The following is a 57,671-nucleotide window of genomic DNA, read 5'->3' on the forward strand; positions in this document are numbered from 1 at the left end:
GAATATTTAAGTTCTTCTAGTAAAATTTATGAATTAAATGGAGATTCTGTAGTTATAGATGAATATGGAAATATAAAAACATATAAGATAAAAAAAGATATTGAACCACCAACTTATAGCAAAGTGGCTGTATTAAAAGAAAAAGATAAAGGGATTTTGATTATTATGGTATTATTTTTAGTCTTTGGATTAATATCAGGTATTTTATATTATTTAAAATACAAATCTTTATCAAAAGGTAATCAATCAGTACAAAATAAAAACAATTCAAATAAAAGAATTATTTTTGAAAAAACAAATGTTTATAAAAAAGGTACTAAAGAAGAAACAACAAAGGATTTTTTCGATTAAAAATTTATAAATGCAAAGAAAAAATAATACTAATAAAAGGACAATTTAAATTTGAAACATTAAATATAAATGAATATAAAAATAACACGAAAAAGAATAGAAAAATAGGTTGAAAAGTTCATATTAAATTGACAAACACTGTTATAAATTATAGAATTAAAGTATTATTTTAGCATATTTATAAATTAAATAGATTATGTTTTTAAATAGTTTTGATATTATAGCATAAGGATGAAGATTTTTATTTTAAAAGTTTTATCTATTGGAGTATCATAGTTTTAATAAAGATTATATTTATTTTGGATAACGATTTCTAATCTTAAGTTGGAAAAATATTTTATACAAAAATAAGAAAGTCTTTTATATTACAATGTTGATATAACTTAAAACATAATCTTAAAATTAATATTAAATTATGAATGGAGAAGATAAGCATGAAAGCAATATTAACAGTAATTGGGGAAGATAAAGTAGGCATAATTTCTGGGGTAAGCACAACGTTAAAAGAATTTGATATTAACATATTGGATGTTAACCAAACTATAATGCAGGGTTTTTTTACAATGATGATGATATTAGATTGTGAAAAAATGAATGCACAATTTGAAGATGTTCATAAAGCATTAACTATTAAAGGGCTTGAACTAGGTGTCGAAGTTAAGATTCAAAGAGAAGAAATTTTTAAATCAATGCATTCATTATAATTATTGGGGGAGAACTTATGAATACTAATAAAATACTTGAAACAATAAAAATGATTGAGGAAGAAAAATTAGATGTAAGAACTATAACAATGGGGATTTCATTATTAGATTGTATAGATCCTGATGGAGAAAAAGCTAGAATTAAAATATATGATAAAATCACAAAATCTGCAGAACATTTAGTAGAAGTAGGAAGACAAATAGAATCAGAATTTGGAATTCCTATTGTTAATAAGAGAGTATCAATAACACCAATGTCTATAATTGCAGGAGCAAGTGGAGATACAAGTTATGTAAAATTTGCTCAAACTTTAGATAGAGCGGCACAAACATTAGGTATAGATTTTTTAGGTGGTTTTTCAGCTTTAGTACAAAAAGGATGTACAAAGGGAGATAAAATTTTAATCAGTTCAATTCCTGAAGCATTGGCTACTACAAAAAAGGTATGTGCATCTGTTAATGTTGGATGTACTAAATCTGGTATAAATATGAATGCAGTTAGAGATATGGGGGAAATTATAAAACAAACTGCAGAACTAACTAAAGATACCAAAGGATTTGGATGTGCTAAATTAGTTGTATTTGCAAATGCGGTTGAAGATAACCCATTTATGGCAGGTGCTTTTCACGGCGTTGGAGAAGCAGAGAAAATTATAAATGTTGGAGTAAGTGGTCCAGGTGTTGTTAAAAGAGCACTTGAAAAAGTTAGAGGAGAATCATTTGATGTTGTAGCTGAAACAATTAAAAAGACTGCTTTTAAGATAACTAGAATGGGTGAGTTAGTAGCTAGAGAAGCCTCAAAAAGGTTAGATGTACCTTTTGGAATAGTAGATTTATCTCTTGCTCCAACACCAGCAGTTGGAGATTCAGTTGCGGAAATTTTAGAAGAAATAGGTCTTGAAACAGTAGGAACTCATGGTACAATAGCAGCTTTAGCAATGCTTAATGATGCAGTTAAAAAAGGTGGAGTAATGGCTTGTAGTCATGTTGGAGGATTAAGTGGAGCATTCATACCAGTTTCAGAAGATGCAGGAATGATAGATGCTGTTGTTAAAGGTTCATTAAATTTAGAAAAATTAGAAGGAATGACGTGTGTATGTTCTGTTGGTCTTGATATGATTGCAATTCCGGGGGATACTCCAGCTTCAACAATTTCAGCTATGATTGCAGATGAAGCTGCAATTGGTGTTATAAATAATAAGACTACGGCAGTAAGAATTATTCCAGCTCCAGGATGTAAAGTTGGAGATATGGTTGAATTTGGTGGACTTTTGGGTACAGCACCTGTAATGAAAGTAAATAGCAATTCATCAGATTTATTTGCAAAAAGAGGTGGGAGAATTCCAGCTCCAATACATTCATTTAAAAACTAAATTGTGTTTTGAAGTTATGTTAATATTATAGTATAAAGTTCATCTATAGAGGACTTTACTTTAAAATATATTCTATATTAAAAGCCAATAATACTATATTAGGGTATTATTGGCTTTATTAGATTTTATAATATTTTGAATGTATCTAGTTGAAAGCATTAATATATAGATAAAATTATAAGATTATTTAAGTAAAATAAGATATTATTAATATGAATATAGCTCCAAGTATTATGGATTTAGAATTAAAATTATAATTAATATTAAATTATAAAGACATTAATTTTACTCTAAAGTGGAATCTTTATCTGAAAATTTACATTTAACTAAATAAACATAATCAAATTCTTTTAAAATTTTAGGATTATCTAAATATTCATTAGTAGAATATATTGACATACTACCATTATCTTTAAATAGGTATGCTTGAAGAATTATTTCTTTATCAATACTAATCTCAACAGGATCTAAAAGCTTAGTGTATCCCTTTGAATATTTTGAATCAGTTTCGAATTGATTATTAGTTTTGAAAGAGTAATTAGCTATATTTTCATCATCAGCAAATGAAAAATTCCATTGATAATTATCTGATGTATTAGTATTTATTGATATCTTCCCAGTGGGATTCTTTAATGAAAAACATGAATAATTATTTAAATTTAATTTCTCACCATTATTATATCCTTCAATCCAGATTGATAAGGTTTTTATTTTTTTATCAATATTAAAATTAAAAATAGCGTATTGACTTTGTCCAGAGATAAGTTTAGCAATTGTCTCTTCGTTTTTACTTAAAGCATAAGGAGCTAGTTGGTTTGATAAAAACATAGTATTTTTGTTACAAGAAATAAAAACACAGCTAATTAACAAAGAAAGAATTAAAATAGTTATTTTTCTCATAAGGTTCTCCTTTTATTTTGATAGATACTATTTATAATAATTATTTTTATATATAGATATGTTTTAAAACAGTGGCGATATTATACTATAAAGCTCATGGACATAGGAATTTACTTAAAGAACTCTAAAATAAAGTTTAGTTCAATTAATGCATGCTCCCAATCAAAGATTGTTGACAAGCAATTAACTGTACAAATCTTCATTAAGAGTTCTAAAAAGCAAATTCTAATGCCAGTTCGCCCTTATACTAAAATATCAACATTCACTTAAAACATAGCGTTATATATAGAAAATAATATCTTAAATATATAAGTTTATTATACCAATAATAGTACTTTATTTCCATAAAATAGAAAAGGGTATTCATAAGGGTTAAAAGCATTTTTTATTAATAAACGTATAGAACGGATAAATCTTGACGGCATTACTTAAAGAATATAAACTAGTATGAGGATTATGAAACTTAAAGATAAGATTAAGTAGGTGAAAGAATGGAAACAACAGAAAAAAAATTTTTACCAATAAGTAAGAAGGATATGAAAGAAAGAGGCTGGGATGAATTAGATTTTATAATTGTAACGGCTGATGCATATATAGATCATCATAGTTTTGGTACTGCTATTATATCAAGAGTATTAGAACATGAAGGATATAAAGTAGGAGTAATAGCGCAACCAGATTGGAAGACACTTTATGATTTTCAAAGACTAGGAAGACCTAAATATGGTTTTTTAGTTAATGCAGGAAATATGGACTCAATGGTTAATCATTATACCGTAAGTAAAAAACTTAGAGAAAAGGACTTTTATTCTCCAGGTGGAAAGATGGGATTAAGACCAGATAGAGCAACTATAGTTTATTGTAATAAAATAAGAGAAGCGTATAAAGATATTGATATAGTAATTGGTGGAATCGAAGCGAGTCTTAGAAGGTTTGCACATTATGATTATTGGAGTGATAAGGTTAGAAAATCTATGCTTATAGATAGTGGAGCAGATTTGCTTATATATGGCATGGGAGAAAAGCAAGTTGTTGAAGTTGCTGAAAGCTTGAAAAATGGTGTAAGAGCAAAAGATATTACATATTTAAATGGTACTTGTTATGTCACTGAAACTTTAGAAAATTTACAAGACTACATTGAAATACCTTCTTATAAAGACGTGTGTGCGGACAAGAAGAAATATGCTGAAGCAAGTAAAGTTCAATATCTAGAACAAGATCCTGTAAGGGGAAAAATTATTGTACAAAAACATGCCAACAAATATTTAGTTCAAAATAAACCACAGCTCCCATTAAATAGAAAAGAACTAGATGAAGTTTATGATTTGCCTTATATGAAAAATTATCATCCTATTTATAAAGGATTAGGAGGAATTGCAGCAATTGAAGAGGTTAAATTTAGTACAGTAAGTTCAAGGGGATGCTTTGGAAACTGTAATTTTTGTGCTATAACTTTTCATCAAGGAAGGATTGTCCAAAGTAGAAGCAAGGAATCAATATTAAAAGAGGTAGAGGAAATAACTAATCTTCAAGATTTTAAAGGATATATACATGATGTTGGTGGGCCGACAGCTAATTTTAGAAAACCAGCTTGTAGCAATCAATTAGCATTTGGAGCTTGTAAGGCAAAAGAATGTTTATACCCATCTCCATGTGAAAATATGGAAGTAGATCATAGTGAATATTTAGATCTACTAAGGTCTATAAGAAAAATTCCTAAAGTTAAAAAAGCATTTGTACGTTCAGGACTTAGATATGATTATATAATGGCTGACAAAGATGATACATTTTTCAAGGAGTTAGTGGAGCATCATGTAAGTGGAAAATTAAAAGTTGCACCAGAACATGTATCTAAAGAAGCTTTAAAGTATATGGGGAAGCCATCAGGGGAAACTTATGATAAATTTACAGAAAAATTTTATAAAATAACTAAAAAGTTAGGTAAAAAGCAATTTATAGTTCCGTATCTTATGTCTAGTCATCCAGGGAGTACATTAAAAAGTGCAATAGAGCTTGCTGAATATTTAAGGGATATAAATTATCAACCAGAACAAGTTCAAGATTTTTATCCTACACCAGGGACTTTGGCTACTACCATGTATTATACTGGATTAGATCCTTTAACAATGAAAGAAGTATATGTACCAAAAACTAAACATGAAAAGGCAATGCAAAGAGCGCTTCTTCAGTATAAAAATCCTAAGTACTATACATTGGTATATGAAGCATTAACAGAGTCAAATAGGACAGATTTAATTGGAAATGGTCCTAAGTGTCTTATAGTTGATAAATATAAGACTAATAAATCACAATATAATAAAAATCAAGGTGTTAGAAACAAATCTTCTAAAAGCAATGATAATGGCAATAAAAAGTATGTAAAGAAAGACAAGTCGTATAGTAATTTAAAAGAGAAAAGTAAAAATAATAAAAAACAAAAAGATAAGTCATTAAAGAATAAAACAAAAAGGCGAAAATAACTGATATTTATATTAAGATAACTTTATTACATTATATTAACTTTATGTAATAAAGTTATTTTTTATATATAAATATAGAATATAATTATGTATAATATAGTTATAAATACAAAAATAGGTAACCGATTGCATATTGCTAAATAATGGGATAAATTAAAGTTTTAAATTTTTTATTACATATATTTTAAGAAGTAGATAATTAAAAAGTTATTTTGGTTATTTTTTATAAGTTTCTAACTATGCTGGCAAGCTATGTTATTTATAAATATTTTAAGATTTATATTAATAAACAAACTTTATTAGAACTTATATATTAGTTATTTTAATTTAAGGGGGTAAATATGAAAAAAAGTAAAAGTATAAAAATGAATTTAATTAAAAATTTATCGTTAGGATTTGTGCTTATATTTGGAATTGCATTTTTAGGAACTTTTCTAGTAGTTCAAAAGAATTTAACCCAAATAAAAGAAGAAAGTATGATAAGGATTATGAATGATGCGGCCACTATCATTCAACAAAAATTAAACACTAAACTTGTTATGGCACGTTCAGTAGCATCGGATAGTACAGTTTCTGATATGAACTTAACATTAGATCAGAAAAGTGAAGTTTTAAATAAATATCTTGGAAGCTTAAATATAAGATCTATAGGAATAGCTACAATTGATGGACAATTGGTTACAACAGACAATTATTCAGAAAATATATTTAATAGGGATTATTTTAAAAAAGCTATGAATAATGAAACATATATAAGTTCTCCATCATTTGTCAAAGGAACAAATGAACAAATAATTTTTGTTGCTGTCCCTTTAAAAAATGGACAAGATATAGTAGGTGTTTTGACATGTACATTTGAAAGTAATTTTTTATCAATGGACTTAAACAATTTAAAATATTTTAAAATGACAGGCAATTCTTATATTCTAGACAAAAATGGAACTATAATTGCTTCAGAAAAATTAGAGGATGTACACAATCAAAAAAATATATTAAAAGAATCAAAGAAAAATGAAGATTTAAAAGAATTAGCATCAATACATCAAAAGATGATTACTGGAGAAACACAAGTAGAAAATTTTAAAGATGGAGAAGAAAAGTATATTGCATACACTCAATTGCCTGGAACAGAAGGTTGGTCAATAGCATTAGAAGTAAGTGCTAATGATGTAAACAAAGAAAAAGATGTAATTATAACATTATTTATTATAGTATCAATAGTAGGAATAAGTTTACTTATATGTATAATATTTATGATAGGTGAATTACTAGGTAGAAGACTTAAAAAACTAAAGGGGAATATAGAGATATTATCAAATGGTATATTTAATCAGACAATAGATTCAAAAGAACTTAGTAGAAATGATGAAATTGGAGATATCAATAGATCCTTAAGTAAAACTAGAGAATCTATAAGGAATATGATTAAGCAGGTAAAAGATGACGTTATAGTTTTAAATAATCAATCACAATTATTAGAAAATACTTCTACTCAAATAACATATGGAGCTAAAAATATTTCTATTGCTATGCATGAATCAGCAAAAGCGAATACAAATCAATCAGGTGAAATATTAAAAATAAATGATGAAATGAGAGAGTTTGGAGAAAATATAGATTATATGAATAATCATATTGAAAATGTTGCTGAAATGTCTTATAACATAGAATCACAATTAGTTAAAAGCAGTGAAAATATGCATGAGTTAAATAGTTCATTAGACAATTTTGATAGTAGTTTTAATAATTTTAATAACGATATTACTAATATGAATGGCAAAATAGCATCTATTGAAAAGATTACTACAACAATTAATTTAATAGCAGAACAAACTAATTTATTAGCCTTAAATGCAGCCATTGAGGCTGCAAGAGCAGGAGAGGCAGGTAATGGATTTAGTGTTGTTGCAGATGAAATAAGAAAACTTGCAGAACAAAGTAAGGAATCAGTAAATGAAATTGGTATAATAGTTAAAAATGTTCTTAATGAATGTAAAAATATTATTTGTTCAACTAATGATATAAATTTAGAGGTTTCTAATCAAAAAGATAAAATTAATAATACAATAAAATCATTCAATAGCATTTTAAATCTTTTAAGAGAAGTTACACCTAAAATTCAACAAATATCAGAAATATCTAGTAATAACAATACTAAAAAAGATCATATTTTAGAAGTAATACAATCTGTTACAGCTATATCACAACAATTAGTTGCTAGTACTGAAGAAGTAGATGCAACAGCAGAAGAATTTAATGTATCTAGCAAAGATATTAATACAGTTTCAGAAAAGTTAATAGAACTAATAGAAGAGTTAAATAAAGAAGTAAATAAATTTAGTATATAATAAAAAGCTGCTTTAGTTTGGTATAAAATCAAGCAAGAGCAGCTTTTATTATATTCCAATAAGATTTTTATTATTGAAATTTTAAAAGTCAGGTGTTAAAAATTTATAGCTTTAAAGTTAGTTTGAAGAATTATATATAATAAAATTTTAATATTGAATAGTATTTCCTGTACTTTCGATACAGTTTTTAATTTGCTCAGAGGTAGCGGGATTATTGTAAGCTACTTCAATACTACTACGTCCAAGGTCAACACAAACTTTATTTACTCCTTCAATATTTTCAAGTGCATTTTTTACTTGAGTTTTAATATTTTCATTACCTAAGCCATTAACAATATAATGATCTCTTTCCATATAGAATATCTCCCTTCATAAAAACTATAAATATAGTATGTTCAAAATGAAAGAATATATTTAAATTTTATTAGATATATAAGTTTTTATTTAATAACTATAATTTTTTATATAGATGTATCAAAATATTAAAAATATCAAATAATAAGATTTATAAAAGTAAATAAAGGAGGAGTATATATGAATAAAGATGATGTTATTTGTACATGTTTTAATGTTACTCTTAAAGATGTAGAGGATGCTATAAAAAATGGAGCTAAATCATTTGATGAAGTTCAAGAGGCTACTAATATTGGTACTGGATGTGGAGCTTGTTTAGAAAATGCAGAAGAGATAGTAAATAATTTATTATCTAAGTAGAACTTTAAATATAATATTATAGAAACTTTTATTTTAAAGAGATTATCTCAAAAACATATTTATATATTTGAGGTAATCTCTTTAAATAATATAAAAATATCTATTTGTTTTTAGTATTTATAATGATTATAATATCATTTATATTGAATAATTGATATAACAAATAAAATATGGTATAATTTTCAAAAATATATACGTTATTAAGAAAAGGAATATAGAAATGATAAAAACAGTTATTATACTAATAGTCATTATAACAATAATTTTTATATTATCATTAAGTAAAACTTTTAGTAGAGCTGATAAAAATGCTGAACATATTTTTAAAGATTATAAAGATGACAAAGATAATATAGAAAATTTATAATATATGCTTATAAAACTAGATAATGTTAATTAAAAATATAATTTTCCATAAAAATTATAAATGTATTAACTTAATTATAACATATATAATTAAAATGCTTATAAAAATATAAAAAATAATTCATAAATATTAGAAAATATGGAAAAATATAATAATTTTCTATATAATTATTATATAGAAAGGGGATGAAAACTATGAAGGTTGAATTTTGTGTCGCAGAGACTGGAGACATTGTATTTACAAAACAATCTAAAGATTTACAACATATACTTGGTGTAATTACTCAAATTGGGACAGAAATTAGTCTATCTTTTAGTAAAGACGATTTCATCCATGGATATGTTGAAAATACAATGTATCAAGTTAATGCAGAAGAAAATGATGAAAGTTTGAGAATATATATTTCAAATGATTATAATTTGTATAAAAGTAAAAAAAGAATTTCACCTGAACATCTTAGCGCAGTAAAACTAAATGATTAATATCATATAATAACAAAGATAAAAGGACTCTAAAAAAATTAGAGTTCTTTTATTTTGGGTAATAAATTTTTCCTATAAGTTAATTTTTATGGTATTATATCTATATTGATTATTATATTAATAAGGCATAATCAAAAAACAATAAGTCTATTTGCTCGCGTATTTTTTATCATGCTGGCTTTTCAAATTGATCTAATAGGTACACTATGAGGACAATTCATATCTTTGCCTGATGAAAAATATACATTGCAACTTTTGACTTGTTATTTATTTTCATGTGCCGAAAGTAAAGGAGATAACATATGAAGAAGTTAATTTCATGGAATGTGAATGGATTAAGAGCTTGTGTGAAAAAAGGCTTTTTAGATGTTTTAAAAGAAAATGATGCTGATATATTTTGTATTCAAGAAAGTAAGCTTCAAGAAGGACAAATAGACTTACAGTTAGATGGATATTATGATTATTGGAATTATGCAGAGAAAAAAGGATATTCAGGTACTGCAATTTTTGCTAAAGAAAAGGCTTTAGATGTAAAATTAGGAATTGGAATAGAAGAACATGATAAAGAAGGAAGAGTAATAACATTAGAATATGAAGATTTTTATATAGTTAATGTTTATACTCCAAATTCTCAACAAAAATTAGCTAGAATTGATTATAGAATGAAATGGGAAGAGGCATTTAGAGAATATTTAAAAGAATTAGAGAAGAGAAAACCAGTAATATTATGTGGAGATCTAAACGTAGCACATAATGAAATAGATTTAAAAAATCCTAAGAGTAATAGAAAAAATGCAGGATTTAGTGATCAAGAAAGGGAAAAAATAAGTAAGCTTTTGGAGTCTGGATTTATAGATACATATAGATACTTTTATCCAGATAAAGAAGGGGTATACTCTTGGTGGTCGTATAGATTTAATGCAAGAGAAAATAATGCTGGATGGAGAATAGATTATTTTTTAGTGTCTAAGAAATTAGAAAATAGATTAGTATCTGCAACTATACATACGGAAATAATGGGATCAGATCATTGTCCAGTTGAATTAGTGATTAAATAAATAGTTTTAAGTAAAACTATCGATATATTTTTAACACATAGAAAAAGGAGAAAAAAACAATTATGAAAGAACTTTTTAGAATAAAGGATTTAGTATTTTATGAAGAAGAATTTCTAGATGACATACAGGAATTTGAAGATTTATTACCTATAATAAATGAATTGAGTTCTTCTTTAAATTACGAAAAAATAGAAATAGCAGGTTCTAATGAATGTTGTGAAGACACTAAAGAAAATTATTTTATTGAAATACATGGGTATATAAATGCAGAAGATGAGTTTATTACCAAGGAAGAATTAGAAAAAATACCTGTAGTAATTGAAAATTTAAAATTAGATTTGTTTGTTATAAGGATTTATAAATGTACTGCATGTAACAAGTGGATTATAGATATATTAGAATAGAGAATATATAATATAAGGTGAAAATTTACTTTGTTATATTTTTATAGTACAAAGGAAAAATAGGGGGATATTATATGAAAATAAATAGTAAAAGATTTAAATTACAGATAAAAAGTTTAATACTTTTAATTATCTTCTGCTTACAACTTATATGTATGTCTAATAAATTAACAATTCCAGCTTATTCAGCAGAAAATGAGAAGGTAGAGTTTAGTAAAATATTTATATCAGAAGATGAATATGAAAAAGATATGAAGGAAGTAGTAGAACCTTATCTAAATGATAAAAGAGAAGAAGGATATTTCGAGATAGATGAAACTACAAAATTATATTATCAAAAATACAAAGTAGATAATTCAAAGGCAACGATTGTTATAAATCATGGGTTTGGGGAGTCTTTAGAAAAATATAGAGAAATTATTTATTATTTTTTAAATGAAGGTTATTCTGTATATGGATTTGAGGATAGAGGTCATGGAAGATCAGGATCATTAGGTATAGCAGACAAAACTCAAATAAATATAGAAGATTTTAATTATTATGTTTCAGATTTAAAAAAATTTTTAGATGATATTGTTAAACCTGAAGCTAAGCAAGAAAAATTGTTTTTATTTGCTCACTCAATGGGAGGAGCTATTGGAAGTAAATTTTTAGAAGAATATCCAGGTTATTTTGATATAGCAATATTAAATGCACCAATGCTAGAAATAAACACAGGAAATGTTCCAGAATTTATAGCTAAATCTGTTTCATGGATATATACAACATTTTCTTTGGGAAATAAGTATGCAGTAACTCAAGGGGCATATAGTTCAGAAAATAATTTAGAAAAATCTTGTACAAGCTCCAATGCTAGATATCAATATTATTATAATATTGTATCTAAAAATAAAGATTTTCAAAGAGGTGGAGCTTCTTACAATTGGCTTAGAACATCATTAAATGCTACGAAAGAAATAATAGAACAAGAAAATGCATCTAAAGTAGAAATACCAGTACTATTATTTCAGGCTGAAAAGGACACATATGTAAAGCCAAGAGGGCAAAACGTATTTGCTCAAAATGCAAAAGATTGTAAAACAATATTAAGTGTTGGATCAAAACATGAAATATATAGAGAAAAGGATAGTGTTTTAAAATCTTATTTAAATCAAGTTTTTAACTTTTATAATGATAATTTAAATTAAAAATATAACAATATTAAAACTAATCGTATATAATAAAATGGACTATTTTAAAGTTTTTTTGAAATAGTTCATTTTATTTTGTAAATAAGAGTGTTATGCTTTAATATAAAAATCAAATAGAAAAATTATAAAGATATTAAATTATTTATACGAAATAGAAGTTTTTTTATTAAGATTTAGGAGAGAGTAAATAATGAAAAAGACAATAGGTATTTTAGCTCATGTAGATGCTGGAAAAACAACATTTGCAGAACAAGTATTATATCATACAGAGAGTATTAGACAAAGAGGAAGAGTTGATCATAAAAATGCTTTTTTAGATAGTCATCAGATAGAGAAAGATAGAGGAATTACTGTATTTTCTGATCAAGCAATATTTAATTATAATAATTCAACATATTATCTTATAGATACACCAGGACATGTAGATTTTTCTACTGAAATGGAAAGAGCAATAGAAGTAATGGATTATGCAGTAGTTATAATAAGTGCAGTTGAAGGTGTTCAAGCACATACTGAAACCGTTTGGGAACTTCTTAGAAAGTATAAAGTGCCTACATTCTTCTTTATAAATAAAATTGATAGAGAAGGGGCAAGTGTAGAAAAGATTTTAAGAGATATTTCATTAAAATTAACCAAATCTAGTTGTTATATTGATGAATCATTTTCTAAAGATAATATGAGTAGTGAACTAATAGAGTTTATTGCAGAACGGGATGAAATACTATTAGATAAATATGTAGAAAATAATTTTGACATTGATTCATGGATTAACTCAATGAAAAGACAAATTAAAAATAATGAAATGTTCCCTTGTTTTTCTGGATCTGCTCTTAAAGATATAGGAATAAAAGAGTTTATAAATAAATTAGATTTATTAACTTATACCAACTATGATGAGAAGCAAAATTTTTTAGGAAGAATATACAAGATAAGATATGATGAAAAAGGTGAAAAAGTAACTTATATAAAGGCATTATCTGGAGGTATAAAAGTTAAAGAGAATTTATTACGTTATTTTGATGATGAGGAGAGGAATGAAAAGATTAATCAAATAAGAATATACAATGGAGATAAGTTTATCTTACAGGAGGAAGCTTTTGCAGGAGATATTTTTGGAGTAACTGGATTAACTAAATTTAAGGTGGGTGATGGTTTAGGAGGATTGCAGAAAAAAATTGACTATAAAATAGTATCTACATTAAAAGCAAAGGTTATATTTGATGATGCACTTAATAAAAAAGAGATTTTATCCTGTTTTCAGATACTAGAAGAAGAGGATCCAGGATTAAATGTAAGTTTAGATGAAGATTTGCAAACAATAAATGTAAATATAATGGGTAAAATTCAATTAGAAGTTTTAAAGGATATAATAAAAGAAAGGTTTAAATTTGATATTGAATTTGGAGAATGTGAAGTTTTATATAAAGAGACAATTTCAAATGTTGTTAATGGGTATGGACATTTTGAACCTTTAAAACATTATGCAGAAGTAATTTTAAAAATAGAACCTGGTGAAAAAAACAGTGGTATAACTTTTAAAAATGAATGTCATGTGGATAATTTAACTATATCATATCAAAATCTTATTAAGTCACATATATTTGAAAAAGAACATAAAGGGATTTTGACAGGTTCTAAATTGACTGATTTAAAAATCACTTTAATAAATGGAAGGGCTCATCTAAAGCATACAAGTGGTGGAGATTTTAGAGAAGCTACTTATAGAGCATTAAGGCATGGATTAGAACAAGCAAATAACATATTATTAGAACCATTTTATAGATTTAAGATAACTGCTTCAACAGAATATATAGGTAAAATTTTATCTGATATTCAAAGATTAAATGGCACATTTGAAACTCCTGAGCTATTAGATGATAAAAATATAATAAAAGGAAAAGGACCAGTATCAACATTTATGAATTATCCACTAGAGTTAATAGCATTTACACATGGATTAGGAAATATTAATTTAATCTTTGATGGATATTATATTTGTCATAATAGTGAAGAAATAATAAACAAGATAGCATATAACAAAAATTCTGATAGGGAGTATACATCAAGTTCAATATTTTGCTCAAAAGGTCAAGGTTATATAGTAGAGTGGAAAGATGTTAAACAACATATGCATTCTTTAAAATGATGATATAATAATTTGTTTTAGAGTTTTTTAAAGTAAAGTTCTCTCTCAATGAGCTTATACTAGAATATTAACTTTTTTAAAACATAGTTTAAAATAAAAAAAGCAATATTTTTTAGAATTAAAAATCTAAAAATATTGCTTTAAAATCTTATGTATACTACTTTTTATTTGAATAATGATAATATTTTAAATAAAATAGAATCATTATTTATGTTCATTGGTGGTGTATTGGGAAATAATAAATATAATCGTATTATCCATACACTTATAAAAATTGCACTGAGTATATAAATAAACTTTTTTGAATATTTAGTACAAAACATTGGAAATAATAACACCAAAGGAAATAATGGGTGGAAATAAAAAGCTTTATTTAAATCTCCTTTTATTAAATACTTAAATGCTCTTGTAATACCACATGTAGGACAGGGTATACCAATGTAGTTATAAAATATGCAAGTAGGTTTATTTGTATATTTACTTATCAGTATAACAATAATTCCAATAAGAATCATAATAAAAAAATTTTTAAAATAGATTTTAAAAGTGTCCATTAATATGTTTTATGCATCTGGTAAAAGTTTATTAAAATCACTTTGAATAATCCATACAGGAATAATGCTAAATCCAAATAAACTAATAATTAAGTATATAAGACTATTATCAGTAGCTAAAATTCCAGCACGTTGTTGTATATCATATATTCTTTTACCCATTTTATAATTCCAGTATATAAAGTAAAGTCCACATGTTATTATTCCAAGAATTACTTCAGTTACACCAGATTGTTGTTCTTGTAAGTATTCAGATGTTTCATTACTTAAAAATGCCATCCAAAATAAACTGTAAATACCACAAGTGATAAAAGATAGAAGTATTGATATTCCTACACTTCGTTTTTTAATCATAAAAAAATCCCCCTAAATTTAATAAAAATCAATTAAAATTATATGATAAAATCATGGAAATTTCAAATAAAATTAGATAAATAAATAATTATTTTTAAATTTTTCATATTAAATTTTTAAATTTTAACGTATACAAGACTTTTAGTATATGAAAATATATTATATTATTATATAATACAATATGAAATATTTTTTAAATTAGTATGGAGGAAAACAAATGAGAGCTGTTTATAAAAATCCAGGAGAATTAGCAACTTGTTTAAAGGATCTTGTAGATACATACTTAGAGGAACTTATATCTTATGATAATTTTGAAAGCAAAGTATCTAAAATAATTAAAGCAAATGGCGATAGCGTGTATAAAAATGGACATATGCCTGTAAAGTTAGCTAATATATTAGGAGATGAAAGAGTAGAGATTATTAACAAAATCTTTGAAGATATGAAATAATCTTAATTTTAATATATTTAGCAAAATGAAAATTTAATAATATAAATTAAAGTATAAACTATCTTAAAATAATTAAAATATTATTCTAAGATAGTTTTTTTATTCTTTAGACCAGTTATACAAAAAAATAATTTTAAAAATTTTTATTTTTTTGTATAACTGGTCTCGTATTTTCAAATACGAGGAAATTATATTTTTAAAAATATGTGGTTAACTTAGAGTATATTATTGCTTAAAGATTAAGAAATAAAACCTAAAGAATAAAAAATAATCATATGCCGCACCAGTATTCCTGCACTACGTTTGGAAAGGGTGCATGGCTAAAAAAATCGACGCTCCACAGTCGCTTAGCGATTTTTTTATTTTTTATAAAGAAAAATTTGATAAAGATAAATAAAATATTACGAAATTCGCTAATATTTTATCTGAAAGTTTATTATTGATATTTTTTTTATTAAATTAAATATAATATATATAAAAATTGTAATATTATGTTGTATTGTAAAAATAAATATTATATACTTAATTAAAGGTATAAATAGTTTATTTTTCAAAATATATTTTAAAATATAGCTAAAAATGGAGAAATTTATATAACATAAAAACTTCTTTAAGTTAAGAAGCAGCTATTTAGTGGGGGAATAAAATTATGGAAAATAAAATAATTAATAAGGATAAATATTATAGCTTAGAAGATTTAGAAATGTTGTTAGATAATATACCATATAAAGTATGGATTAAAGGTGAAGATGGAAAATTTAAGTATGTTAATAAAGCTTTTGAAAATATATTATCTGTGAATAAAGAAGATATTATAAATATGAAAAGTTCTGAATGTTTTTCAAAGGAAATAAATGATTATTTAGAAAAAAGAGATATGGAAATTTTGAATAGTAAAACAGGAATATTGATAGAAGAAAATATAATTTTTAAAGGTGAGAATAGATGCTTTGAGACATACTTTTCTAAACTTTGTAAAAAAAATAAAAATTCTATTATGGGAATTTCTAGAGAAGTAACTTTAGATAAGAATATGATGTATGAAATTGGGAAAAATACATCCAATTTATTAAATTGTAACTATAATAAAAAAGAAGATGATTTTGAACATGACAAAGGGTTAAATAAAATAATTAATGATTTAAAAAAGAGATTAGAATGTGATGGGATTTCAGTATTTTTGAAAGATAAAAATTTAAATAAATTAACATTAACATTAAAATGTGGTACTGCTATGATTATAGAAGATAAATATACATTATATATAGATGAAAAAGTGAAGCAAGAGTTAATTTCAACAGATATATATAGTAAAGCAAGAAATATTAGAGAAAGTGACAGTTTTTTAGAATGGGAAAAATCTAATAAATTTAAATATGATGATAGTTATTATGGGTATATAAGAGTTTATCCTATAAAATATGAAAATGAATTATTAGGAGTGCTAAATATATTTTATAATGATGAAAATATACCTAAATATAAACAAGACGATTTTATTAAGTTTACATGTGAAAAATTTGGAATGATAATAAAAAATAGAATGCTTTCCAAAGCATTAAAAAAAGAACTAGATAAACGTAAAAAAAGTGAAAAAGAATTAAAAGCATTTTTAGAGATAGCAACAGATTTATGGGGGATTTTAGGTATAGATCAGAAATTTAAAAATGTATCTCAAAATTGTATAGAGGCACTTGGATGGAGTAAAGAAGAATTATTAAATATGAATGCTTTTAATATAGTACATCCAGAGGATAGAGAAAGAGCAATAAAATTAATAGACTATTCAAATGAATGTGGAAAAGGGGAATATCTAACTGTTAGAGTTTTATGCAAAAATGGAGAATATAAGTTATTTGAATGGAATTGGAGCTGCATAGAAAAAGAAAAATTAGTTTATATAGTTGGAAAAGATATAAATCATCAAAAAATATTAGAGAAAGAGAAAAAAAAATTAGAAAAGGCTATAGAATTAGAAAATTTTAAAAATGATTTTTTTGCAAATGTATCACATGAATTTAAAACACCATTAAATATAATTTTAGCTACAGTTCAATTAATGAACTCTAAAGATGCAAATACAATTGATAATAAATATATTAGTGTTCCTAATAAATATATCAATGGAATTAAACAAAATGCATATAGATTATTAAGACTTGTAAATAATTTAATAGATATTACAAAAATTGATGGAGGATATTATACTTTAAATTTAGAAAATTATAATATAGTTACTTTAATTGAAGACATAATATCATCTGTTACAGAATATATTGGAGGAAAAGGACGAAAGATAGTTTTTGATACTAATGATGAGGAAGTTATACTTGCTATAGATCCAGATAAATTTGAAACTATAATTTTAAATTTATTATCAAATTCAATAAAATATACAGATACTAATGGAATTATAGAAGTAAATTTAAAAGTTAATAGAGAAGAGCAAAAAATTATTGTAAGTGTAAAAGATGATGGGATAGGAATACCAGAAAAAAATCTTGAAACAATTTTTGAACGTTTTAAACAATCAGAAAATATATTTACTAGAAGATGTGAAGGAAGTGGAATAGGATTAGCTTTAGTGAAATCATTAGTAGAAATGCACGGTGGTACAATTATAGCAAAAAATAATGAAACTAAAGGAGCAGAAATTATATTTGATATACCAATTAAATTAATTGAATTACTTGAAAAAAATAATATATCAAATAGACTTTTAGAAGCTAAAATAGAAAGATGCAATGTAGAGTTTTCAGACATATATTCATTATAATATGTTAAATTATAGATGAAATTTAAGAAGGTAATATAAAGTGTGATTAAAATAACAGCAAAGAAATTTTTTAAAATTCTTGCTGTTATTTTTTTAGTTATTTTAACAAATACGTTTATGTGCATGGCGTCTTTTTTTAGAAAAATTTATAAAGTAGTTATATCCAGAAATCCAATAAGAAAGGAGATGAGGTTTATATGAAAGAAGATGTTTTAGAAAATTATCAAAAAGATTTAATTTAACTAAGATTTTAATAATGTCTTTAGGATAAGGAGTACTTTTTTTATATGGTTCTCTAGGGTCTATAATTTGTATTTTGTTATCTTTACATACAAAAATATGAGCATTTCTAATATTTAACCGTTTAAACCCTAATTTTTTAAAATCTTCTATAAGATCTATTATTTCACAAGATAGATTATAAGATAATCCATGCTCTTTTAAAAATTTATGAAGATTGTCACCTTCTACATATTCTCTTAAAACCATGTTTCCTGCAATAAATAAAACCTTTGGAAAGAATCTACTATCTTTAACTTTTTCTAAGATGTTAACTTCAGCGTCAGCATTCTTTTTTTTATAAAAGACTTTTAATGCAAATCCTTCAGGAGTCAAATAAACACTTCCTTCATGGCCACTACCTAAAAATTCACATTCTTTTATATTTAAAACATACCTCATAGTATCACTTTTTAAAATTGTTTATAAGATATTATATGTAAATTCTGAAAGAAGTTCTATAAATTAATTTATTCGAATTAGTAAATGCTTAAATAGATTTTAAGAACTGTATGGTATTTAAATGAATATCTTATTTATAAGGATATTATTAAGTAGAAATTTTATTATTTTTTAGAAAGTTATAATACAATTAAATCTTAGAACAACCTGGATGGAACTCAGAAAGGTATAATTTAAGAAGTGGATTTTTGTAAATAAATAGAAGACAGGGGGATTTTTATGACAAAGAAAGTATTGGTTACAGGTGCTGATGGATTTATTGGAAGTCATTTATGTGAGTTATTATTAGAAGAAGGTTATAAGGTTAAAGCGTTTGTTCATTATAATTCTTTTAACTCCTGGGGATGGTTAGATACATTAGATAAAAATAAACAAAAGGAAATAGAAATTTTTACAGGTGATATAAGAGATCCAAATGGAGTTAAAGAATCTATTAAGGGGATAGATGACATATTCCATTTGGCGGCTTTAATAGCTATTCCATTTAGTTATTATTCTCCAGATTCATATGTAGATACAAATATTAAAGGAACATTAAATGTATTACAAGCAGCAAGAGACTTAGAGACTAAGAGAGTTTTGATTACTTCAACATCAGAAGTTTATGGAACTGCTAAATATGTACCTATAGATGAAAATCATCCTTTTCAAGGACAATCTCCATATTCTGCAACTAAAATAGGTGCAGATAGAATTGCTGAATCTTTTTATAGAAGCTTTAAATTACCTTTAACAATAGTAAGGCCATTTAATACCTATGGACCTAGACAATCTGCTAGAGCTGTTATTCCTACAATAATAACTCAATTATTATCTGGCAAAAAAGAAATAAAATTAGGCTCATTAACTCCAACTAGAGATTTTAACTATGTAAAAGATACAGCTAAAGGATTCATTGAGATTTCTAAATCTGAAAAAACTATAGGAGAAGAAATTAATATAGCAAGTGAGAAAGAGATTTCAATAAAACAATTATCTGATGAATTAATTAAGCAAATAAATAAAGATGCAAAAGTTATTTGTGACGAACAACGGTTAAGACCAGAAAAAAGTGAGGTAAATAGATTATTAGGCTCTAATAAAAAGATTAAGAAATTAACTAATTGGAAACCTAAATATACTTTTGAGGAAGGAATCAAAGAAACTATTGAATGGTTTAAGATACCAGAAAATTTAATTAAATATAAAACCAATATATATAATGTATAGCTTGATAGGAGGTGGATTATGAAAAGTTTTATACCTTTATCAGTACCAAATTTAAAAGGTAATGAAAAAAAGTATATTTTAGACGCAATAAATAAGGAATGGGTATCAACAGGAGGAAGTTATATAAACAAATTTGAAGAAGAAATGTCTAAATATTTAAATGTTAATGATGCTGTGGCATGCCAAAGTGGAACAGCAGGTATACATTTATCACTTATATTAAGTGGAATTAGTAATGGTGATGAGGTAATTGTACCAACATTAACTTTTATTGCAGCAGTAAATCCAGTTAAATATATTGGAGCAGAACCGATATTTATGGATTGTGATGATATGTTAACTATGGATGTAGATAAGCTTGAAAGATTTTGCAGAGAAGAATGTAATTTAATAGAAGGAAAATTAATTAATAATAAATCTAAAAAGCATATTAAAGCTATTGTTGTAGTTCATGTTTTTGGAAACATTGCTAATATGGAAAAGATAATGAGTATTGCAACTAAATATAAGCTAAAAGTTATTGAAGATGCTACAGAAGCTTTAGGATCAAGGTTTATAAGTGGAAAATATAAAGGAAAGTATGCAGGGACGATAGGTGATTTTGGGATATATTCGTTTAATGGTAATAAAATAATAACTACTGGCGGAGGTGGAATGATAGTTTCTAATGATCAAAAACTTTTATCAAAAGCTAGATATTTATCGACTCAAGCGAAAGATGATACTTTATATTACATTCATAACGAAATAGGATATAACTATAGAATGAGTAATTTACAAGCAGCATTAGGAAAAGCACAATTAGAACAATTAGAGGATTTTATAAAAATAAAAAAAGAAAATTATGAACTATATAAATCTAAAATAAGTAACATTGAGGGGTTATCTTTAATGGATTTTAGAAAAGATGTGTTACCAAACTATTGGTTTTATTCTTTACTAATAGATAATAGTAAGTATAGATTAAAAAGGGATGAATTAATTCTATTTTTACTAGAAAAAGGAATTCAAACTAGACCTATTTGGGGCCTTATACAAAATCAAAAACCTTATAAAAAATGTGAAGTATATAAAGTAGAAAAAGCTAAAGAATATATAAATAAAATTATAAATATTCCATGTAGTACTAATTTAGAAAAGAAAGATATTGACATTGTAGTTGAATCTTTAAATGATGGAATAAATACTATAAGGGGAAATTAGTTCTTTAATTAAGGAGAAATTATGAATAAGGAAATATTAGCGATTATTCCTGCTAGAGGGGGATCGAAAGGACTATATAGAAAAAATTTAAGAAAGTTAAAAGGGATACATTTAATAGGATACACTATTAAATCAGCTTTAAAGAGTAAATATATTAAACGTGTTGTTGTAAGTACTGAAGATAAGGAAATTGCTGAAATTTCTAAAATATATGGTGCAGAAATACCTTGTTTAAGACCTAATGAGTTAGCTGGAGATAGTTCTCCAACTGTAGAGAGTATTTTACAGATGATTGATTATCTTGAAAAAGAACAAGAATATTATTCAGATTATGTTTTATTACTTCAATGTACATCGCCATTAAGAAATACAAAGCATATTGATGAAGCTATAGAAAAACTATTAAAAAGCAATTTTGATGGTATTGCATCTATATGTGAGGCAGAAGTCAATCCTTACTGGACTAATATTTTTAAAGGAGAAAAGCTTGAGTATTTTCTTAAAGAAGGAGAAAGAATTACGAGAAGACAAGATTTACCTAAAGTTTATAGATATAATGGTGCGATTTTTTTAATAAAAACTGAAATATTAAAAAAAGAAAAAACATTTGAAGTAGAGAATTTGACTGGATATATTATGGATAGAGAATCTTCTATAGATATAGATACAGAGATGGATTTTAAAATTGCTGAAATAATAATAGCTTCTAAAAAAATAAAGATATAATAAAAGTTTAAATATATATTTAAGGAATTTATCTAAAAAATTCAGAGAAGAGGAGAATTATGGATGAATTTAACATGCCTATTGGAGGAGAATTTTGGTTTGAAAATAAATTGCAGGATAAAAATATTTATAATGATATAAGTAATATAGGCGTTCTTTTAAATGGTGGAAAGAGTGCAATTGAGTTTATATTAAATGATATTAATTTTAAAGAAAATGAAATACTTGCACTTCCATCATATTTATGTCCAACTATCATAGAAGTTGTAGAGAATATTGGAATAAAATATGAGTTTTATGAGATAAATCAAAAGTTAGAATTAAAAATAGAAACTTTAAAAAATTTAATTGCTAAATTTAATGTAAAAGTTGTATTTTTTATAGATTATTTTGGCTTTTATCAAAAAGAGAATGTACGTAGTTTTTTGAAAAGTTTGAAATCACAAAAAATAATATTAATTGAAGATGCAGTCCAAAGCTTTTGGATTAAAAGGCAACAAAGATTTATAGGAAATTATATTTTCAATAGCTACAGAAAGTTCTTACCAATAGATGGTTCTATAGTTTTATGTAATAAAAATATAGAGTTAGAATCGGTTGAAGATGATTATTTTAATATTGTAGAACAAGCAAGAGAAAAGAAAAGAAAATTTATATCAGAAGGCACTGGTGAAGAAAGGGATTTTTTAAAGCTTTTTGATAGAGCTCATAGAGAATATTATAAAAGGAAAAAGGTATATCGAATTAATCAGAAATATAAGGAGTTTCTAAATCATATTCCAGTAGAAGCACTAATTAAAAAAAGAAAAGAAAATTATAAATATCTCTTTAGTAATCTTAAAAATATATCAGATATTGAGTTCATATATGATGATGAAGACTTAAATAATAGTATACCTTTAGCTTTTCCAATTTTTTTGATAAATCGTGATTATGTAAGAAAAGAACTTATGAAAAATAATATATATGCTCCAATTCATTGGGATTTAAGAGAAGAAAAATGGATAAAGAACTTTGAAGCTTCTTTAAATATATCTAAAAATATATTAAGTTTACCAATTGATTGGAGATATGGAATAGAAAATATGGATTATTTAGTTAGAACTTTAAAGACTATTTTAAGATAAAAAAGTTAAAATTAAATAAATGATGAGGTGAGTTCATATTGATAGAGTTTTTAGACACTTCAAGTAATAAGTGGAATAGATATATTAACAAGTTATCACCACAATTTAGAGATATATATTTCACAAGTGAATATTATAAACTTTACGAAGCTAATGGAAATAGTTTTGGAAAATTATTTATTTATAAAGACAAAGATAATTTAGCAATATATCCATTTTTAATAAATACTATAAATGGATATGAATTAGATAATTCATATTATGATATAGAAACGGCTTATGGGTATGGAGGTCCAATAGTAAATACTAGTGATATAAATTTTGTCAGAAAGTTTGAAAGAATTTTTAAAGAATATTGTTTTCAAAACAATATTATAGCAGAATTTATAAGATTCCATCCATTTTTAAATAATCATAACTTATTTAGAGATAATATTAAAGTAGTTCATAATAGAACTACAACTTATATAAATTTAGATAAATCTATTGAAGAAATTTGGAAAAATGATATTACTTCAAAAAATAGAAATGTTATAAGAAAGGCACAAAAATTAGGACTTACTGTGAATTTTGATTCTAATTTAGAACAGTTTAAAAATGTATATAAAATAACTATGGATAAAGTAAAGGCTAGCCCTAAGTACTATTTTAGTGAAGAATATTTTAATAATTTAACTAAACTAGATAATGTATGTATTAGTGTGAATTTAGGAGATCTTACAATAGCCAGTTCTATATTTTTAAAAGGATACACAAATTTTCATTATCATTTGTCAGGAAGTTTAAAAGAGTATTTAAAATATTCACCTAATAATTTTTTATTATGGACAGCTATAAAGTATGCAAAAAATAATAAATTTCATAAATTTCATTTTGGTGGAGGATTAACTGATAACATAAATGATAATTTATATAAATTTAAGAAAAGTTTTTGTAAAAATACAGCTGATTTTTATATTGGCAAAAGAGTTCATAATAAAGAAGTGTATGATTATTTAATAAATAAATGGGAAAATATTAATGGGAAAAAGGCTGAACTTTTTCTTCAATATAAAATGTAGAAAAATAAATTGAAATTTTTTGAAAATGGTAAATTAGAGTTAAATAATAAACTATTAAAGATTTAAACAAAAGTAATTTTATTAAATGAGAGAATTTAAAATGGAGATAAACAGTGGGGGAATAAAAATGGAGATATATTTAAGTAATCTTACTAGAGAAAGTTTTAAAGAATTTTTTTTTATAAAGTGTGAAAAAGAAAATATATATTGGACGAACTATAGTGATAAACCAAATGAAAAAAAGTTTTATAAATGGTGTGAAGAACAATTAAATAATAAGAACAGACAGATATTTATTGCAAGAAGTATTAATGATGATATTGCAGTAGGATATGGATATATTGATTTTAAAAAAGATAGTATAGAAATTTCTTATGCCATTTCATCAAAATTTATAGGACAAGGTTTAGGAAATGATATTGTAAGATTATTAGTTAGACATTGTATAGAAAAGTATAAAGAAGTTAAAGAGATTATTGCATGGGTATTTAGGGATAATATTAGATCTAAAAGATGTCTTTTAAGAAATAACTTTAAAGAAACTGGTGAAATAAAAATAGTTTATTTTAGGGCTAATAAGTGCATTACTTATATGCTTAAGTTTAATTATTTACCTTTCTAGGGGGTGAGAAAAATGTGTGCTAGTGTAAAAAAAATAATATCAGGAAAGAAGATCAGAAAATGTAAAATTATAAATTTTAATGTTATTTTTCCAGAAAGTGAATATATATTAGTTACAGGAAAAGTATTGAGTCCGTATAAAAATCCATTAGCTAATGCTGCAATAACTATATTTTCAATTGATAAAAGATATTGTCCAGCTAAAAAAAAGTATGTAGGTATAACTTTTAGTGATGAACATGGCATTTATGGAGTATCAATTCCAAGAAATCTAGGTATATCTTATGAATTTAAAGCATATTCATCTATAAATATTTAGATAAAACTTTTAAATTTAATCACATCTATAGAGTGAAATCCATATAATATAATTAGATACTAAAGATTAAAATCAAGGAGGAAATATTATGGCAACTTATAAACCTTTGGCAGTTACTTTAGGAGCTACTTCTATATCTAATGTTAATGGAAATAAATTAATTAAAACAATTGGAACTACTGCTTGGGATTTAGCATTTATTTATGGAACAGCTATAGGTACAAGTTTGCATGTATCAAGTACAGGTGGAGTTTATTCCGCTACAGTTATATTAAAAAGTGGTACAGTTTTAGGATGGTATTCAACTGTTGCAGGTTCAGAAGGAAATGCAGCGATAGAAACATTTGGAAATAGTGAAGGTAGATATGGGGTAACTGTTAATACAGGAGCACCAATAACTTTGAAATTCTATGCACACGGTTAAAATAATTTAATATAAAAAAGTAAATTAATATAAAAAAAGGGAGATACAGTATAGTTATACTGTATCTTTCTGTGAATTTAGGGGGTATAGATGAAAAGATATAATTCATTAGATGGGTATAAATTATATAAGATTAAAAAAGATAGTAATGAATATTATTTAGCAGATGATATAAATTATAGAAAAGATATTAATAAATTAATTGATAACTTAGATGGACTTAAATTTGATTCATTTATAATTATTTTTGGATTAGATACCGGAGAATATTTAAAAGAGTTAAAAACAATATTATGTAAAAATAATAGAGTAATAATTTTTGAACCAAATGAAGAAATTTTCAACAAAAATAAGGAGACTATTTTAGAGAAGAATATAAGTATAATTTTATATGATGAAGAATCAATAGATGATATTTTATCTTCAGTAATCAATGGAGATAATTTTGACAATTTATATGTTCATGCTTTTGGAAATTACAGTGAAATATATAAAGATGAATATGAAAAATTAATAGAATCAATAGATTCTTTATATTTTTCTATATCAGGAAATATAACTTTAGCTTATAGATGTAAAGAATCTTTTATGAGAAACTCTATAGAAAATCTTAAAATTATAAAAGAATCTAGTCCTTTAAATTCATATGTTGAAATTAATAAAGATGTTCCTGCTTTTATAGTTTCAGCAGGACCATCTTTAGATAAAAATATAGAAGATATGATTAGAAATATTGATAAAGTGAAAAAATCTTTTGTTATAGCAAGCAATAGAACTTTTTCAACATTAATAGAAAACGGAATAAAACCAGATTTAATTGTATCTATAGATCCATCAGATGCGATGTATGATATGATGAAAGAAAATCTAAAAGAAGATATTCCTTTATTGTATTATGAATATAGTAATAGATATTTAGTAAAGAATTATAGAGGAGAAAAAATATATATTTCTAATGTTTTTTCTAAAATAATTAATGAAATGAATAGATATGGAGGATTATCTCAAGGAGGATCAGTAGCACATACGTGTCTATCTATGGCTAATTTATTAGGTTGTAATCCAATAATATTAATAGGACAAGATTTAGCATACACTTATAATAAACATCATTCAACTAAAGCTACTTTTAGTGTAGATAATACTATTAATACTAATTTAGCTAATAAATTTGTAAAAGATGTTTTTGGAAATAATATTAGAACAACAAGCACTCTAAACGTTTTTAAAGATAGTATGGAATATCATATAGAGCAATATAAAACAGGAAGAAATGTAGAATTTATAAATGCATCATATGGCGCTGATATAAAAGGTGCTCCTCATAAAGAATTATCAGATATATTCAAGTTGAATATTTTTGATAAGAATAAAAAGAAGTTAAAACCTAATAAATGTATTGATTTAGATTATAATAAGGTAATTGATTCTATAATTAATTTTGTGGATATTTTTATTGAAAAATCTGAACAAGGAATAGAACAATGTACAATTTTATCCAATCTTAAAGAGGAGAAATCTTTAGTTAATATTGATGAAAATGATATAGATTTTCAAAGGTTTCTATTCATATTAAATATAGTCGAAACTTTTGAATCTTCTTTGGAAAGTTTTTATTTAGGAGGTTATTTTAATAAATTTATGTTTTCTATAAAAAGAGAGAGTTTTGCTATGCTTGCAAAAGATTATGATAGATTAACTTCAAATATGAAATATCAAGGAAAAGCATTTTTAAACTATTTTAAAAGAATGAATGAGATGCTTATAGAAGCTAAAAAAATTATACAAGATGAAGTTTCAAAATTTGAATAAATTCATATTATAATAAGAGATACTATTTAATTTAAGGAGGAACAGTAGATGGCAGAGATAAAAATAGATGGTGAAGTCTATAGGGAAATGAAAATAAAGAATTTAATAGTTGATGGTAAAGAACAAAATGGATTTGTAATATCAGCAGATCAACTTAAAGGTAAAAACCAAATACAAGTAACAATAGAGACAGAACCAAATATTGAAACTCCTGAACCAATAAAAGAAAATAAGTAGTGTATAAAAATGAAAAATAAAAATTCAATAATATTATATGGATGTAAGTTGATGAGTCTGGATAGTTTGCAATTAGATATAATTGCAAAAATGAAACAGTTAAGTATTATTAAGGGAAAGATATACAATGAAAATCTTGAACCATCAATTGGAGCGGTTATTGAAGTAAAAGAAATTAATCCATATAGTAAAAAATATACGATTTTAGGATATTGTTTTACAAATGATAAAGGAGAATATGTATTTTCTTTAGAAGCAAAATGTGGGATGGATTATGAATTTTCTATATATTCTCCTTTAATATAGAGTTATAGAGGGTGGAGTATTTGAGTTCATATAAAGAAATCTTAATAAGTCCAAGTGAATTAAAAAGGTGTAATATAATAAATAAAAAAATTATTATGAATAAATCTACAGATATATTGTTAATTGGAAAGGTAGTAGATCAATTTAAAAAACCTATAATTAATGCTGTTATAGTTATTAGAGAAATAAATAATAATGATTATCCACCACTAATTAAAGAGTTTGGATATTTAATTACTAATATATATGGTGAATATTCTGTTTTACTACCATTAAATCCTAAAATTGATTATATATTAGATGTATATCAACCAATGATTAATGAAGTTTAATTTTCATTAATAATATGAGGTAATTATGAAAAAAATTAATTGTTATAATTGTTATAAAGGAGTATTAATTAGAGGATATGTATACAATGAAGATATGAGTCCTGTTAAAAATGCTATAGTAATATTAGAAATAGTATTATCAGAAGATAAAAGAAAGCTTATAAATCTTAAGTTGGAAAATAGAGGAAATATTTATTGTATGGATACTACTACAAATGAGTTTGGAGAATTTTGCTTTAAAATATTTGATATTAATCATTATTATAAGATAAAAATATTTGAAAATGATAAAATAGATAATACAAATAAACAAAAAGTTTTTATAGAAATATAGTATAAAAAAACTAATAATAAGTTTTTTTATACTATACAAATAACACTTAGTAGGAAAAGGAGAGTTCTTATGGATATAAGTAATCTTTTAGTGAGTAAAGATATATCAATAAGACAAGGGATTGATACTTTAGATAAGATTGGAAAAAAAATAATAGTTGTTGTACAAGATAAAAAACTACTTGGTGTTGTAACAGATGGTGATATTAGAAGGTGGATATTAAAAAATGGTGATGTTTCAATGTCTATAGATAAAATAATGAATAAGTCACCAAAATATGTATTGATAAAAGATAAAGATAATGCTGAGAATTTATTAAAACAATATAAGATTGAGGCAATACCTATAGTTAATGATAAGAATGAGGTTATTGACATAGTATTTTGGAATGATATTTATCAAAAGGAGTTTAGTTATTTTAAGACCAGCAATATTCCTGTAGTTATAATGGCTGGGGGGAAAGGAACTAGATTACAGCCATATACAAAATTCATTCCCAAAATGCTATTACCAATAGGAGATATTCCTATTATAGAAAGAATAATAGATAGATTTTTGTGTTTTAATTTTAATAATTTTCATATAACAATTAATTATAAAAAAGATATAATTAAAGCATATTTTAGTAAAGAGGTTTCTTATAATATATCATTTACTGAAGAAGATAAACCATTAGGTACAGCTGGAAGCTTGTTTTTATTGAAGAATACTTTAAAAGATACTTTTTTTGTAACTAATTGTGATATATTAGTTGATGCAAATTATTCTGATATATTAAAATTTCATAAAAAATGTAAAAATAAAATTACTGTAGTTACGGCTTTAAAGAATTATGTGATACCATACGGTGTTTTTAATTTAAATGATGATGGAAGTATTAAATCTTTAGATGAAAAACCTAATTATGAATTTTTAGTGAATACAGGAATGTATATACTAGAACCGGAAATTCTTGAATATCTTGATGGAGATAGTTATTGCAATATGACAGAGATCATTTACAAATCTTTATCTGGAAATGATAAAGTAGGAATATATCCAGTAACAGATGGAGCATGGCTTGATATGGGTGAATTTGAATCTATGAAAAATATGATTGATAAATTGGATATTTAGCTTATATAGAATAAGAAATTTAGTTTTATTGAAATGTTAAAAAGATTATAAAATAATATTATATTTCTTAAATAGAAAAAAATATTACTGGAAATGAGAATTTCCAGTAATATTAAAATAATGACAATATTAATTATAGAAAGTTATTTTATTGTCTTTTTAGATATATTTTTTAGTAAAAATAAGATAAAATTATTAAATCAAGAATTAAGAAATTATTAAGACTATATAAATTCACAATTATTTTATTAAATGGTAAAATAAGATATATATCATTTGGAGGAATAATTATGAATAAAAATACTAAACGTATAATTGTAGCAATAATTATAATTAATGTATTTAATATATTTGTACCACGAAATCATTTTAATTTAATAAATAAAAAAACAGTATATGCAAGTGAAGTAAATAATGATATTTTAATTAGTCTAAGAACACCTTTTTTTATAGGTAGAAATTTTGGACAAGACGATAATATATTCCTTAATCAAAGTTTTAGTGATAGAAACTTATATAATATAACTGTAAGTAAATTGTTAGATAAAGTTACACTTAAATGTATATGTAATAAAGAAAATTCAAAAATTATAATTGATGGACAAACAGTAACAGAGAATAGTATTAAAAATCGTATATATGAAAAACAAGTTATCTTAGGCAAAAACAAAAATATATTTAATATAAGATTTGAAAATAAAAATGGTACTGTGAATAATTATAAAGCTGCGATATATAAAAAAGATGATTTGAAATTTAATAAAACAGAAGATATTAAGTTGAAAAATATTATTTTAAATGATGGAAATATTGAGTTTAAATTAGATGCAAGTAAAAAAGATAATTATTATTATTTAGATTTAGATAAGTCAATTAAAAGTATTTTAATTAAAGTAGAACCAGAAAATCTTAAAGACATAGTACGAATTAATGGTGTTATAATAGATCCAACATTTGAAAGAGAGATTTATTTAGATTTAGAACTTAAAGAAATAGAAATAGAAGTTCAAGATTCTAAAAATATTAATTGTAGAAATACATATGTTTTAAATATGAAACCTAAATATGATCAATGGTTTAATGAAGATGGAAATCTATATAGATATGATTCAAATGGAAAACTTATTATGAATGATTGGTATATTGAAAGAATAAATTTGAATAAAAATTGGTATTATTTAGGTGAAAATGGGATTGCTCTTAAGGAATGGTTGTATAATAATAAAAAATGGTATCATTTTGGTGATGATGGTATTATGGAAAAAGGTTGGAAGTATATAAATGGACTTTGGTACTATTTTAATGAAGATGGAGCGATGAAAACAGGATGGTTAAAATATAACGGTACTTGGTACTATCTGCAATCATCAGGAGCGATGAAAATAGGATGGTTAAATGATAATGGACTTTGGTATTATATGAGTTCATTAGGAGCAATGAAAATTGGGTGGTTAAAAGATAAAGATAATATTTGGTATTATTTAAATACTGATGGAGCAATGGTTAAAAGTAGTGTAGTAGACAGTTATGTACTAGGTTCAAATGGAGTATGGATAAAATAAAATTAAGCTACCATTAAGTTTTTAAAACAATCGATTATATAGAATAAATAGTGTAACATTTAAATAGACTATTTATTCTATATTTTTTCTTATTTAAAAATTATAATTAGTAAATAATTTATTAATAATTTTAAATTTTTTGTTTAGTAGCTATACTAATAAAGAGAAAGGCACAGATAAGAGAAATGATTGACCATATTCTTAAATCAGAATGTAGGGGAGAATTTAAACAGCCTATAATACCACCAATAATATAAAAGCAACCAGCTGTAATAGAGAAAGATCTAGAATTCCTATTTATAACACCAATTATCCCTCCTATTAGCATAAATAATGCAAGGACAAATTCAATACCACCATTAGTCCCATTAAAAGTATCTTCAAGTCCTATGGCACATGATTGAAATGCAATAATTAAAACCAATATGAAAGAAATGGTTCCGAGTATTAATTTCAAAGTTTTCATAAAACACCTCTTCATATAATTTATCTAGAAATTTTATAAAAAATAGTTAGCTTAATATTAAATATATCTATACTGTAAAATATTATATTGAAGAACTAAATGTACCATGAAATATATAAATCATAATTAAAAATATAATTTATGTTTTAAAATAGTGTTGATACCTTAATATAAAATTTATAACAAGAACAAAAGAAAAATGTATACATATTAACTGAATAAGTTAAAATTAAATATTATAGAAATTTAGAAAATATATTATATTAAATAAATTTGTATTATAATGATAAATAAGTATGAGTTATTAAATATTTTATAAAAATTTAAATTTAAATGATATAAAGAACTATATTCTATTAAGAGAAGATAAAGATTTAAGTTTACGGAGGAAAAATATGAAAGAAATTGAAGCAGTATTATTTGACATGGATGGAGTTATCTTTGATACAGAAAGGATTTATTTAGAAATTTGGACAAACATTTTTAATAAATATGGGTATAAAATGACTAAAGATGTTTATGTAACTGTAATGGGAAGAGGACGTGAAAATGTTATTAAGACTTTTGTAGATATATATGGCGATAACTTACCAATAATGAAAATGTATGATGAAAAAGATGAATTATTATTACAAATTATAGATTCGGGGGAAGTTCCTATAAAACCTGGTGCTATTGAAATATTAAAGTCTTTAAAGAAAAATGGATATAAAGTAGCTCTTGCAACTTCAGCTAAAAGAAACAGATTAGATAAACAATTGAAAATTGGTAATATTAAGAATATATTTGATGCAATAGTTTGTGGAGATGATGTAACAAAGTCAAAGCCAAATCCAGAAATATTTTTAGATGCGGCAAAAAAACTTTCTGTAAGTCCTAAAAAATGTATTGTTATAGAAGATTCACCTGCTGGAATAAGAGCAGCTTATAATGCCAATATGGTTGGTTTACATGTGGAAGATTTGAAAAAATCTGATGAAGAAATAAAGAAATATTGTAATAGGAGTTTTGGAAATTTATTTGAAATTAAAGAATATCTAAAAATATAGGTGGATGTCCACCTATATTTACAAAACTTAAAAAAATAAATTTTATTTTTCTAAGACGCTTATTAATGTTTTATAAGAAAAATCTACTATTTCAGCACAACTAATTTTATTTGCTTTTAATTCCTTACATATTTCAGTAGTATAGTTTTCTTTAATTTTTGTTATAAATTCTTTGGAATAATTCCTAGCCATATTATTCTCACTATTACTGCTTCTACCTTTCAAGTAACCTATTACTAAAATTCCGGCATTTATAGCACCACAAAGACTTCCTACTGTTAATCCAGCTCCCATCCCACTACCTAGTGCAAGTGGGATATTTTCATTGAAATTTTCATTATATGATTTTATTAAAGATTCTGCACAGTTATATCCTTGACTAAGATATTCTGATGGATGTGTCATAAAAATCGCTCCCTATAAAATTATTTTTGTTATTGGATGTATTCTAAAATAGTATTTATATTATAGTATAAAGTTCATTAAAAGATAGTCCAATACATTAATTTTATCATATTTTTAATATAAAAAAAGGTTATTGTATCATATATTGTTAATCTAATTAGTTAATATTTCTAAATCAATTTCAATTGAAGCTTTATAACTTTTTTAGAAATTTTTATGTAACCAAGTAGATTATTATCAATAAAATGTACTAGAAAAAACTTATTGATGCTATGGTTTATTATATATATTGTATATTATTTAAATGTTAATTTAGAAAAAAGTATAAACAGTATATTATCTTGTATGTAAAATCAAAGAAACATTTTATATAAATTTAAATAGTGCTAATGTTGAAATTTGTTTTATATAGAAAAGATATGCTGTATGGTTTAATTATTATAATTAAATATAAAATGAAATATGAAAAATAAAAAAAGCAATACCTATTTTGTAGAAAACGTGTACAAAGACAAGCGTATAAGTTATTATTTAAATAATAATATTAAGAAATAGGAAAGGGGCATGTTATGTCAGAAAATAAAAATAAACAGATTGTTTGGTACACATTAGCTTTTATGGCTTTTTCAGCAGTATGGGGTTTTGGTAATGTTGTTAACGGTTTCTCAGAATATAATGGTCTTAAAGCAATTGTTTCTTGGATTATAATTTTTGCGATTTATTTTGTACCTTATGCTTTAATGGTAGGAGAATTAGGATCAGCATTTAAAGAGCATGGTGGCGGAGTAAGTTCATGGATTAATGAAACTATAGGACCTAAAATTGCATATTATGCTGGTTGGACATATTGGGTAGTTCATATGCCTTATATCTCACAGAAGCCTTCAAATGTTATGATAGCAACAAGTTGGGCTATTTTTCAAGATAAAAGGATTAGTTCAATGAATCCCAAAGTTATGCAATTAATTTGCTTAATAATTTTTTTGGTTGGACTTTATATTGCATCAAAGGGATTAAATCCATTAAAAAAATTAGCAACGCTTGCAGGGACATCAATGTTTGTAATGTCTATTTTATTTATTGTTTTAATGATAGCAGCACCAGCAATCACAGATGCACATTTAAATTCTATTGATTGGTCTGTTAAAACATTTATGCCAACCTTTGATACGAAATTTTTTACTAGTTTAGCTATTTTAGTATTTGCAGTTGGAGGCTGTGAAAAAATCTCCCCTTATGTTAATCAGATGAAAAATCCAGAAAGAGGTTTTTCAAAAGGTATGATTGCTTTAGCAATTATGGTTGCTGTATGTGCAATTTTAGGTACAGTTTCACTTGGAATGATGTTTGATTCAAATAATGTACCTAAAGATTTAATGACAAATGGTGCATATTATGCATTTCAAAAGTTAGGGGAATATTATCATTTAGGAAATTTATTTGTAATTATATATGCAATTACAAACCTTATAGGTCAATTTTCAGTTTTAATTATATCAATTGATGCACCTTTACGTATGTTACTTGATAGTGCAGATAAACATTTTATTCCTGAGAAAATGTTTATAAAAAATAAATATGGATCATATACAAATGGAAATAAACTTATTTTAGTTATTGTTTCAATTCTAATAATAATACCAGCTTTTGGAATTGGAAGTGTAGATGAACTAGTAAAGTGGTTAGTAAAGTTAAATGCTGTATGCATGCCTCTTCGTTATTTATGGGTGTTTGCTGCATATATTGCACTTAAAAAAGCAGGACAAAAGTTTAATAGAGAATATTATTTTGTAAAGAATGATACACTAGGTATTATTCTAGGTGCATGGTGTTTTGCATTTACTGCTTTTGCATGTATTGGAGGTATGTACTCAACTGATTTGTTTAAATTATTACTTAATATTGTAACACCATTTGTATTAATTAGTTTAGGCTTAATTATGCCTTATCTTGCAAAAAAGAATAATAAATAATAATTTGTGTTTAAAAATTCATCACTTTTAGTGGTGAATTTTTTAATTATTCAAAAGATTATAAAAATATAATTTAGTGGATAACTTATATTAAAATGTAGTTTATATAAAGTAGATATAGATAATTTTAAAAAAGTGATTTTATGAGAAATAGATAGAAATACTAATATGAAATGTTTAATAGGAGGAAGAAAAATGGATTTTGGAAATCTTCAAAAAATAACAAACGGAAAAAGGAAATATGCTATAACACCATATATTCCAGGTGGATTTATTACTACAGATAATTTGCAAAAAATTGTTGATGTAGTTAAAAAATTTAATGGAGTAATAAAGATAACATCTGGACAAAGAATATTAATAACAAATCTTGAAAAAGAAGATTTAGAAAAAATATGGAAAGAACTTGGCATGGAGCCGGCAGTAAAAAGCCAAAACTCAGTAAAGAATGTTGAGATGTGTCCAGCAGGGTTTTGTAAAAGATCAAAATATAATACGATTAGTACTGGAATGAAACTTCTAAATAAATATAAGTGGAAAGATATGCCTTGCAGAACTAAGATAGGAGTGGCAGGATGTAGAAATGCTTGTGGAAGTGTATATAGCAAAGATGTTGGAGTAATTGCAGATAAAACTGGATTTATTGTAACGGTTGGAGGGTCAGCTGGACATAATCCAAGAATGGCAGATATTATTGCTAAAGATTTAACAGAGAAGCAAGCATTAAAGTTAGTAGATAATATTTTTATATATTACAAAAAACATGCAGAAGATGGAGAAAAATTAGGATTTTTTATTGATAGAATTGGATTAGATAATTTTTATAAAGAAGTGAGTAAAAGTATGTAAGTAATATATATTATAACCTAATTAAAGATATTAAAAATTAAATAAATTACTATCAAAAATAAATACTTTATATATTATATAAATTTAATATAGTAATAGTCTATAATTTTATTTTTCACAAAACTATAGATTATTATTATATTACTATTGTGAGTTTTTATATATCTAATGATTTCTTAGTAAAAATAATATGCAAAATATTCATGATTTTTATTAATATCATAAAAAGCTATTAATTTAAATGAATAATTTTATTATATAAAATAAAATTGGTTGAAATAATATTTCAAAATGAAATAGTTAAAATGAAAAAATATGACATATATTAAAAAATTTTTAATAAAAATGTATTAAACAAATAATTAAGTACTTTTATTAAAACAATACAAAAGTTTAGTATAAGATTTATGAATATTAAGATTATAGAAAGGAGTTATTTATAAATTATAAAAGAATTGCAAAGGAAGTTTTAATTGCAGTAGGTGGAAGAGAAAATGTTTTAAGTAATGCAACTTGAATAACAAGGCTTCATATTAGTATTAAAGATTCATAAAAAGTTAATTTCGAAATTATAAATAAAATAGAAGGGGCTATAGGGATAGTTCAATCAGATAATTTACAAGTAGTCTTTGGTTAAGGAAAAGTAGCAAAAGTAGGGGTAGAATTTTCTAAATTAACAGGTATTGCATTAGGAATTTTAGATAAAATCAAAGCAGAAGATCTTGCAAAAGCAAACAAAACATCAAGTAAATGGTGGTTATATATTATGAGCAGGATTTTTACCATTAGTAGCAGTTGGATTACATCAAGCATTAACGTCAATGCATGCAATATTAAATGATCCTAATAGATATACGCAAGGAATAAATTATTTATTACATATACTTATGATGGCTGGAGGAGGTCAAGTAGGTGCAGGACTTGCATTATATTTAAAAACCGAGAATAGACGTTTAAAACGATTAACTCTAAATTTCTATTTTTAGTATATTTAGGTTAATTTTATGTTAAGTTTTTTAAAAATAGTTTAAATCTTTATATAAAAGGAATATACTTAAACTGTAATTTTTTAGTTTAATATGAAATAAAAAGAATGTTTATATTTTATAAGGAGATGCTATAAAATGTTTAACTTTAACAAAAAGGAAGATAAATTTTATATTTTACTCTCAAAGATGGGTAAGCATACAAATGATGGAGGAAAACTGTTAAGAGAAAGTTTAGATACTTTACATGATAAAGATACTCATGTAAAAAAGATTGAAGCTTTAGAGCATAAAGGAGATCAATTAGTACGTGACATAATTAAAGAATTGAATGAAGCTTTTATAACACCTATAGATAGAGAAGATATATATGCTATTGTTAAGGAAATGGATAATATATTAGATTCAATTAATTCAACTATACATAGATTTGTAATGTTTAATATTAATGAAGGTACAGAAGCATGTAAATATTTAGCAGATAAAGTAGTACAAGCTACTGCGGAAATTTTAGAATTAATACATGAACTAAATTTAATAGGAAATAAATCAAATAGTATAAATAAAAGGTTAAAAAGAATAGATGAAATTGAAGATGAAGCTGATATTTTATTTAGAAAAACAGTAGAAAAATTATTTAAAGATGAAATAGATCCTTTAACTGTTATGAAATGGAAAGAAATATATCAAATTTTAGAAAACACTATAGATACATGTGAAAGAGTTGGAAATATTGTAGAGGGAGTTGTCATGAAAAATGCATAGCACTATGACTATAACAATATTTATAGTAATTTTGGTATTAATATTTGATTTTATAAATGGGTTTCATGATACAGCTACAGCAGTTGCTACATCTATTACTACAAGAGCACTTACTCCTAAAAATGCTATATTGATATGTGCAATATTTAATTTTATAGGTGCATTTACAGGAACAGCAGTTGCTAAAACTGTAGGAGATAATATTGTAAGTCATAATGATATACCTCAATGGGTTATAATTGGGGTTTTACTTTCAGCTATAATTTGGAATTTAATTACATGGTATTTTGGTATTCCAAGTAGTTCATCACATGCATTAATAGGAGCATTAGTTGGTGGTGGAATAGCTTATAAATCAACTTTAAATGTGGTTAATTGGTATAATTTAATTCATAGTGTAATATTATGGCTATTTCTTTCTCCGATTATAGGTTTTGTAGTAGGTTATATAATAATGTTACTACTTAATAAAATTTTAAGACCATTTAAACTTCATGTTGTAAATAAATTATTTTTAAAATTTCAAATTGTAGCAGGAGCATTTATGGCATTAAATCATGGTGGAAATGATGCTCAAAAATCTATGGGAATAATAACTATGGCTTTGTTAAGTGGAAACCTTATTGAAAGTTTTGATGTTCCAGTATGGGTTATAGTAGCTTGTGCATTAGCGATGACGCTTGGAACTTCATTAGGAGGAAAAAAGATTATAAAAACTATGGGGAGTGGAATGGCAAAATTGACTCCAGTAAATGGTTTTGCAGCGCAGACAGGTGCAGCAGTTGTAATATTATCTGCTACTTTATTTCGTGCACCAGTGAGTACAACACATATAATTTCAACAACTATAATGGGTGTTGGCGCATCTAAAAGAATGAAATCGGTAAAATGGGGAATTGCTAAAAATATAGTTTGGGCATGGATTTTAACAATTCCAATAACAGCATTTATTGCAGCAATTATAATATTTATAGGAAAAGTATTTTTGTAAACTTAAAAATGTACATAAGCAAAATTAATTTGATAATTATTTTATTCTATAGAAATAAATTTTAAATGATTATTAAAACAAAAGCAAAAAGTCATGTGGTCGTATAAGATTAATACATGACTTTTTTATTTTTATTATTCTTTTCTACTTGGAGTACCTAAAAGAAATCCAATACATCCTGAAACAAAATCTCTCATTTGAGTTAAACTCGCTAAGGAAATTTGAGTTAAATCAGTAAAATTCCTTGCTATTATTATTACAATTAATGAGATTACTCCTATTATAGTAGCTATTATAATTTGTTGCTTACTAGTTTCTTGTTCAGTTAAATTTTTGTTTGAAGAATTTTTAATATCTATTTCATTTTTAGTATTATTATTAGATTGTACATTGCTAGAAATAAAATCTGGATTATTTTCAGAACTGTCTACTGAATTTAAAGAGTTTGTGTTATCTAAATAAATACTATTTTCATTAGAAATTATATCATCTTTAAAACATGAAATTTTATTATTTTTAGATTTTTTTATGAAGTTAGCACTTAAAAAATATCCAAAAATGGAGGCGGCTGTTGTTCTAATGACAACATCAATGTTATGAGTATTTTTTGAAATTACTTCATTTGAAAACAAGTTGTATATTAATTGAATCATAAGAATAATCATAAACAATATAAGACATCTATCAATTAAAGCAATTCTTTTAAATGATTTTAATAGCTTACGAAATTTATTCATTGCTATTCACTCCTATAATAAAATAAATAGAATCTATTTATTTTATAAAATTTATCATTAAGTTTAAAAAATTTTTTTTATTATATTTATTATATTAAAAAGTTTGAAAATTGTTACATATTTATAAAAAATGTTGAGAATATGATATAAAATTTAAATATATAAATTTCAATAAAGTTTGAACATTAATATAAATCTTAAAATCTTTATAAATATTATTTCTATAAAAGATTATAAATATATTAACTTAATTAGAACCTATATGCTAATTCATATTTTAAAGTATAATAATTTTGTTGTTGTTCCTAAAATACTGATATTATATAATAATGTTACAGAATAATAAGTAATATTATAGTAAGAAAGGGGATTATTATATGCCATTTATAGGTTCTAAAACAACTATGAAACTTTCAAAAGAGAAAGAAGAAAAAATAAAAAAAAGACTAGGAGAAATAATTGAACTAGTTCCAGGGAAAAGTGAAAAATTTTTGATGGTTGGATTTGAGGGTGAGTATTCGCTTTACTTTGGAGGAGAAAAATTAGAAAAAGGTGCATTTATAGAAGTAAAAGTATTTGGAAAGGCAAGTAAAGAAACTTTTGCAATGTTAACTAGAGAAATTAGTAATATATATTGGGAAGAATTACAAATACCTAAGAATAAAATATATATTAAATATGAGGAGGTTGAAAATTGGGGGTGGAATGGAAGTAATTTTTAATTACGATATAAAAGTGAAAGCAAGAACTTATTTTTAGTTCTTGCTTTTTAACTAATTTAATAATTAAGATACTTAAAAATATCATATTAAGAATAAAACTCAAATAGGAAATAAAACAAAAGAGTGAAAATTTGTTTATAATAATGGTATACTATAACTTGTTCAATGGTTAGAAACGAAAGAAAAGATATTATTTGACTATTAGAATATTTTCATGTAGGTTTTAAAAGAAAAATATATGAAAAATTTAATAGATCAATACGCTTTTGGGTTATTTTTATATAGGAGAAAATAGTAAGATGATAATTGTTATGAAATCAGAAGTTACAGAAGAAGAAGTAAAAAAAGTAAAATCATTAATTGAAAAAATAGGATTAGAAAGTAATTTATCTAAAGGAGCTACTAATTATATATTAGGGGTAATAGGTGATACATCTATAATAGATCCTAAAAAAATATTAGCTTTTTCAGGAGTAGATAAAGTAATGAAAATTCAAGAACCTTTTAAGAAGGCTAATAAATTATTTAAGGCCGAAAATACTGTGGTAAAAGTTCAAAACTCAATTATTGGAGGAAAAAATTTAGGAATAATAGCAGGGCCATGCTCTGTTGAAAGTGAAGAACAAATTGTTGAAATTGCAAAGAAGGTAAAAAATGCAGGAGCAAATTTCTTAAGAGGAGGAGCATTTAAGCCTAGAACTTCACCTTACAGTTTCCAAGGATTAGAGTTTGATGGATTAAAATTATTAAAAACTGCAAAACAGGAAACAGGCCTTCCAATAGTGACTGAACTTATGTCTACAGATTATATAGACAAGTTTGTTGAGGATGTAGATGTAATACAAATAGGTGCTAGGAATATGCAAAATTTTGATTTATTAAAACAGGTCGGAAGAACTAAGACACCTATTTTATTAAAAAGAGGATTATCTGCAACAATAGAAGAATGGCTTATGTCAGCTGAATATATAATGTCTGAAGGAAATGAAAATGTAATTCTTTGTGAAAGAGGAATTAGAACATTTGAGACTTACACTAGAAATACTTTAGATTTACAAGCAGTTCCAGCTATTAAAAAGTTATCTCATCTACCTATTATTATTGATCCAAGTCATGCTGGGGGATATGCTTACTTAGTAGAACCTATGGCTAAAGCTTCAGTTATAGCAGGTGCAGATGGACTTATGATAGAAGTGCATAATGATCCTAAAAATGCATTAAGTGATGGACAACAGTCAATTAAACCGGATGAATTTAAAATATTAATGAACAAAGTTAGATCTTTAGCTAAAATAGAAGGAAAAGAAATTTAATATATTTACATATATAATTTTATGATGAGCTTTATATTTAAGTATAAAGCTCATGTTTAAAAGATTTCTGATTCTGTAAAGACATAAAACAAAAGCTGAAAATACGTTTAGTGTATTCTATACGATATATATAAAGAGGTGTTATAAATGGCAAAGAAAAATAGTAGGAATAATGATTTATTAAAAGATACCAAAGGAACAACAAGTCCTAAGATTTATACATTGTTAGTTGATTTAGTAAATGAAGATAAAGAAAAATTGGCAGAAGATGTGTTGAAAATAGATTATTTAATAACATATGCAAGTAATTGCATAAAAGATAAAGATTTTAGAGAAGCAAAAGAGGTTTTAATTATGATAAAAACGAGAATAGATAAGTTAAAAGATGAAGGAGTAAATATCAAATATATAATTTATCTTTATGATAAATTAAAATCTAGATTATAAATGTATTAACTTGATTAGAAGATATATAGATAATAAATACTTAATTTTAATGCTATCACAGGAATAATAAAATTTGTGATAGCATAGTTTATATTAAACCAATTATAAATAATAGAGATTAAATTGTTATAATTTATTAATTCATATTAAAAACATGCAAAACTAAGTTAAAATATTAACATAAAAAATAAAAAATAATTATACAAAATTTTAGAGTTTTGATATAATTAACTCAGAAGATGGAAAATACCATAAAAATAGGTTAAAAAAACATTGAAAACGAATATTTTAAAGATATTTTCTAAATTTTCAAAAAATATACTTGAAATTTTTGTTTATTATGGTACAATCAAACTAATTAGGAATGTTATTATATTAACAAGCAATATATTCTCTAAAATAATATGGGGGTATATAGTAGATGAAAAATTTTAAAATTCCAGCAGAAATATTGTATGATGATGATGCAATACAATATTTGAAAGAATTAAAATCAAAAGGAGTATTTATAGTTACTGATAAAATTATGTATGATCTTGGAGTGACAGATAATGTAACTAATATACTTAAAGAAAATTCTATAAAATATGAAATTTTTACAGAAGTACAACCAGAGCCTACAATGGAAGTAGTCACACATGGATTTAAAAGATTTTTAGATTATGGAGGAGATACTATAATTGCAGTTGGAGGAGGATCAGTAATAGATGCTTCAAAAGCTATGATATATTTTTTAAATGTTTTAAGACAGAAATCTCCTAATACTAATCAACCAAAGCCATTTTTTATAGCTATTCCAACAACAAGTGGGACAGGCTCAGAGGTTACATCATATGCAGTTATAACTGATGCTGAAACTCATACTAAAATACCATTAAAGAGCAATGAAATGTATGCAGATATAGCACTGCTTGATTGGAACTTTACTAAAACTGTACCACCTACAGTAACTGCAGATACAGCATTAGATGTATTAACTCATGCACTTGAGGCATATGTATCAGTAGGAGCTTCTGATTATACAGATGCTTTAGCTAAAAGTGCAATAGAAACTATATTTGAATATGGAGAAAAGGTATATAAAAATGGATTGGATCAAGAAAGTAGAATTAAAATTCATAATGCTTCTTGTATGGCAGGAATTGCATTTGAAAATGCAGGACTTGGAGTAAATCACAGTATAGCACATGCATTAGGAGCAACATTTAAAATAACTCATGGTAGAGCTAATGCAATACTACTACCATATGTTGTAGAATATAATTCTTGTTTATTTGATGAAAATGAATACTATGATTTTAAGACTGCTAAAAGGTATAGTGAGATAGCAAGACTTTTAAATTTACCGCATTCTGATTTTAAAGAAGGAGTAATTATGTTTGTAAAAGCATTAAAAGCATTGTTACAATCTGTAGATATACCAATAGCTATAAAAGATTTAGGTGTTGAAGAATATGCTTTTAAATCTGAACTAAAATCAATGTGTGAAACTGCAATGAAGGATATTTGTACAACAGGAAATCCTAGATTAGCAAGTCAAAAAGGATTAGAAAATGTTTTAATAAAAGCTTTCTATGGAAAATAATATTATTTATTACTAAGCAATATAATTTTTTTTGAAAATATTTGTTAAATAATTAACAGCAATAAAGTGATTATAATGCCATGTTAATTACTATAAAGTATAAAAAGATATTTTTTATTCAATATATTGTTAAAAACTCTAATAAATATAAACAATATATGCTGAAAAATTATTATTCAAGTATTTCTCAAAAAAATTTATATATTTATATTTGAATTAATTGTTCTTTTTTTAACAAAATATAGAGCAGCTTTAAATTATTAATGTACAAGCTAAATATATTGTTAAATTAATCAATTATAAAATCACTAATACTAAATAAGAGAAATTATTAGCTGTTAATTTTATTTAAATTCCTAGTTACATATACTAAAATTATCAACTTAAATGATAAACTGAGTTCTTAGTCTTAGGTGGAATTTTTAAACCATCTGAAACTTAGAAATTTTTATCCAAGAAAATATGTATTTATTATGCAGACAATAATTATAGGATAAATTCTAAGGAGGAGATAAAATTTGAATGACCAGTTAATGAACATGATTATATCAGAAGCATTAAAAAGTGAAGAAAATACAGTTGATAATAAAATATTTGAAAATACTAGAATAGAATCAAACAATAAAATTAAAATTCATGGTACAGAAAATATAAAAAATAATGAATTGAAAGTGGATGATCACACCACTGAATTTGTAGGAACTGCCCTAGGTGATACTATAGGACTTGTTATAGCAAATATTGATTGTTCTTTACTTAACAAAATGAATATTGAAAAGAAATATAAATCAATTGGAATAATAGGAGCAAGAACAGGTGCAGGTGCACAAATAATTTCAGCTGATGAGGCAGTTAAAGGTACTAATGTAGAAGTTATAAATATAGAACTTGCAAGAGATACAAAAGGTGGAGCTGGACATGGAATTTTAATTTTATTTGGTTCAGATGATATTTCTGATGTGAGACAAGCAGTTGAAATAACTTTAAATGATTTAAATAGGACTTTTGGAAATCTTTATATGAATGAATGTGGACATTTAGAATTTCAATATACTGCAAGAGCAAGTTATGCATGCCATAAAGCATTTAAAGCACCTATTGGAAAAGCATTTGGAATAATTGTAGGAGCTCCAGCTGCAATAGGACTTTTAATTAGTGATACAGCTTTAAAATCATCAAATGTTGAAATATTAGAATATTGGTCACCATCATATAAAACTAGTCATACTAACGAATGTGTTACAACTATTTATGGAGATTCAGAATCTGTTAAGCAAGCTATAATATCTGCAAGAGAAATAGGAGTTAAACTTTTATCTAAAATGGGAAGTATACCTATTTCACAAACAGATTCATATATTTAATACACTTATTTAGAACCTAAAATTACAAGCTTAGATTAATTTATAAAAAGTTATATAGGTAAATTTATAAGCTTTAAATTAGACTTATTAAAATAAATATTAATCATAAATAATTAAAGTTCTAACGTAATTAAAGGAGGTGATGAATCTGGAAAGTTTTGCTTTGGGACTTATTGAAACTGTTGGACTTGTAGCAGGAATAGAGGCTGCTGATATAGCTGTTAAATCATCAAATGTAGAACTTATTGGATATGAAAATTCAAAAGGTGGAACAGTTGTGGTTAAAGTTAGAGGAGATGTTGGTGCAGTACAAGCTGCTGTTGAATCAGCTTGTACTTCAGCAAAAATGGTAAATAAAGTTTTAGGGACATCTATTATTCCTAGACCTAATAATCAACTTGAAAAGATGATATTTAATTATGATAATGTTGGACTAAATTCATTAAATGAAAAAAATGATAAAAATCTAGATAATGAAAATATAAAACAAGTAATTTTAAAAACAGGTTCAAGAAAAGAATATAAAGAAGAAAAAACTAATAATACGGAAGAAATAAGAACTTCAGAGTATGATTATCAAAAAATAGAATTAATTAAAGAAAAAAATAAAGTAACGTGTAATTTGTGTATGGATCCAAAGTGCTCAAGAAAAAAAGGAGAGCCAAGGAATTCTTGTATACATTTTAATGATATTAAAAAATAAGAGGAGGATATTATTATGCATGATGCATTAGGAATGGTTGAAACAAAAGGATTGGTAGGAGCTATAGAAGCAGCAGATGCAATGGTAAAAAGTGCAAATGTAACATTAGTAGGATATGAAAAAATAGGTTCAGGATTAGTTACAGTAATGGTAAGAGGAGATGTTGGAGCAGTAAAAGCAGCAACAGATGCAGGAGCAGCAGCCGCACAAAAAATTGGAGAAGTGGTGTCAATTCATGTAATACCAAGACCACATATGGACACAGAAAAATTAATACCTAAAGTAAATGTTGAGTAATTAATTATTAAATTAAAAGATCTATTTTCCAGATTAAAGATAATAATTTTATAAATAACTTATTATTTAGTAAATCTTAAAGTAATTTTAAAATATTTTAATAAATCATTGGTGAGTTAATAATAGAAAGTAAACACTAAAAATTATTAAAAAATAGGGAGGAATTTTATATGAGAGATGCATTAGGAATGGTTGAAACAAAAGGATTGGTAGGGGCTATAGAAGCAGCAGATGCAATGGTGAAAAGTGCAAATGTAACATTAGTAGGATATGAAAAAATAGGTTCAGGATTAGTTACAGTAATGGTAAGAGGAGATGTTGGAGCAGTAAAAGCAGCAACAGATGCAGGAGCAGCAGCCGCACAAAAAGTTGGAGAAGTGGTGTCGATTCATGTAATACCAAGACCACACATGGATACAGAGAAAATTTTACCACAAGCTAATGCTTAATATAAGAAAGGGGTAGAGGTTTCACATGGTTCAAGTAGATATAGAAAAAATTGTACTAGCTGTTACAAATGCAGTACTAAAAGAATTGAATAAATATGATGATAGCTTAATACCCGTAGGAATCTCCAATAAACATATTCATCTTGGTCTAAGAGAACTTGAGGCATTATTTGGAAAGGGATATAAACCTAATATAAAGAAAGAATTAAAACAACCAGGACAATATGCTTATGATGAAACAGTTGAAGCAATTGGGCCAAAAGGATATTTTGAAAGAATAAGAGTACTTGGACCATTAAGAGAATCTACTCAATTAGAAGTTTCAATATCTGATGAGATTAGGCTTGGAATAGATGCCCCAATAAGACAATCAGGTAAACTTAATGGCACTCCAGGAATATTATTAAGGGGTCCTAAAGGTGAAATTAAAATAGATAGTGGTGTAATTGTTGCTTCAAGACATATTCATTTATCTTCAGAGTATGCAAATAAGTATGGATATAGAGATGGAGAAATGGTAAGTGTAACAAGTTATGGTCCAAGAAAGTTAACTTTTCACAATGTAATAATTAGAGTTTCGGATGATTTTGTCCCTGAGATGCACATTGATATTGAAGAAGCAAATGCTTCAGGATTAAAAAATGGAGACAGAATAAAAATAACCAAAGTTGAAGGGGTTTAGCTATGAGTTTATTTGATAAAAATGAGAAGTTAGATGTTTTCTATAATTTAATAAAGGATGAGCAATTCCGTGAATATAACAATAATATAAAAGCTGGAGTCGATTTAGGTACAGCAAATATTGTATTTTCTGTAGTCGATGAATTTGATAATCCAGTTGCAGGTGCATCATATTCAGCATCTGTTGTAAAAGATGGTCTAGTAGTAGATTACATTGGTGCAATAGAGATTGTTAGAAATTTAAAATCTAAAGTAGAGAAAATTTTAGGTAGAGAAATAAAGTATGCTTCGACAGCTATTCCACCAGGTACTTTGAATGGTAATGTAAAGGCAATAGCAAATGTCTTAGAGGCAGCAGATATAGAAGTAGTTAGTATAGTTGATGAACCAACAGCGGCAGCTGCGGTTCTTGGAATTACTGATGGTGCAGTTGTTGATGTAGGTGGGGGAACAACTGGAGTAAGCATTTTAAAAGATGGTAAGGTATTATATACTGCTGATGAGCCTACTGGAGGAACTCATATGAGTTTAGTTATTGCAGGAAATTATAATATATCTTTTGAAGAAGCAGAAAAAATTAAAAAGGATCCTAATAGAGAAAAGGATAATTTCTTGCTTGTAAAGCCTGTTATAGAAAAGATGGCTCATATAGTTAAAAGGCATTTAGAAGGATATGATGTTAAAAAGATATATGTTGTTGGAGGTGCTTGTAGCTTTAGTGAATTTGAAAATGTATTTAAAAAAGTTATAGGTATTGAAACAATAAAACCAAGTAGGCCTTTGTTAGTTACACCTTTAGGTATTGCTGTTAGCTGCATTAAGTGAGGTGAAAAAGTTGAATTTTGATGAACTTGTTAAGGTAGTTTTAAAAGAAGTAATGAATCAAATAGGTGATAAAGCTACTTATAAAAATAGTAAAAAAGCAATTGTATTTTTTACAGGTACTCCTATTGGAGTAGAAGAAAGTATTATTCAAGTAAAAAAACTTAAATATCGAGGTATAAGTTTCAGGGCAGTTTTATCAGAAGCATCATTAAATATACTTGATATGAATATGATAAATGATATTTTTGGTAAAGAAAATATATATGTTGATGGAAATCATAGTAACAATAAAAAATTATATGAAGAAGATTTTGAATTATTAATAGGGGCAAACTTAAGCACAAATTCTTTAGCTAAAATAGCAAATGGCATTGGAGATACTTTACCTACAGCACTTATATCAAAATGTATTTTAAATGGAACCCAAATTATAATTTCGAAAGATGCAATTGATTTAAAAATGTTAAATATAAATGGAAAAGTACCAATTCCATATATAAATATGATTAAAAGATATTTAGAGATGCTTGAATCATATGGAATAGAATTATTAAATTCAAAAGATTTATTTGATTTTGTAATTAATAATGAATGTGTAAGAAATATTTTGGAAAGTGATGATGTTGATAATAAAATATCAATTAATAATTCTATATATAAGTCTCAGTGTACTGATGCACAAGAAACATCTTTTAAATGTAAAATAAGTAAAAAAGTTATTTCTAGAGAGGATATTGTTTCAAATTCAGAAAGTAAAAATATTGTAATTCCAAGTAATGCAATAATTACAGCACTTGCAAAAGATTTAATTGATGAACTTGGAATACAAATTATAAAAAGGTAGGTACAAAAATATGTATTTAGCAAAAGTAGTTGGAGTAGTTGTTGCTACAACTAAAAATGAGGGACTAGTAGGTAAAAAGATATTAGTGGTACAACCTTTAAATACAGATTATGATCCAGTAGGAGAAAGTGAAGTAGCAATAGATTCTGTTGGAGCAGGTTGTGGAGAAGTTGTATTGGTAACAAGCGGTGGATCAGCACGTCAGGTGTTTAATAATCAAGATACACCTATAGATAAGGCGATTGTAGCTATCGTAGATAGCGTTGAGGTAAATAATTAATAAATAGAAAAGTAGGGGGAACGATTTAATGAATGATTTTAATATGATTGATATAGAAAGTATAGTTAAAAATGTTGTCAAAGAACTTACAGGAAATACTCAAGTTGCTGCGTCAGTTGGAACAGAATCTACAGCTAAAAATCCAATTGCAGATATAGAAAAGAAAATAATGGACATTGCAAATTTGAATATGGCTTCAGAAGGAGAGTTTGGTGTATTTGATAATATGAATGATGCTATTGAGCATGCATGGTTAGCAGAACAAGAGTACAGAAAAGTTGGGTTAGACAAAAGAACTCAAATAATTGAAGCGTTTAAAGATGAAGTTAGAAAAAATGTAGAAGAAATATCTAGAAGAACATTTGAAGAAACTGGTATGGGAAGATATGAAGATAAAGTACTTAAAAACAACCTTGCCTTAGATAAAACTCCTGGAGTAGAAGATCTTGAAGCAGGTGTTAAAACTGGTGATGGAGGATTAACTCTTTATGAAATGTCTCCGTTTGGAGTTATAGGAGCTATTGCACCATCAACAAATCCAACAGAAACAATAATAAATAATGGTATATCTATGCTTGCAGCTGGAAATACAGTTGTATTTTCACCACATCCAGGAGCAAAAGATGTTTCAGTATTTATTATCCAACTTATTAATAAAGCAATAGAAAAAGTAAATGGACCTAAAAATCTTATTGTTACTGTTAGAAAGCCAAGTATTGAGAGTACAAATATAATGCTTAGTCATCCAAATATTAATATGATTTGTGCTACTGGTGGTCCTGGTATAGTTAAAATAGCATTGTCAAGTGGTAAAAAAGCTATAGGTGCAGGTGCTGGTAATCCTCCAGTAGTAGTTGATGAAACTGCTGATATAGAAAAAGCAGCTGTTGATATAATAGATGGGTGCAGTTTTGATAATAATTTACCATGTATTTGTGAAAAAGAAGTAATAGTAGTTGATAAAGTAGCTGATTACTTAAAGACATGTATGTCAAAATACTGTGCTATAGAAATAACTGATAAAAATGTAATTAAACAATTAGAAAAATTAGTATTAACTGAAAATGGAACTGTTAATAAAAAATTTGTTGGAAAAAATGCTGATTATATTATGAGTCATTTAGGAATTAATATAGATCCAAGTATAAGAGTAGTTTTTGCAGAAGTTGATAAAGATCATCCATTTGCAGTTGAAGAGCTTATGATGCCAATACTTCCTATAATTAGAGTTAGAAATATAGATGAAGCGATAGATTTAGGCGTTAAACTTGAACATGGAAACAGGCATACAGCTATAATGCACTCAAAACATATAGATAACTTAAGTAAATTTGCTAAAGCTGTACAAACAACTATATTTGTTAAAAATGCACCTTCGTATGCAGGAATTGGTTATGGTGCAGAAGGACATGGAACATTTACTATTGCTGGACCAACAGGTGAAGGCTTAACATCTGCAAAAACATTTACAAGAAAAAGAAGATGTGTAATGGTAGATAATTTCTCTATTAAATAGAATTGGAGATGAGATTTGTGGAAAAAAGCTTTATAGATTTAATAAAAGATGGTGGGTTAATTGGCGCTGGTGGTGCAGGATTTCCAACTCATGTGAAATTAAATGCTAAAGTAGAGTATGTTATTGTTAATGGTGCAGAATGTGAACCGTTACTTAAAGTAGACCAACAGTTAATGGATCAAAAAGCAAGTGAACTTTTATATGCATTAAATAAAATAGTAGATGAAACTGAGGCAAAAAAAGGGGTCGTTGCCTTAAAAAGGAAATATAAAGCTGCTATAAATCATTTAAATGAAAAAATTGGAGAATATCCAAAATTAGAGCTGTTTGAACTTGGTAATTTCTATCCAGCAGGTGATGAACAAGTCACCGTTTATGAAGTTACTAAAAGGGTAGTACCTGAAGGTGGTATTCCATTAAATGTTGGAGTTATAGTTATTAATGTTGAAACATTACTTAATGTATATAACGCACTTAAAGGAAAACCTGTTACAGATAAATATTTAACTATAACTGGCGAAGTTAAAAATCCTATTACAGTAAAAGTACCTATAGGAATTTCTGTAAGACAAGCTCTTGATTTAGCTGGAGGAACTTTAATAGATGATTTTGAAATTATTGATGGTGGTCCTATGATGGGCAAATTAATAGAAAATATAGATAGACCTATAAAGAAAAATACAAAAGGTTTAATAGTAATACCTAAAAATCATAATATAGTATTATCAAAGAAAAAAAATATTCAGTCTATGTTAAAGCAAGCAAGAGCAGCATGTTGTCATTGTTCTATGTGTACGGAAGTATGTCCAAGACACTTACTAGGACATAAAATGGAACCAGATAAAATGATGAGAATTGCAAGCTATGGAGGAACATGTAGCAAAGATATATTGCCAACTACAGCTTTTTTATGTAGTGAATGTGGACTTTGCGAACAGGTATGTGTTATGGGACTTCAACCATGGAAATTAAATAACTTTTTTAAAGGTGAATTAGCTAAAAATGGAATAAAAAATCCTAACCATAATGCACCGGAAAAATCAGATGATTTTAGAGAGTATAGAAAATTTCCAGTTCATAAACTTAAACAAAGATTAAATATTGAAAAATACGATGTTGAAGCGCTTCTTCAAGACAGTGAATATGACTTTTCAGAGGTAGTAATTTTAAGATCACAACATATAGGTGCTAAGACAGAACCTGTTGTTAAAGTTGGAGATAATGTAGAAAAAGGAGATCTTATTGGAGATATTGATAGTGATAAATTAGGAGCTAAAATCCATGCTAGTATAAGTGGAATAATAAAAGAAATTACAGATGATAGTATTGTTATATCTAGGTAAGATTTAATGGGAAGGAGAAAGAATGATGAAAAGATCTATTGGATTACTAGAATTTAAAAGTATAGCAAAAGGAATTCAAGCAGCCGACGAAATGGTTAAATCAGCAAATGTAGAATTGACATTATCAACCCCAATGTGTCCTGGAAAATATATAGTAATAATAGCAGGTGATGTAGGTGATGTAACAAATGCTGTAAATGTTGGTAGAGAAGTTGGAGAGAATTATCTTATAAGCGATTATATTATAGCAAGTGTACATGAAAAAGTATTCCCAGCAATAACAGCTACATCTGATTTAAATCAAATATCTTCAATAGGTATTATAGAAACTATATCTGCTGTTGCGTCTGTAATTGCAGGAGATACAGCTTTAAAAGCAGCAAATGTGGAATTGTTAGAAATAAGGATAGCAAGAGGTCTTGGTGGAAAAGGCTATACAATACTTACAGGAGAGGTATCAGCAGTTAAAGCCGCAGTAGAAGCAGCTGAAACTAAACTTGCAGAAAGCGGAGATATCATAGGTACAGTGGTATTACCATCTCCAGCAAAAGAATTAATTCAAACATTATTATAAGATAAACTTATAATTATATATAATGAAAAAGAATTAAAAAAAATCAACCTTTAGAGTTGTAGTAGAGATAGTGGTTGATTTTTTATAATATTCTTCTTTAAAATTAAATATTAGTATAATCTATATTTGAATATAATTTAGTAAAACAGAAAGACCCTTTTTTATTAAAGAAAGTTATTTTTTACTTTATTAAATGCATAATCTAATGTACCATCTAAATTAGAATTGTTTTTTCCAGCCCCTTGTGCTAAAGTCTGACTTCCGCCACCTTTGCCATCTATAAGGCTTATTGCATCTTTTAATATTTCACCCATATTTAAAGTATTTAAATTTTTAGAACATGAAAATATAAGGTTTGCTTTTTCATTAGAATGTATAGCAATAAGAGTAATTATATTTTCAAATTCAGTAAGCTTAGATACTAGATTGTTTACATATTTAATATTTTGGTTAGTATAAATGGATTTTATAATTTTAATATCTCCAATTTTATAAGCATTTTCAATCATATCTTTAATTTCATATCTAGACAATTCAATTCTTAATTTTTTATTTTCTTCATTAGTTTCTTTTAGATTGTTACTTAAATTTTTTATTCCATTTATTGCTTCGTATTCATTACAATTTAAATATTTACATATTGAACTTGTAAATTCATCTTTTAAGAAGGAATCCTGTACAGCTTTTTCACCAGCTAAAAACTCAATTCTAGTACCTTGTTTATGTTTTTCATATTTTTTTATTTTTATAAGTCGTAAATCTAATGTAGAACTTGGATGAACTCCACAACAAGCGACCATATCTAAATCACCAATTTTTACGACTCTGATTTCTTCATTTGTATTGGGTAATTTTCTTCTGAGATTAATATTTTTTAGTTCTCTTTTTGTTGGAGTTAAAAATTCAACTTTTAAAGCTTCAGATATCACATTATTAGCAAATTCTTCACACTCTTTAATTTGTTCTTCTGTTAAACGTGCATTAAAGTCTATAGTACTAATTTCACTTCCGTGATGTACAGCAATAGTGTTTATATTAAAAAGCTTAAAGATGCATGCAGACAAAACGTGTTGTGCTAAATGTTGATTCATACCATTAGATCTTCTTTTCCAATCTAAAGAGCATTTAACTTTATGTATTTTTATAGGTTTCTTTTCTAATACATGATATATAAGTTTGTCTTTTTCATATACATCTAAAACTTCAATTTCTTCGATTTTTCCTAAATCACAATATTGGCCTCCACCACCAGGGAAGAAAGCTGTTTTATCTAAAACAACATGAAACTTACCATGTAGTTCTTCAATTTTTTCAATTTCTGCTGTAAAAGTTTTTAAATATTGATTTTGATAAAATAGTTTTTCCATTATTATTTCTCCTAAATATATCCGTGTGATTATATTAAACGGATTGAATTGTATTATTTGGCTGTATTTTAAATTATTATTTAATTATAAATACTAATTTAAATATATTTTTATATTTACTAATTATCTTAAAAATATTATATCAGTTAATAACAATAAAGTAAGTAATTTAATAAATAAATTTAATAATTTATAACAATATTAGTATTAATTTGATAACTTTTAAGCAAAGAGAATATTGAAAGAATGGTAAAAGTTTTAAATTTAATCTATTACACATTATTTAGTCTTGTTATTTATTTTTTAGATTAGATTATTGAAGAAGTTTATTGTTTTTATAAAAAACATAAATTAAAAAGAGAGAATAAAGATGAGGACTATCTTAAAATTACTTTAATAATTTAAGATAGTCCTATCTAGATTATTATATTACTATTAATATTTTATTATTTAAAATCCTTTCTTTTTAGCATCAATTCCACTTTCATTTAATGCAGGTTGTTCTAAAGTAGTATTAAAGCTACTTTTAGCTGTTTGTCCTTGTGTTTTGTTACCATTTTTTAAATAATTTTTTTCTGAATATACCTTCTTATTTTGACTATGCAAAACAATCATCTCCTTAAAATTTAATATACTTATAGTATTATCAAAATTTTAATTATTAAAATGGTTATTTATACAAGAAATTCAATAAGCAAGAAGCAAAATTTAATATATATTGTAAACTAAAATACTTTTGATATAATTTTAGTTAATAGTGCAAAATAAAGAAAAAATTATAATAGGGGGAAATATGAAAAGATTAAATAGTAAGGAAACATATTTAAAAATAGCACATTTTTTTGAAATAATATTGGCTATAGTAGTTATGTTGTTAGTTTTTTTATCAATTATTGATATAGTAAGAAATATATGGGAAATGTTTGTGGTTAATAGTTCTACAGTTGTAAAATATCAAGAGATAAATGATTTATTAGGACAAATATTTTTACTTATAATAGGAATAGAATTAGTTATAATGTTATCTCTTCATACACCAGATACTATTGTAGAGGTTTTATTATATGCTATAGCTAGAAAACTTTTATTACTACCCAAAAATGGTGCAATGGCAGAGTTATTATTAGGAGTTATTGCAATTGGAGGATTATTTATGATAAGAAAATATTTAATAAATAATAATTCTAAAAAAAACAATATATTAAATAATAAATAAATGTTATTCACTATATTTTATTAAACAATATATAATATAGTAATATAGTTTAATAAAACAACTAAATTTTTTGTAAACAATTAATAGGAGGTAATTTGGAAGAGAATATTATTTATAGTGAAGCTTATATTATAAAAATACTATTAATGATAATAAGACATGCTGAGATATTAGAAAATATTTATTGTAAAGAAGATATCGATAATAAAATATTAATAAAAATAGCATCCTTTAAATCACTATTAAATAATACTGGTAAGATAATATTAAAATCTCATATGTCAAATTGTATAGAGCAATTAGTTAAAAATAATAATCAGGACTCTATTACGAAACTTAATGATGTAATAGAGAAGATTTTAAAATAATTATTATATTTTTAGTTTATAAAAGAGTTAACTTAAAATAACTTTTAATGTTTTTTAAGTTAACTTTTTTATTTTTAAATATTATAAAAAGTTTGAATTTAGGATTCATATACGTATAAAAAATCCTAGAAGAGTTTTCCCAATGGAAGAAATATATGAGCAGGTTTGGAATGAAGATACTATTAATTTAAAGTAATAATTGAATTTAAGAAATAAATAATTAAAGAATAGGATAAGCAAATTAAAACAATAGTTAGTAAAAATTTCAATTATTACTAAAATACAAACGTTAATGTAAAATACCTTTATAAAATATAAAACACAATAAAAAAAATAACAACAATCAATAACATATCACACAAAAAAATATATATAAGAGTACGTTTTAATAAAACATAGCCAAATAAAAAAATAGAAAATTATACTTATACTTTTTAAGTGTATTTTTACATTAAAAAGTATAAGTATAAATAATAATATTATCTTATTAATAAAACTGTATTATTGTATAATTAAGAGGTATAATTAATATAGATTATAATTAAATAACAATTATTACTTTGTAAATAAATTAGGAGGTATATAGTAATGAAAGGAACAGTTGTAGCAACGTGGATGAAAACTAATAGAAAACTATTTGGAAATTCAACTGTTGATAAAGCGATGGATTATGTTGGATGGGGAAGTAATAAAATATTTTCACCTATTGAAAATATTGATGATCAAGAAGTTAAAAAAATAATGTCATATATAGCTAAGGAACAAAATATGGAAGTTGGTATACTTTGGAGAAAAATAGGACAAGATAATATACAATCATTTAGCAAAGATTATCCAGCATTTTTTAGACATGATAATTTATACTCATTTTTAAAATCTATGTTTGATGTCCACATAGTAATGACAAAAAAGTTTAAGGGAGCAAAGCCACCTTTAGTTTTAATTGAGCCTATATCAAATAAGGAAGCTATATTTAGTTATAATTCTTCTAGGGGAATGTTTGATTATTTTCTTGGAATGTTAGAAGGAGCCTGTGAATATTTTAATGAAAAAGTGGAAAAAGAAGAATTATCAAGAACTAATACTGAATTGAAGATTAAGCTTACTTTTGATAAAGATATATATTATAATAAAAAGTATTTTTTTAATAATTTACTTTCTCTTGGATTTATTAAAAATTTTGGAGGGAAAGCAGGAATCTTTACATTTTTAATATCAGGAATAGTTATGATACCTATGTTGGGGATAGATCAAATATTTAAAGCATTAATTGGAAGTGTTGTATCTGGGATAGGAGCATTTTGTGCTGTTTCATTAATGATGTCTCCTGTTAATTTAATAAAAGAAGAAATTGGTAGAATCATAAATAATCAATATAATATTGATGGACAAGTTACAACAAATGATTTTTTTGAAGACATATATAATTTAATTAAAAATCATAAAAATGTTATACAAGCAGATTTTGTTGGCTTTAAAGGCGTTACAGATGAAATGAATACTTTTGTAAATAATATAAATACAATCTCTGATTCAATGGATCATACATCTAGTGAAATAGGAGGTGTTGTTGAACAGGTTGCAGATGGTGCTGTTATGCAAGCTCAAAATACAGATAATGCAGTACAAGCACTTAATGGAAATATTCAAGCATTAAAACTTATAGTAGAAAATGAAAATACTAATAAATCTCAACTTGAAGATGCAATGGAAAAGATAAATAATAGTTATGAAAATGTAGAGAGTACTAGTAAAAATATTTTAAAGTCTTTAG

General features: G+C 25.3%; 63 protein-coding genes (2 of these 63 cut by a window edge). 53 read left to right on the forward strand and 10 right to left on the reverse strand.

Annotation, left to right across the window (positions count from 1 at the left end):
- From KYD98_RS05035 to KYD98_RS05045, 3 genes are all read left to right on the forward strand, one after another.
- Window positions 1-351, forward strand: the final stretch of a protein-coding gene (locus KYD98_RS05035) for a cellulose biosynthesis cyclic di-GMP-binding regulatory protein BcsB (protein ID WP_219778506.1). It extends 1,857 nt beyond the left edge of the window; only the last 351 of its 2,208 coding nucleotides appear in the window; the start codon falls outside the window, past its left edge; the stop codon is at window positions 349-351.
- Between the two features lie 434 nt (window positions 352-785).
- Window positions 786-1,055 (forward strand): ACT domain-containing protein, encoded by a 270-nt coding sequence (locus KYD98_RS05040; RefSeq protein ID WP_219778507.1) that lies wholly within the window; start codon window positions 786-788, stop codon window positions 1,053-1,055.
- A gap of 17 nt (window positions 1,056-1,072) precedes the next feature.
- The gene (locus KYD98_RS05045; RefSeq protein WP_219778508.1) at window positions 1,073-2,428 is read left to right on the forward strand and encodes a PFL family protein; all 1,356 of its coding nucleotides are present in this window, start codon (window positions 1,073-1,075) and stop codon (window positions 2,426-2,428) included.
- Between the two features lie 285 nt (window positions 2,429-2,713).
- On the opposite strand, the gene KYD98_RS05050 is transcribed toward KYD98_RS05045, so the two are convergent.
- Window positions 2,714-3,328: a YgaN family protein gene (locus KYD98_RS05050; protein WP_219778509.1), complete on the reverse strand. Its 615-nt coding sequence runs from the start codon at window positions 3,326-3,328 to the stop codon at window positions 2,714-2,716.
- A 491-nt stretch (window positions 3,329-3,819) separates the two neighbouring features.
- On the opposite strand from KYD98_RS05050, the gene KYD98_RS05055 reads away from it, so the two are divergent.
- Entirely contained in the window at window positions 3,820-5,808 is a 1,989-nt protein-coding gene (locus KYD98_RS05055) for a YgiQ family radical SAM protein (protein ID WP_219778510.1), read from the forward strand.
- 341 nt (window positions 5,809-6,149) lie between these two features.
- On the forward strand, window positions 6,150-8,156 hold the full coding sequence (locus KYD98_RS05060; protein WP_219778511.1) for a methyl-accepting chemotaxis protein: 2,007 nt from the start codon (window positions 6,150-6,152) through the stop codon (window positions 8,154-8,156).
- Between the two features lie 147 nt (window positions 8,157-8,303).
- On the opposite strand, the gene KYD98_RS05065 is transcribed toward KYD98_RS05060, so the two are convergent.
- Window positions 8,304-8,510, reverse strand: coding sequence for a heavy-metal-associated domain-containing protein (locus KYD98_RS05065; protein WP_219778512.1), 207 nt, complete (start codon window positions 8,508-8,510; stop codon window positions 8,304-8,306).
- A gap of 180 nt (window positions 8,511-8,690) precedes the next feature.
- Between KYD98_RS05065 and KYD98_RS05070 the strand changes: the two genes are divergently transcribed.
- From KYD98_RS05070 to KYD98_RS05100, 7 genes are all read left to right on the forward strand, one after another.
- Window positions 8,691-8,870 (forward strand): (2Fe-2S)-binding protein, encoded by a 180-nt coding sequence (locus KYD98_RS05070; RefSeq protein WP_219778513.1) that lies wholly within the window; start codon window positions 8,691-8,693, stop codon window positions 8,868-8,870.
- 220 nt (window positions 8,871-9,090) lie between these two features.
- Window positions 9,091-9,237 (forward strand): hypothetical protein, encoded by a 147-nt coding sequence (locus KYD98_RS05075; protein WP_219778514.1) that lies wholly within the window; start codon window positions 9,091-9,093, stop codon window positions 9,235-9,237.
- A 194-nt stretch (window positions 9,238-9,431) separates the two neighbouring features.
- On the forward strand, window positions 9,432-9,719 hold the full coding sequence (locus tag KYD98_RS05080; protein WP_219778515.1) for a hypothetical protein: 288 nt from the start codon (window positions 9,432-9,434) through the stop codon (window positions 9,717-9,719).
- A gap of 302 nt (window positions 9,720-10,021) precedes the next feature.
- Window positions 10,022-10,777 carry an exodeoxyribonuclease III gene (locus tag KYD98_RS05085; protein ID WP_219778516.1) on the forward strand — a complete coding sequence of 252 codons (756 nt, stop codon included), beginning with the start codon at window positions 10,022-10,024 and terminating at the stop codon, window positions 10,775-10,777.
- 62 nt (window positions 10,778-10,839) lie between these two features.
- Complete coding sequence (locus KYD98_RS05090; protein WP_219778517.1) at window positions 10,840-11,181, forward strand: hypothetical protein; 342 nt, start codon at window positions 10,840-10,842, stop codon at window positions 11,179-11,181.
- A 74-nt stretch (window positions 11,182-11,255) separates the two neighbouring features.
- The gene (locus KYD98_RS05095) at window positions 11,256-12,368 is read left to right on the forward strand and encodes an alpha/beta fold hydrolase (protein ID WP_219778518.1); all 1,113 of its coding nucleotides are present in this window, start codon (window positions 11,256-11,258) and stop codon (window positions 12,366-12,368) included.
- Window positions 12,369-12,561: 193 nt separating this feature from the next.
- On the forward strand, window positions 12,562-14,517 hold the full coding sequence (locus KYD98_RS05100; RefSeq protein ID WP_219778519.1) for a GTP-binding protein: 1,956 nt from the start codon (window positions 12,562-12,564) through the stop codon (window positions 14,515-14,517).
- 164 nt (window positions 14,518-14,681) lie between these two features.
- On the opposite strand, the gene KYD98_RS18485 is transcribed toward KYD98_RS05100, so the two are convergent.
- Complete coding sequence (locus KYD98_RS18485; protein ID WP_219778520.1) at window positions 14,682-15,071, reverse strand: DUF2752 domain-containing protein; 390 nt, start codon at window positions 15,069-15,071, stop codon at window positions 14,682-14,684.
- A 9-nt stretch (window positions 15,072-15,080) separates the two neighbouring features.
- Entirely contained in the window at window positions 15,081-15,425 is a 345-nt protein-coding gene (locus KYD98_RS05110; protein WP_219778521.1) for a DUF4234 domain-containing protein, read from the reverse strand.
- A 217-nt stretch (window positions 15,426-15,642) separates the two neighbouring features.
- Here KYD98_RS05110 and KYD98_RS05115 point away from each other — a divergent pair, with 217 nt between their 5' ends.
- Window positions 15,643-15,876 (forward strand): TIGR04540 family protein, encoded by a 234-nt coding sequence (locus KYD98_RS05115; RefSeq protein WP_219778522.1) that lies wholly within the window; start codon window positions 15,643-15,645, stop codon window positions 15,874-15,876.
- A gap of 649 nt (window positions 15,877-16,525) precedes the next feature.
- Complete coding sequence (locus KYD98_RS05120; RefSeq protein WP_219778523.1) at window positions 16,526-18,652, forward strand: PAS domain-containing sensor histidine kinase; 2,127 nt, start codon at window positions 16,526-16,528, stop codon at window positions 18,650-18,652.
- 102 nt (window positions 18,653-18,754) lie between these two features.
- On the opposite strand, the gene KYD98_RS05125 is transcribed toward KYD98_RS05120, so the two are convergent.
- A complete protein-coding gene (locus KYD98_RS05125) occupies window positions 18,755-19,333 on the reverse strand; it encodes a serine/threonine protein kinase (RefSeq protein ID WP_219778524.1) in 579 nt (192 codons plus the stop codon).
- 279 nt (window positions 19,334-19,612) lie between these two features.
- Here KYD98_RS05125 and KYD98_RS05130 point away from each other — a divergent pair, with 279 nt between their 5' ends.
- The 15 genes from KYD98_RS05130 (at window position 19,613) to KYD98_RS18380 (ending at window position 31,782) form a co-directional block, all read left to right on the forward strand.
- Window positions 19,613-20,602 carry an NAD-dependent 4,6-dehydratase LegB gene (locus KYD98_RS05130; protein ID WP_219778525.1) on the forward strand — a complete coding sequence of 330 codons (990 nt, stop codon included), beginning with the start codon at window positions 19,613-19,615 and terminating at the stop codon, window positions 20,600-20,602.
- An 18-nt stretch (window positions 20,603-20,620) separates the two neighbouring features.
- Window positions 20,621-21,805 carry a LegC family aminotransferase gene (locus tag KYD98_RS05135; RefSeq protein WP_219778526.1) on the forward strand — a complete coding sequence of 395 codons (1,185 nt, stop codon included), beginning with the start codon at window positions 20,621-20,623 and terminating at the stop codon, window positions 21,803-21,805.
- Between the two features lie 21 nt (window positions 21,806-21,826).
- The gene (locus KYD98_RS05140; RefSeq protein WP_219778527.1) at window positions 21,827-22,531 is read left to right on the forward strand and encodes an acylneuraminate cytidylyltransferase family protein; all 705 of its coding nucleotides are present in this window, start codon (window positions 21,827-21,829) and stop codon (window positions 22,529-22,531) included.
- A 59-nt stretch (window positions 22,532-22,590) separates the two neighbouring features.
- Window positions 22,591-23,658, forward strand: coding sequence for an aspartate aminotransferase family protein (locus KYD98_RS05145; protein WP_219778528.1), 1,068 nt, complete (start codon window positions 22,591-22,593; stop codon window positions 23,656-23,658).
- Between the two features lie 38 nt (window positions 23,659-23,696).
- The gene (locus KYD98_RS05150) at window positions 23,697-24,719 is read left to right on the forward strand and encodes a lipid II:glycine glycyltransferase FemX (protein ID WP_219778529.1); all 1,023 of its coding nucleotides are present in this window, start codon (window positions 23,697-23,699) and stop codon (window positions 24,717-24,719) included.
- Between the two features lie 127 nt (window positions 24,720-24,846).
- Window positions 24,847-25,341: a GNAT family N-acetyltransferase gene (locus KYD98_RS05155; RefSeq protein WP_219778530.1), complete on the forward strand. Its 495-nt coding sequence runs from the start codon at window positions 24,847-24,849 to the stop codon at window positions 25,339-25,341.
- Between the two features lie 12 nt (window positions 25,342-25,353).
- Complete coding sequence (locus KYD98_RS05160; protein ID WP_219778531.1) at window positions 25,354-25,659, forward strand: carboxypeptidase regulatory-like domain-containing protein; 306 nt, start codon at window positions 25,354-25,356, stop codon at window positions 25,657-25,659.
- An 88-nt stretch (window positions 25,660-25,747) separates the two neighbouring features.
- Entirely contained in the window at window positions 25,748-26,083 is a 336-nt protein-coding gene (locus KYD98_RS05165) for a hypothetical protein (protein WP_219778532.1), read from the forward strand.
- A gap of 90 nt (window positions 26,084-26,173) precedes the next feature.
- Window positions 26,174-27,895 (forward strand): motility associated factor glycosyltransferase family protein, encoded by a 1,722-nt coding sequence (locus KYD98_RS05170; protein WP_219778533.1) that lies wholly within the window; start codon window positions 26,174-26,176, stop codon window positions 27,893-27,895.
- A gap of 48 nt (window positions 27,896-27,943) precedes the next feature.
- On the forward strand, window positions 27,944-28,132 hold the full coding sequence (locus KYD98_RS05175; RefSeq protein WP_219778534.1) for a hypothetical protein: 189 nt from the start codon (window positions 27,944-27,946) through the stop codon (window positions 28,130-28,132).
- Between the two features lie 9 nt (window positions 28,133-28,141).
- Entirely contained in the window at window positions 28,142-28,438 is a 297-nt protein-coding gene (locus KYD98_RS05180) for a hypothetical protein (protein ID WP_219778535.1), read from the forward strand.
- A gap of 20 nt (window positions 28,439-28,458) precedes the next feature.
- Window positions 28,459-28,770, forward strand: coding sequence for a peptidase associated/transthyretin-like domain-containing protein (locus tag KYD98_RS05185; RefSeq protein ID WP_219778536.1), 312 nt, complete (start codon window positions 28,459-28,461; stop codon window positions 28,768-28,770).
- A gap of 25 nt (window positions 28,771-28,795) precedes the next feature.
- Complete coding sequence (locus KYD98_RS05190; RefSeq protein WP_219778537.1) at window positions 28,796-29,104, forward strand: hypothetical protein; 309 nt, start codon at window positions 28,796-28,798, stop codon at window positions 29,102-29,104.
- 69 nt (window positions 29,105-29,173) lie between these two features.
- Entirely contained in the window at window positions 29,174-30,220 is a 1,047-nt protein-coding gene (locus KYD98_RS05195) for a nucleotidyltransferase family protein (RefSeq protein WP_219778538.1), read from the forward strand.
- 290 nt (window positions 30,221-30,510) lie between these two features.
- Window positions 30,511-31,782 carry a PspC-like choline-binding domain-containing protein gene (locus KYD98_RS18380; protein WP_219778539.1) on the forward strand — a complete coding sequence of 424 codons (1,272 nt, stop codon included), beginning with the start codon at window positions 30,511-30,513 and terminating at the stop codon, window positions 31,780-31,782.
- 130 nt (window positions 31,783-31,912) lie between these two features.
- Here KYD98_RS18380 and KYD98_RS05205 read toward each other — a convergent pair whose 3' ends face one another.
- Window positions 31,913-32,248 (reverse strand): hypothetical protein, encoded by a 336-nt coding sequence (locus KYD98_RS05205; RefSeq protein WP_219778540.1) that lies wholly within the window; start codon window positions 32,246-32,248, stop codon window positions 31,913-31,915.
- 395 nt (window positions 32,249-32,643) lie between these two features.
- Here KYD98_RS05205 and KYD98_RS05210 point away from each other — a divergent pair, with 395 nt between their 5' ends.
- A complete protein-coding gene (locus KYD98_RS05210; protein WP_219778541.1) occupies window positions 32,644-33,297 on the forward strand; it encodes an HAD family hydrolase in 654 nt (217 codons plus the stop codon).
- Between the two features lie 42 nt (window positions 33,298-33,339).
- On the opposite strand, the gene KYD98_RS05215 is transcribed toward KYD98_RS05210, so the two are convergent.
- On the reverse strand, window positions 33,340-33,702 hold the full coding sequence (locus KYD98_RS05215; RefSeq protein ID WP_219778542.1) for a C-GCAxxG-C-C family (seleno)protein: 363 nt from the start codon (window positions 33,700-33,702) through the stop codon (window positions 33,340-33,342).
- Between the two features lie 569 nt (window positions 33,703-34,271).
- Between KYD98_RS05215 and KYD98_RS05220 the strand changes: the two genes are divergently transcribed.
- From KYD98_RS05220 to KYD98_RS05240, 5 genes are all read left to right on the forward strand, one after another.
- On the forward strand, window positions 34,272-35,675 hold the full coding sequence (locus KYD98_RS05220; RefSeq protein ID WP_219778543.1) for an amino acid permease: 1,404 nt from the start codon (window positions 34,272-34,274) through the stop codon (window positions 35,673-35,675).
- A 195-nt stretch (window positions 35,676-35,870) separates the two neighbouring features.
- Complete coding sequence (locus KYD98_RS05225; RefSeq protein WP_219778544.1) at window positions 35,871-36,524, forward strand: ferredoxin-like domain-containing protein; 654 nt, start codon at window positions 35,871-35,873, stop codon at window positions 36,522-36,524.
- 821 nt (window positions 36,525-37,345) lie between these two features.
- Entirely contained in the window at window positions 37,346-37,510 is a 165-nt protein-coding gene (locus KYD98_RS05230; protein WP_219778545.1) for a hypothetical protein, read from the forward strand.
- A 138-nt stretch (window positions 37,511-37,648) separates the two neighbouring features.
- Window positions 37,649-38,275 carry a DUF47 domain-containing protein gene (locus KYD98_RS05235; protein WP_219778546.1) on the forward strand — a complete coding sequence of 209 codons (627 nt, stop codon included), beginning with the start codon at window positions 37,649-37,651 and terminating at the stop codon, window positions 38,273-38,275.
- Window positions 38,268-39,266 (forward strand): inorganic phosphate transporter, encoded by a 999-nt coding sequence (locus KYD98_RS05240; RefSeq protein WP_219778547.1) that lies wholly within the window; start codon window positions 38,268-38,270, stop codon window positions 39,264-39,266. Before KYD98_RS05235 ends, KYD98_RS05240 begins: the two co-directional genes overlap by 8 nt.
- 134 nt (window positions 39,267-39,400) lie before the next feature.
- Here KYD98_RS05240 and KYD98_RS05245 read toward each other — a convergent pair whose 3' ends face one another.
- Window positions 39,401-40,003: a hypothetical protein gene (locus tag KYD98_RS05245; RefSeq protein ID WP_219778548.1), complete on the reverse strand. Its 603-nt coding sequence runs from the start codon at window positions 40,001-40,003 to the stop codon at window positions 39,401-39,403.
- A gap of 377 nt (window positions 40,004-40,380) precedes the next feature.
- On the opposite strand from KYD98_RS05245, the gene KYD98_RS05250 reads away from it, so the two are divergent.
- The 15 genes from KYD98_RS05250 to KYD98_RS05320 all read left to right on the forward strand — a co-directional run bounded on the left by KYD98_RS05250 (window position 40,381) and on the right by KYD98_RS05320 (window position 52,946).
- Window positions 40,381-40,725, forward strand: coding sequence for a phenylpyruvate tautomerase MIF-related protein (locus KYD98_RS05250; RefSeq protein WP_219778549.1), 345 nt, complete (start codon window positions 40,381-40,383; stop codon window positions 40,723-40,725).
- A gap of 299 nt (window positions 40,726-41,024) precedes the next feature.
- A complete protein-coding gene (gene aroF, locus KYD98_RS05255) occupies window positions 41,025-42,038 on the forward strand; it encodes a 3-deoxy-7-phosphoheptulonate synthase (RefSeq protein ID WP_219778550.1) in 1,014 nt (337 codons plus the stop codon).
- 147 nt (window positions 42,039-42,185) lie between these two features.
- Complete coding sequence (locus KYD98_RS05260; RefSeq protein ID WP_219778551.1) at window positions 42,186-42,485, forward strand: hypothetical protein; 300 nt, start codon at window positions 42,186-42,188, stop codon at window positions 42,483-42,485.
- Window positions 42,486-42,906: 421 nt separating this feature from the next.
- Window positions 42,907-44,070, forward strand: a complete 1,164-nt coding sequence (locus KYD98_RS05265; RefSeq protein WP_219778552.1) for a 1-propanol dehydrogenase PduQ — start codon at window positions 42,907-42,909, stop codon at window positions 44,068-44,070.
- A 518-nt stretch (window positions 44,071-44,588) separates the two neighbouring features.
- Window positions 44,589-45,434: a propanediol utilization microcompartment protein PduB gene (gene pduB, locus KYD98_RS05270; protein ID WP_258049649.1), complete on the forward strand. Its 846-nt coding sequence runs from the start codon at window positions 44,589-44,591 to the stop codon at window positions 45,432-45,434.
- Window positions 45,435-45,576: 142 nt separating this feature from the next.
- Window positions 45,577-46,137: a BMC domain-containing protein gene (locus KYD98_RS18385; protein ID WP_308462434.1), complete on the forward strand. Its 561-nt coding sequence runs from the start codon at window positions 45,577-45,579 to the stop codon at window positions 46,135-46,137.
- A 12-nt stretch (window positions 46,138-46,149) separates the two neighbouring features.
- Complete coding sequence (pduA, locus tag KYD98_RS05280; protein WP_308462439.1) at window positions 46,150-46,434, forward strand: propanediol utilization microcompartment protein PduA; 285 nt, start codon at window positions 46,150-46,152, stop codon at window positions 46,432-46,434.
- 170 nt (window positions 46,435-46,604) lie between these two features.
- Complete coding sequence (gene pduA, locus KYD98_RS05285) at window positions 46,605-46,883, forward strand: propanediol utilization microcompartment protein PduA (RefSeq protein WP_219778554.1); 279 nt, start codon at window positions 46,605-46,607, stop codon at window positions 46,881-46,883.
- A gap of 25 nt (window positions 46,884-46,908) precedes the next feature.
- Entirely contained in the window at window positions 46,909-47,565 is a 657-nt protein-coding gene (locus KYD98_RS05290) for a phosphate propanoyltransferase (RefSeq protein WP_219778555.1), read from the forward strand.
- 2 nt (window positions 47,566-47,567) lie between these two features.
- The gene (eutJ, locus tag KYD98_RS05295) at window positions 47,568-48,389 is read left to right on the forward strand and encodes an ethanolamine utilization protein EutJ (RefSeq protein WP_219778556.1); all 822 of its coding nucleotides are present in this window, start codon (window positions 47,568-47,570) and stop codon (window positions 48,387-48,389) included.
- Window position 48,390: 1 nt separating this feature from the next.
- Window positions 48,391-49,233, forward strand: coding sequence for a flavoprotein (locus tag KYD98_RS05300; RefSeq protein WP_308462435.1), 843 nt, complete (start codon window positions 48,391-48,393; stop codon window positions 49,231-49,233).
- A 10-nt stretch (window positions 49,234-49,243) separates the two neighbouring features.
- The gene (locus KYD98_RS05305; protein ID WP_219778558.1) at window positions 49,244-49,513 is read left to right on the forward strand and encodes a EutN/CcmL family microcompartment protein; all 270 of its coding nucleotides are present in this window, start codon (window positions 49,244-49,246) and stop codon (window positions 49,511-49,513) included.
- 28 nt (window positions 49,514-49,541) lie between these two features.
- Window positions 49,542-51,029 (forward strand): aldehyde dehydrogenase family protein, encoded by a 1,488-nt coding sequence (locus tag KYD98_RS05310; RefSeq protein ID WP_219778559.1) that lies wholly within the window; start codon window positions 49,542-49,544, stop codon window positions 51,027-51,029.
- Between the two features lie 17 nt (window positions 51,030-51,046).
- Complete coding sequence (locus KYD98_RS05315) at window positions 51,047-52,372, forward strand: 4Fe-4S dicluster domain-containing protein (RefSeq protein ID WP_219778560.1); 1,326 nt, start codon at window positions 51,047-51,049, stop codon at window positions 52,370-52,372.
- A 22-nt stretch (window positions 52,373-52,394) separates the two neighbouring features.
- Window positions 52,395-52,946: a BMC domain-containing protein gene (locus KYD98_RS05320; RefSeq protein WP_258049651.1), complete on the forward strand. Its 552-nt coding sequence runs from the start codon at window positions 52,395-52,397 to the stop codon at window positions 52,944-52,946.
- Window positions 52,947-53,110: 164 nt separating this feature from the next.
- On the opposite strand, the gene KYD98_RS05325 is transcribed toward KYD98_RS05320, so the two are convergent.
- Window positions 53,111-54,313 carry an alanyl-tRNA editing protein gene (locus KYD98_RS05325; RefSeq protein WP_219778561.1) on the reverse strand — a complete coding sequence of 401 codons (1,203 nt, stop codon included), beginning with the start codon at window positions 54,311-54,313 and terminating at the stop codon, window positions 53,111-53,113.
- 450 nt (window positions 54,314-54,763) lie between these two features.
- Window positions 54,764-54,919, reverse strand: coding sequence for a hypothetical protein (locus KYD98_RS05330; protein ID WP_219778562.1), 156 nt, complete (start codon window positions 54,917-54,919; stop codon window positions 54,764-54,766).
- Window positions 54,920-55,106: 187 nt separating this feature from the next.
- On the opposite strand from KYD98_RS05330, the gene KYD98_RS05335 reads away from it, so the two are divergent.
- From KYD98_RS05335 to KYD98_RS05345, 3 genes are all read left to right on the forward strand, one after another.
- A complete protein-coding gene (locus tag KYD98_RS05335) occupies window positions 55,107-55,529 on the forward strand; it encodes a phosphate-starvation-inducible PsiE family protein (protein ID WP_219778563.1) in 423 nt (140 codons plus the stop codon).
- A gap of 95 nt (window positions 55,530-55,624) precedes the next feature.
- Window positions 55,625-55,897, forward strand: a complete 273-nt coding sequence (locus KYD98_RS05340) for a metal-sensing transcriptional repressor (RefSeq protein ID WP_219778564.1) — start codon at window positions 55,625-55,627, stop codon at window positions 55,895-55,897.
- 588 nt (window positions 55,898-56,485) lie between these two features.
- Window positions 56,486-57,671: the 5' portion of a heme NO-binding domain-containing protein gene (locus tag KYD98_RS05345; protein ID WP_219778565.1), read on the forward strand. The gene runs 614 nt beyond the window's last position; only the first 1,186 of its 1,800 coding nucleotides appear in the window; its start codon is at window positions 56,486-56,488; its stop codon lies off the right edge, out of view.

It is taken from the genome of Clostridium weizhouense (assembly GCF_019431045.1).
In the GTDB taxonomy this organism is placed as follows: Bacteria; Bacillota; Clostridia; order Clostridiales; family Clostridiaceae; genus Clostridium; species Clostridium weizhouense.

Coding starts and splice junctions, on each gene's coding strand:
- KYD98_RS05325 (WP_219778561.1), bottom strand. CDS start 54,313: ATGGAAAAACTATTTTATCAAAATCAATATTTAAAAACTTTTACAGCA.
- KYD98_RS05145 (WP_219778528.1), top strand. CDS start 22,591: ATGGATGAATTTAACATGCCTATTGGAGGAGAATTTTGGTTTGAAAAT.
- KYD98_RS05205 (WP_219778540.1), bottom strand. CDS start 32,248: ATGAAAACTTTGAAATTAATACTCGGAACCATTTCTTTCATATTGGTT.
- KYD98_RS05245 (WP_219778548.1), bottom strand. CDS start 40,003: ATGAATAAATTTCGTAAGCTATTAAAATCATTTAAAAGAATTGCTTTA.
- KYD98_RS05235 (WP_219778546.1), top strand. CDS start 37,649: ATGTTTAACTTTAACAAAAAGGAAGATAAATTTTATATTTTACTCTCA.
- KYD98_RS05265 (WP_219778552.1), top strand. CDS start 42,907: ATGAAAAATTTTAAAATTCCAGCAGAAATATTGTATGATGATGATGCA.
- KYD98_RS05175 (WP_219778534.1), top strand. CDS start 27,944: ATGGCAGAGATAAAAATAGATGGTGAAGTCTATAGGGAAATGAAAATA.
- KYD98_RS05065 (WP_219778512.1), bottom strand. CDS start 8,510: ATGGAAAGAGATCATTATATTGTTAATGGCTTAGGTAATGAAAATATT.
- KYD98_RS05110 (WP_219778521.1), bottom strand. CDS start 15,425: ATGATTAAAAAACGAAGTGTAGGAATATCAATACTTCTATCTTTTATC.
- KYD98_RS05040 (WP_219778507.1), top strand. CDS start 786: ATGAAAGCAATATTAACAGTAATTGGGGAAGATAAAGTAGGCATAATT.
- KYD98_RS05305 (WP_219778558.1), top strand. CDS start 49,244: ATGTATTTAGCAAAAGTAGTTGGAGTAGTTGTTGCTACAACTAAAAAT.
- KYD98_RS05210 (WP_219778541.1), top strand. CDS start 32,644: ATGAAAGAAATTGAAGCAGTATTATTTGACATGGATGGAGTTATCTTT.
- KYD98_RS05095 (WP_219778518.1), top strand. CDS start 11,256: ATGAAAATAAATAGTAAAAGATTTAAATTACAGATAAAAAGTTTAATA.
- KYD98_RS05335 (WP_219778563.1), top strand. CDS start 55,107: ATGAAAAGATTAAATAGTAAGGAAACATATTTAAAAATAGCACATTTT.
- KYD98_RS05160 (WP_219778531.1), top strand. CDS start 25,354: ATGTGTGCTAGTGTAAAAAAAATAATATCAGGAAAGAAGATCAGAAAA.
- KYD98_RS05090 (WP_219778517.1), top strand. CDS start 10,840: ATGAAAGAACTTTTTAGAATAAAGGATTTAGTATTTTATGAAGAAGAA.
- KYD98_RS05165 (WP_219778532.1), top strand. CDS start 25,748: ATGGCAACTTATAAACCTTTGGCAGTTACTTTAGGAGCTACTTCTATA.
- KYD98_RS05220 (WP_219778543.1), top strand. CDS start 34,272: ATGTCAGAAAATAAAAATAAACAGATTGTTTGGTACACATTAGCTTTT.
- KYD98_RS05115 (WP_219778522.1), top strand. CDS start 15,643: ATGAGAGCTGTTTATAAAAATCCAGGAGAATTAGCAACTTGTTTAAAG.
- KYD98_RS05230 (WP_219778545.1), top strand. CDS start 37,346: ATGCATGCAATATTAAATGATCCTAATAGATATACGCAAGGAATAAAT.
- KYD98_RS05170 (WP_219778533.1), top strand. CDS start 26,174: ATGAAAAGATATAATTCATTAGATGGGTATAAATTATATAAGATTAAA.
- KYD98_RS18380 (WP_219778539.1), top strand. CDS start 30,511: ATGAATAAAAATACTAAACGTATAATTGTAGCAATAATTATAATTAAT.
- KYD98_RS05120 (WP_219778523.1), top strand. CDS start 16,526: ATGGAAAATAAAATAATTAATAAGGATAAATATTATAGCTTAGAAGAT.
- KYD98_RS05125 (WP_219778524.1), bottom strand. CDS start 19,333: ATGAGGTATGTTTTAAATATAAAAGAATGTGAATTTTTAGGTAGTGGC.
- KYD98_RS05195 (WP_219778538.1), top strand. CDS start 29,174: ATGGATATAAGTAATCTTTTAGTGAGTAAAGATATATCAATAAGACAA.
- KYD98_RS05260 (WP_219778551.1), top strand. CDS start 42,186: ATGGCAAAGAAAAATAGTAGGAATAATGATTTATTAAAAGATACCAAA.
- KYD98_RS05050 (WP_219778509.1), bottom strand. CDS start 3,328: ATGAGAAAAATAACTATTTTAATTCTTTCTTTGTTAATTAGCTGTGTT.
- KYD98_RS05180 (WP_219778535.1), top strand. CDS start 28,142: ATGAAAAATAAAAATTCAATAATATTATATGGATGTAAGTTGATGAGT.
- KYD98_RS05155 (WP_219778530.1), top strand. CDS start 24,847: ATGGAGATATATTTAAGTAATCTTACTAGAGAAAGTTTTAAAGAATTT.
- KYD98_RS05310 (WP_219778559.1), top strand. CDS start 49,542: ATGAATGATTTTAATATGATTGATATAGAAAGTATAGTTAAAAATGTT.
- KYD98_RS05135 (WP_219778526.1), top strand. CDS start 20,621: ATGAAAAGTTTTATACCTTTATCAGTACCAAATTTAAAAGGTAATGAA.
- KYD98_RS18485 (WP_219778520.1), bottom strand. CDS start 15,071: ATGGACACTTTTAAAATCTATTTTAAAAATTTTTTTATTATGATTCTT.
- KYD98_RS05240 (WP_219778547.1), top strand. CDS start 38,268: ATGCATAGCACTATGACTATAACAATATTTATAGTAATTTTGGTATTA.
- KYD98_RS05070 (WP_219778513.1), top strand. CDS start 8,691: ATGAATAAAGATGATGTTATTTGTACATGTTTTAATGTTACTCTTAAA.
- KYD98_RS05080 (WP_219778515.1), top strand. CDS start 9,432: ATGAAGGTTGAATTTTGTGTCGCAGAGACTGGAGACATTGTATTTACA.
- KYD98_RS05250 (WP_219778549.1), top strand. CDS start 40,381: ATGCCATTTATAGGTTCTAAAACAACTATGAAACTTTCAAAAGAGAAA.
- aroF (WP_219778550.1), top strand. CDS start 41,025: ATGATAATTGTTATGAAATCAGAAGTTACAGAAGAAGAAGTAAAAAAA.
- KYD98_RS05045 (WP_219778508.1), top strand. CDS start 1,073: ATGAATACTAATAAAATACTTGAAACAATAAAAATGATTGAGGAAGAA.
- KYD98_RS05100 (WP_219778519.1), top strand. CDS start 12,562: ATGAAAAAGACAATAGGTATTTTAGCTCATGTAGATGCTGGAAAAACA.
- KYD98_RS05130 (WP_219778525.1), top strand. CDS start 19,613: ATGACAAAGAAAGTATTGGTTACAGGTGCTGATGGATTTATTGGAAGT.
- KYD98_RS05075 (WP_219778514.1), top strand. CDS start 9,091: ATGATAAAAACAGTTATTATACTAATAGTCATTATAACAATAATTTTT.
- KYD98_RS05320 (WP_258049651.1), top strand. CDS start 52,395: ATGATGAAAAGATCTATTGGATTACTAGAATTTAAAAGTATAGCAAAA.
- KYD98_RS05060 (WP_219778511.1), top strand. CDS start 6,150: ATGAAAAAAAGTAAAAGTATAAAAATGAATTTAATTAAAAATTTATCG.
- KYD98_RS05225 (WP_219778544.1), top strand. CDS start 35,871: ATGGATTTTGGAAATCTTCAAAAAATAACAAACGGAAAAAGGAAATAT.
- KYD98_RS05140 (WP_219778527.1), top strand. CDS start 21,827: ATGAATAAGGAAATATTAGCGATTATTCCTGCTAGAGGGGGATCGAAA.
- KYD98_RS18385 (WP_308462434.1), top strand. CDS start 45,577: ATGAATCTGGAAAGTTTTGCTTTGGGACTTATTGAAACTGTTGGACTT.
- KYD98_RS05055 (WP_219778510.1), top strand. CDS start 3,820: ATGGAAACAACAGAAAAAAAATTTTTACCAATAAGTAAGAAGGATATG.
- KYD98_RS05215 (WP_219778542.1), bottom strand. CDS start 33,702: ATGACACATCCATCAGAATATCTTAGTCAAGGATATAACTGTGCAGAA.
- KYD98_RS05085 (WP_219778516.1), top strand. CDS start 10,022: ATGAAGAAGTTAATTTCATGGAATGTGAATGGATTAAGAGCTTGTGTG.
- pduA (WP_219778554.1), top strand. CDS start 46,605: ATGAGAGATGCATTAGGAATGGTTGAAACAAAAGGATTGGTAGGGGCT.
- KYD98_RS05190 (WP_219778537.1), top strand. CDS start 28,796: ATGAAAAAAATTAATTGTTATAATTGTTATAAAGGAGTATTAATTAGA.
- KYD98_RS05290 (WP_219778555.1), top strand. CDS start 46,909: ATGGTTCAAGTAGATATAGAAAAAATTGTACTAGCTGTTACAAATGCA.
- eutJ (WP_219778556.1), top strand. CDS start 47,568: ATGAGTTTATTTGATAAAAATGAGAAGTTAGATGTTTTCTATAATTTA.